Here is a 55,540-nt window from a genome sequence, read left to right on the forward strand (position 1 = left end):
CCAGCTGCCGCTGCTGCGCCGGGCCCTGGGGCGGCTGCGCAAGCCCGGTGACGGGCCGAGCGCGGAGCAGCGGGCGCAGTCCTGGTTCGCCGTCCGGTTCGTGGCGCGGGCGCTGGACGGGCGGACGGTCCTCACCGAGGTGTCCGGGGGCGATCCCGGCTACCAGGAGACCGCGAAGATGCTGGCCGAGGCGGCGCTCTGCCTGGCGTACGACGACCTGCCGCCGGTGGCGGGGCAGTCGACCACGGCGGTGGCGATGGGCCGACCGCTGATCGACCGGCTGACCGCGGCGGGCCTCTCCTTCCGGGTGCTGGACACCCCGCCGAGGACCGCCCCGGGCCGGTAGCCGGAGCAGACCGCCCGCCCCGGGCCGGTAGCCGGATCGGCCCGCCCGCCCCGTGCAGGGGCGGACGGGCCGTCGGTGCCTGGATGGGGTGTCCGCTACTGCGGCGTCACGTAGGCGCCGGAGATGCCGCCGTCGACGAGGAAGGTGTTGGCGGTCATGAAGGAGGAGTCGTCGGAGGCGAGGAAGGCCACCGCGGCGGCGATCTCCTCGGGCTCGGCGAAGCGGCCGAGCGGGATGTGGACCAGCCGGCGGGCGGCCCGCTCCGGGTCCTTGGCGAACAGCTCCTGCAGCAGCGGGGTGTTCACCGGCCCGGGGCAGAGCGCGTTGACCCGGATGCCCTCGCGGGCGAACTGCACGCCCAGCTCGCGGGACATCGCGAGCACGCCGCCCTTGGAGGCGCTGTAGGAGATCTGCGAGGTGGCCGCGCCCATCACGGCGACGAAGGACGCGGTGTTGATGATCGAGCCCTTGCCCTGGCGCTGCATGTGCGGGATCGCGTACTTGCAGCACAGGTAGACGCTGGTCAGGTTGACCTCCTGGACCCGCTTCCAGGCGTCCAGGCCGGTGGTGAGGATGGAGTCGTCGTCCGGCGGCGAGATGCCGGCGTTGTTGAAGGTGATGTCGAGCCGGCCGTACTCGTCGACGGCCCGCTGGAAGAGGTCGCGCACCGCGGCCTCGTCGGTGACGTCGGCCTGGATGAACAGGCCGCCGACCTCGTTCGCGGCCTTGGCGCCGGTCTCGGGGTCGAGGTCGACGCAGACCACCTTCGCCCCCTCGGCGGCGAAGCGGCGGGCGGTGGCCAGGCCGATGCCGCTGCCCGCGCCGGTGATGACGGCCACCCGGCCGTCGAGTCGCTGGGTCATGCTGATCATTCCTCCGTGGAGATGAAGACGTTCTTGGTCTGGGTGAAGGCGTCGAGGGCGTCCGGGCCGAGCTCGCGGCCGAGGCCGGACTGCTTGAAGCCGCCGAAGGGCGTGGTGTAGCGCACCGAGGAGTGCGAGTTGACGGAGAGGTTGCCGGCCTCGACGCCGCGCGAGACGCGCAGCGCGCGCCCGAGGTCCCGGGTCCAGATGGAGCCGGACAGCCCGTACTCGGTGGCGTTGGCGATGCGCAGGGCGTCCTGTTCGTCGCGGAACGGGACGACCGCGACGACCGGGCCGAAGATCTCCTCGGTGAAGGCGCGGTCCTCCTGTCGCACGGGTGCGAGGACGGTCGGCGGGTACCAGAAGCCGGGCCCGTCGGGGGCGCTGCCGCGGAAGGCGACGGCCGACGCGTCCGGCACGTACGAGGAGACCCGCTCCCGGTGGGCGGCGGAGATCAGCGGGCCCATCTCGGTCTTCTCGTCGCTCGGGTCGCCGACCCGCACGCCGCGGACGGCCGGCTCCAGGAGCGCCAGGAAGTCGTCGAACACGGAGGCCTCGACGAGGATCCGGGAGCGGGCGCAGCAGTCCTGGCCGGCGTTGTCGAAGACGGCGTAGGGCGCGGTGGCGGCGGCCTTGGCGAGGTCCGCGTCGGCGAAGACGATGTTGGCGCTCTTGCCGCCGAGTTCGAGGGTGACGGGCTTCACCTGGGCGGCGCAGCCCGCCATGATCTCCTTGCCGACCCGGGTGGAGCCGGTGAAGACGACCTTGCGCACGTCGGGGTGGGTGACGAAGCGCTGTCCGACGACCGGGCCGCGCCCGGGCAGGACCTGCAGCACGCCGTCCGGGATCCCGGCCTCCAGGGCGAGTTCGGCCAGGCGCAGGGCGGTGAGCGGGGTGAGCTCGGCCGGTTTGACGATGACGGTGTTGCCGGCGGCCAGCGCCGGGGCGAGGGCCCAGGCGGCGATCGGCATCGGGAAGTTCCAGGGCACGATGACCCCGACCACGCCGATCGGCTCCTGGAAGGTGACGTCGATCCCGCCGGCGACGGGGATCTGCCGGCCGAACAGCCGCTCGGGCGCGGCGGCGTAGTACTCGATGACGTCCCGCGCGTTGCCCGCCTCCCAGCGGGCGTTGCCGATGGTGTGGCCGGCGTTGGCGACCTCCAGGGCGGCGAGGTGCTCGCGGTCGGCGTCGACGGCGGCCGCGAAGGCGCGCAGCAGCCGGGCCCGGTCGGCGGGGGCCACCCGGCGCCAGGTGTCGAAGGCGGCGCGGGCGCGGGCGACGGCGGCGTCGGTCTCGGCGAGGCCGGCCAGTTCGACGGTGGTGATCACCTCCTCGGTGGCGGGGTTGACGACCTCGAAGAGGTCCGGTTCGGTCATCGGGTGGTCTCCCTCTGGCTGGCGGTGATGAACGCGTGGAACAGGCGCGGGTCGTCGGGGTCGGTCTCGGGGTGCCACTGGACGCCCAGCACGAAGCGGTGGCCGGGCAGTTCGAGCGCCTCGACTGTGCCATCGGCACTGCGCGCGGTGACCTGAAGGCCGGTGCCGAGCCGGTCGACGGCCTGGTGGTGGTAGCAGGAGACCTCGGCCGCCGGCCCGAGGACGTCGGCGAGCCGGCTGCCGTCCGCCGGCTCGACCCGGTGGCGGACGAACCGGGCGGGGACGGTCTGGTGGCTCCCGTCGGGCAGGTGCTGGAGGAGGGTGCCGCCGAGTTCGACGTTGAGCAGCTGCATGCCGCGGCAGACGCCGAGCACCGGGAGGTCCCGGGCCAGGGCGGCGCCGAGCAGCCGGCTCTCCCAGTCGTCGCGGGCGTGGTGGGACGGGCCGGTGCGGGGGTCGGCGGCGGCCCCGTACCGGGCCGGGTCGACGTCCGGTCCGCCGGCCAGGACGAGCCCGTCCAGGGCGTCGAGCAGCCGGCCGGCCCCGCCGGGTTGCGGTGGCAGCAGCACCGGGGTGCCGCCCGCGCGGACGACGGCGTCCACGTACGTCTGGGGCACGAGGGAGGCGCGCTGGTTCCAGACGGACCAGGCGGCGTCGTCCTGGTAGCTGCTGATGCCGATCAGCGGCCGGCGGCGATCGTCGCGGCCCGCGGCGTCGGTGCCGGTCACGGCGTCGGTGCCGGTCAAAGCCGCTCGAATCCGCGGCGCCGCTCCCAGTCGGTCACCGCCCGCTCGTACGCGGCGAGTTCGGTGCGTCCGGCGTGGGTGTAGTGCCGGACGACGTCCTTGCCGAAGGCCTCGGTGGCGACGGCGCTGCGTTCGAAGGCGTCGACCGCGTCGCGCAGGGTGGCGGGCACCCGGGGCGCGTCGGAGGCGTACGCGTTGCCGGTGAACTCCGGCTGGAGTTCGAGCTGCTGCTCGACGCCGTGCAGTCCGGCCGCGATCAGGGCGGCGACCGCGAGGTACGGGTTGACGTCGCCGCCGGGGACGCGGTTCTCGAAGCGCAGCGACTGACCGTGGCCGACCACCCGTAGCGCGCAGGTGCGGTTGTCGCGGCCCCAGGCGATGGCGGTGGGCGCGAAGCTGCCGGGCACGTAGCGCTTGTAGGAGTTGACGGTGGGTGCGAACAGCAGGGCGAAGTCGGCCAGGCAGGCGAGCTGTCCGGCGAGGAAGTGCTCCATGGTGCGGGAGAAGCCGTGCGTGCGGTCACCGGCGAACACCGGGGCGCCCTGCTCGTCGCGCAGGCTCAGGTGGATGTGACAGGAGTTGCCCTCGCGTTCGTCGTACTTCGCCATGAACGTGAGGCTGCAGCCCTCCTGGGCGGCGATCTCCTTGGCGCCGGTCTTGTAGACGGCGTGGTTGTCGCAGGTGGTGAGGGCGTCGGCGTACTTGAAGGCGATCTCGTGCTGGCCGAGGTTGCACTCGCCCTTGGCGGACTCGACGGTGAGGCCGGCGCCGGCCATGCCGTTGCGCAGCCGGCGCAGCAGGGGCTCGATCCGCCCGGTGCCGAGGATGGAGTAGTCCACGTTGTACTGGTTGGCCGGGGTGAGCCGGGTGTAGTCCTTGTCCCAGGCCTGCTCGTAGCTGTCCCGGAAGACGATGAACTCCAGCTCGGTGGCGGCCTGGGCCTGCCAGCCGTACCCGGCCAGCCGGTCCAGCTGCCGTTGCAGGATCTGGCGCGGGGAGACGGCGACCGGGGTGCCGTCGTGGTGGACGACGTCGCACTGGACCATGACGGTGGCCGGGTGCCAGGGGACGGACCGCAGGGTGGCGAGGTCGGGGCGCAGCGTCAGGTCGCCGTAGCCGTTCTCCCAGGAGGAGATCTCGTAGCCGTCGACGGTGTTCATGTCGATGTCGACGGCCAGCAGGTAGCCGCAGCCCTCCGCGGCGCCGGGCACCACGTCGTCGAGGAAGTACTCGGCGGCGACGCGTTTGCCCTGGAGGCGCCCCTGCATGTCGGTCATGGCGAGCACGACGGTGTCGACGGACCCGTCGGCGACGCGGGTGCGCAGCTCGGCGAGGGTGAGCCGGGGGGTGGTCATCGGACCTCCAGTTCGGTGTCCAGCGCGTCGGGTTCGGGCGGCGTGCCGTGGACGTGGGGCCCGGTGAACCAGTGCCTGGCGGAGACCAGCCACCACAGGCCGGCGAAGCCGACCACGACGGCCACGGCGACCGGGGTGTAGTTGAAGCTCTCGGCGGTGATCGGGCTCGCGGTGGGGAGCATGAACAGGACGGTGATCACCGCGGTCCAGGCGACCGCCACGACGCCGATCGGCCGGCTCCAGCGTCCCAGGTGCCAGGGGCCGCGCGGGAAGTCCTCGCCCTGACGCAGCCGCAGGTACACCGGGATGACGTAGGAGATGTAGAGGCCGATGACGGAGATCGAGGTCACGGCGGTGTAGGCGGTGGTGTTCCAGAGCGCGGGCAGCCCGAGCAGCAGAGCGCCGCCGGTCGCCAGCCAGACCGCGTTGGTCGGGGTCTGGGTGCGCGGGTCGATGCGGTGCCACAGCCGGGAGCCGGGCAGCGCGCCGTCCCGGGAGAAGGCGTAGATCATCCGGGAGTTGGCGGTGACGGAGGCCATGCCGCAGAAGAACTGGGCGCCGATGACGATGAGCAGCAGGAACTGGGCGCCGCCGGAGCCGATCGCGTCGATGAAGATCTGCGCGGGCGGGACCTGGGTGTCGCTGTTGAGCGCGCCGTCGTAGTCGCGGATCGCGAAGGTGATGCCGAGCAGCAGGATCCAGCCCGCCACCAGGGAGACGGTGATGGCGTTGACGATGCCGCGCGGGCCGGAGCGGGCGGCGTCGCGGGTCTCCTCGGTCATGTGCGCGGAGGCGTCGTAGCCGGTGAGGGTGTACTGGGCCATCAGCAGGCCGATCAGCGCCACGTAGAACTGGCTGTGGAAGCCGGTCTGGTTGACGAACTCGGTGAGCGCGAAGGAGACGGAGGCGTGCCGGTCGGGGAGCACGGCGAGCGCGCCGACGATGATCGCGACGCCGGCCAGGTGCCACCACACGGACACGCTGTTGAGGACCGCGACCAGCCGCACCCCGAAGGTGTTGAGCAGGCCGTGCGCCAGCAGGATGACGGCGAAGATCTCCATGGTGTGCGCGGGGCTGGCCTCGACGCCGAAGCGGAGCGTGAGGAAGGCGTTGGTGAAGAAGGCCGCGCCGTAGTCGACGCTGGCGGTCACCGCGACCTGGCCGAGGAAGTTGAACCAGCCGGTGAACCAGCTCCAGGCCGGGCCGCGACTGCGGGTCAGTTTGGCGGACCAGTAGTAGAGCCCGCCGGCCGTCGGGTAACTGGAACAGATCTCGGCCATCGCCAGCCCGACGCAGAGCGTGAGCAGGCCGACCACCGGCCAGCCCCAGATGATCAGGGCCGGGCCCCCGGTCTTCATCCCCGTTCCGTACAGGGTCAGGCAGCCGGAGAGGATCGAGACGATGGAGAAGGAGACGGCGAAGTTGGAGAAGCCCGACATCGAGCGGGCCAGCTCCTGGGTGTAGCCCAGCTCGCGGAGCCGTTGCTCGTCCTCGGAGACGGGAGCGGGTTCGGGGGTGGATGCGGGAGCGGAACCCGGATCGGAGACGGGAGCGGAAACGGAGGCGGAACCTGGCGCGGTGTTCGCCGGAAACGTTTCGGGGGCAGGGTGGTCGGGTGAGCGTGCGTCGGTCATGGGCACCCCTGGGGGTTGAGGGTGTGCCGGGGAGTACGCGGCCACGACGGCGTGGCCCGGTCGCCCCGACGGGTTCGACGGTCGGACGGCTCTTCAATGGTCTGGAATCAGTCCATTGGGTGGGTGAGCAGCATCGTTCCGGCTGAGCGGGGGCCGCGTCAAGGGCGGGAAGGGAACGAGTCCGGGAATCCCGTTCGTAGGTACGATTCCGGCGTGGACGTGGACGAAACACGGGAGCGAGCACGGCTCGACTGGCAGGCCGACGCGATCTTCCGCCCGGTCCGGACCGGCAACGCCTTCGAGGAGACCGTCGAGCGGCTGCTCCAGGCGATCAAGCTCGGCGTCTTCGGCCTCGGCGACCGGCTGCCCGCCGAACGGGACCTCGCCACCCGGCTCGGCGTCAGCCGGGAGACCCTGCGCGAGGCGCTCCGCACCCTCCAGCAGGCCGACGTCGTCGAACCCCGCCGCGGCCGGTACGGCGGCACCTTCGTCACCTACCGGATGCCCGCGCCGGACGTCGCCGACCTGCGCCGCGCCGCCCGCGACCTCGGCGGCGCCCTGGAGGACGCGCTGACCTACCGCCAGGTGCTGGAGGTCGGCGCCGCCGAGGCGGCCGCCCGCCACCCCCTCTCCCCCGACCAGCGGGCCCACCTGGAGAGCCGGCTGACCGACCTCGAGGGAGCCACACCCGAGCAGTACCGCCAGCTGGACTCGCGCTTCCACCTCGCCATCGGCGAGCTCACCGGCTCCCCCACCCTCGCCGCGGCCATCGCCGAGGCCAGGATGCGCCTCAACGACCTGCTCAACGCCATCCCCATGCTGGACCGGAACATCGAGCACGCCGCCGAGCAGCACCGGGCCATGGTCCGGGCGATCCTCGACGGCGACGGCGACGCCGCCCGGCGCGCCACCGAGGAACACCTCGCCGCCACCGCCGCACTCCTCCGCGGCTTCCTGGCGCCCTGACCGCCAGGTGCCGCGGCCGCCGTTCGGCGCGCTGCTGCACCTCGGGGCCGCTCCTCCTCGGGGCCGCTCCACCCCGACCGGTACTCGCCCGTGTCCGGAAGGAGGCCTGACCCGATCGGGCCCGGCCGATCGCCGACCGAGTCGGCGGCCGTTTCCTTTCACACCGTTTCCTCGTTGGGCCGGGGAAGCACCCGACCGGGTGCCCGACCCCAGCCTTGAGGGAGCCTCCCGTGCGGATTTCCGACATCGAACGCTGCGAGGTCCGGCCCGGACGGCTCGTCGAGTTCACGCTCAGCCCCGCGACGGTGGCGGCGGCCGCCGAGCTGCCGGAGGACACCCGGCCCCCGGCGTACATCCAGGAGTCCCACATCCGCACGGCGAGAACGGTGTCGGACGACGGCCTGACCGTCCCGACCTGGATCGGTGCGGCGTTCGACCTCCCGGGCCGGGTCGACCTCGACGTGCTGCAGGGGGCGCTGCACGCCTGGACGCTCCGGCACGAGACCCTGCGCAGCGGCTTCCGCTGGACCGGCCCCGGCGGCGACGAGCTGCGCCGGTTCACGCTCGACGCCGACGCGGTGGCGCTGCACCGGACGGAACTCGGCGAGTTCGCCGACCCGGCGGCTCTGGTCCGCTGCCTGCGGGAGCGCTTCGACGCGGGCGCCAACGCGCTCGGCTGGCCGAACTTCGTCTACGCGGCGGTCGTCCGGCCCGACTCCACCAGCGTCTACACCGCCTTCGACCACAGCAACGTCGACGCCTACTCCCTCCAGCGCATCCCCGCCGAGCTCAACGAGCTGTACGCGGCGGGTCTGGCGGGCCGCGTCGCGGACTGCGCCCCGCCCGGCAGCTACGTCGACTTCTGCGAGCTGGAGCGGGCGGACGCGGACCGGGTCGACGGCACCCACCCCATCGTGTCCCGCTGGCGGGAGTTCATCCGCCGCGGCGACGGGAAGCTGCCCGCCTTCCCCCTCGATCTCGGGCTGGACCCGGACGCCGGGCTGCCCACCCAGCGGCTCGCGCGCGAGATGCTCGTGGACGCGGACACCGCCGCCGCGTTCGAGGCGTACTGCCGGCCGTACGGAGGCTCCCTGGTCGGCGTGCTGGCGGCCACCAGCCTGATCGTCCAGGAGATCGCCGGCGCGTCCGTCTACCGCACCGTCGTGCCGTTCCACACCCGGACGAAGTCCCGCTGGTCGGACTCCGTGGGCTGGTACGTCGGCGGAGCCCCGATCGAGGTCCCGCTGACACCCGGGCTGGACTTCCCCGGCGCCCTGGCGGCCGTACGCAACGAACTGCGCGCCAACCGTCCACTGGCCCGGCTGCCCCTGGCCCGGGTCCTGCGGCTGCTCGGCACGGACTTCCGCCCCACCTCACCGGACCTGTACTCGATCGTGTCCTTCATCGACACCCGGGACCTGCCCGGCTCCGAACAGTGGACCGACCGGAACGCCTACGCACTGCTCAGGGTCTCCTACGGCGACCAGGTGTGCGCCTGGGTCAACCGGCTGCACGAGGGCCTCTGGTTCGCGAGCCGCCACCCGGACACCGAGATCGCCGGCAAGAACATGCGCCTGTACACCGAGCGGCTCCGCGACATCGTCATCTCGGCGGCACACCAGCCCCAGGGCGGCGTCGTTCAGGAGATCTGCCCGACTTGATTCCGGTTCAGGTGGCGGACGTGACTGTGGCGTTCGCGGACGAGGCGTGAGCGGAGGCAGGCATGGCCTCCAGGTGATCATGAGGTGTCGAAGCCCTGATCACCACGACGGAGGACCGTGTCCGCCCGCTCCTCATCGCCCATCCCCGCCGGCCTGGACCAGCTCGCCGCCACCCGGCCTGCCGAGCCCGGGGAACACCCGCAGCTGCTGGGCCGCCTCGCGGCGGTACCCGATCCGCGCCGGGCCGAGGGCCGCCGCCACCCCCTCGCCTTCGTCCTCGCGCTCGCCGCGTGCGCGGTGCCGGCCGGCGCGAAGTCCCTGGCCGCGATTGCGGAGTGGGCCGCCGACGCGCCGCCCGCCGTGCTGGTCGCTCCCGGGGCGGTGGAGTCCGCTCAGGAAGTCACCGCGGGAACGAGGTGGTCGAGTCCCTGCGCACTGCTCGTCGCGGCCTCGATCGAGCGCGGCAGCATGATGCTCTCGTAGGCGCGGACGGCGTCGTCGATGCTGGGTTCGGTGACGAGGGCGTGGGCGAGGTCGGAGCCGTCGAGCATCGCGAGATTGGCGCCCAGCCCGACCGGGGGCATCAGGTGCGCGGCATCGCCGAGCAGCGTGACGCCGGCGACGTGCTGCCAGGTGTGCGGGGCGGGCAGGACGAACAGGGGCCGGTTGATGAACCCGCTGTCGCTGTCGCGCAGGATGTAGCGCAGGCTCTCGTCCCAGTCGTCGAACATCCTCAGCAGGTGCGCGCGTACGGCCCGCTGGTCGCCGAGGTCGATACCGGCGGCCATGTGCCAGTCCTGCGGCGTGCGGAGCGCGATGTAGGCGCGGATGTGGCCGTTGCTGTTGCGCTGGGCGACCAGGGACCTGCCGGCGCCCTTCGCCAGCATCGATCCGTTGCCGACCAGCCGCGCGAGGTCGGGATGGCGGGTGTCGCAGTGGTCGAATCCGGTCTCGACGAAGGTGACGCCGGTGTAGCGGGGTGCGGCGTGCGACAGGGCCGGGCGGACGCGCGACCAGGCGCCGTCGGCGCCGACCACCAGGTCGAAGTCCTCGGCGGCGCCGTCAGCGAAGAGCAGTCGGCAGGTGCCGTCCGCGAGCGGGGTGACCCTGCTGACGGCGCGGTCCCACCGCACCGTGCCCTCGGTGAGTGAGTCCAGGAGCAGTTCGCGCAGTTGGCCACGGTCGATCTCCGGCCGGCCGCCGCCGGCGGAAGGCCCCTGATGCGCCAGGAGGGCTGCGTCGGTGAAGTCGAGCACGCGCCATTCCTCTCCTTCGGGGCGGGCGAGGGCGTGGAACGGGTCGAGGAGCCCCGCCGCCCGCAGGGCGGTCTGGCCGGTGTCGGCGTGCAGGTCGAGGGTGCCGCCCTGCGGGCGGGCGTCGGCGGAGGCCTCGCGTTCGAAGACGGTGGCGGAGCGGCCGTGTCGCTGCAGGACTCGGGCGCAGGCGAGACCGCCCAGGCCGGCGCCGACGATCGCGATGCGGGGATCACGAGCAGAGTTCATGGGAGTGTCCCTCGGGAGGTGGGTGAGCCGCCGGGAGGCCCGGCGTCATCAAGAAAGCACACTCACAAAATAAGTGCAATGACTCAACTTTCGAAGTCGCTGCATCTTGGGATATCATGGGCGAGTGACCGAACCGACCGGGCGCCGCGAGCGCAAGAAGGCCCAGACACGCCAGTCCCTGGCCGACGCCGCACTCGAACTCTTCCTCGACCGCGGCTACGACCAGGTCGGCGTCAAGGACGTCGCCGACGCCGCGGACGTCTCGGTAACCACCCTGTTCAAGCACTTCCCCAGCAAGGAAGCCCTGGTCTTCGACCAGGACGACGACCTTGAAGCAGCGCTCGTCGCCGCCGTGCGCGACCGCACCCCGGGCCAGTCGATCCCCCAGGCGCTGCGCGACCACATCCTGCTGAAACAGACCCAGTTCGCCGTCCACACCACGGACCCGCGGTTCGCCGACTTCACGCGCATGGTGCAGGAGACCCCCGCGCTGCGCGACTACGCCCACCGCATGTGGACGCGCCACGAAGCGGCCCTGGCGCGAGCCATTACCGAGGCTGTCGGTGCCCCCGAGGACGACATCAGCTGCGCCGCACTGGCCCGTTTCGCCCTTGAGGCCCGCGGCCTCATCCTGCGGCACGCCGAGCCGAACCGCGCCGCCGACGAGGCCTTCGCATTGCTCGAACACGGCTGGGCGGCTTCCCACCCGGGCGGCTGACCCGCTCTGCGCGGAGCCCTGGTGTGCGTGGACGCGTTGCGCGCCTCACAGGTTCAACCCGAGTGACCACGCTGCCACGCAAGCCACCTGAACCGGCATCCAGCCGGACGAAACCTCTGAACGACACCGCCCTGACACCGGCCCTGACCGGCGCTCAGCGACATCACAGCCCCGATTCCGCTATCCGACCCCACCGCCGGACAGTATTCGATCCGCTATTCTCAGCCTCTCGCCGAGATCGCGCGAGAATTCCGCCAGCTGCGCCGAGTTGGACGTGATGTATTCGGAGTCGTATGCGGACTGGACCGCGACCGCGACCCCCACGAGATTGGTCGCCTTCTTGCATTCCACATCAGCGGAAGCGGTCTCCTTCTCCTCCTTGCCGTGTTCGGCGCGTCCTCCCGTCGAGCCCGCCACCCATTTCGGGTCGAGGTAGGCGGCCATCGGGTCGGCATAGGCGAAGCCTTTGTCCCGCATGCATCGAGACCACTGCGCATAAGCTGCCACCAGCCGCGGGTCCGTCGTCGGCACCCGAGGGCCGCCCCCGGGAAGGGAGTGCTCGTCGGGACGAGGAAGATCGCCGCCGATCGCGGCCGCGCCCGCCTTCGCACAGCCCCCCACGGGCACCGGGTCCCCGGTCGGCGCCGAGGCCTGTTCGCCGTCGCGACCGACTCCGGTGAGAACGCCGACGTACTCGGAGGACTGCGGCGCGGGCGGGGTCAGCCGAGTGACCCGGTCGTACCCCCTGCTCGCGGGGACATCGGTTCCGAAGAATCCGTAGACCGGTGTCGCCCGGTGGTATCCGGTGGCGGTCGTGTCCATTCCGTTCAGGTCGCCACCGCTGTATGCGACGCCGTATCTCCGCATGCATTCTCCGATCACCAGATCCCGGGCCTGGATGAGCTTCTTCTCGTCGTCCAGCTTCGGTACGTAGGTGTCGATCGGGCGGGCGACCTGATCCAGCGAGGTGACGGACGGAATCCGGCCCAGCGGTGGCGGCGCGGCCTGCTGTTGAGCCGCGGGTCCGCCGCCGCAGGCGCCGGCGGTGAACGCCAGGGCGGCGGCGGCCAGGTGTCGCAGTCGACGCGTCGTCGCCACGGCGGCACTCCTTTCGAACCGCGGTGACCGTCACGCGGACGTGCCGGTCACCGCGGGCGGGACGGATCGTCAGTTCTGGTTCATGCGCAGGTCGAGGACGGTGAACCACTGGCCGAAGCTGATCTGCTCGCCGTAGCTGAACGGCCGGTTCGCCGCGCCGGAGCCGTACGTCTGGTAGCTGAAGGCACCCCAGTTCCCGCCGGTGTCGACGCTGTTCACTCCGGCGATGTTGACGTGGATGCCAGGGCCCTGGCCGTTGAAGCAGTAGCCGACACTGTTCGTGTAGATCTTGAAGCTGTTGCCCAGGCAGCCGTTCTGGGAGATGTTGGCGCTGGCCGGTGTCGCGGCGACGACACCGCCGGCCATGACGCCCGCGGCAACGACCCCTGCGGCAAGCCTTCGACGGATGCTCATGTCTCTTCTCTCCGTTCGACGAATCCGGTGTCAGCGGTCCGGGTGTCCGCTGATCACCACGGGGCTGGTCGGTCGGCCGTCGCATGCGCGAAACAGGGCTTCGGGGGAAGGCCGGCCGAGCCTTCCAGGCGCGGCTCATCCTTCACCGGTCATCATTGTCATGGACAGGCAGAATCACCCGGCAATACGACCGGCAGCAGCCCGAGCTCCGCACCCTCCGACGAGCCGACGGGCCGACGGGCCGCGCCGATTCGCACCGATTCGCACCGCTCAGCGAAGGCCGTCAGGCCTCGTCGGCCCAGATCGCCGTGCGGCCGTCGGGCTGGATGTGGACGGTCATCGACATCTCGCGGTAGAGGGAGACCGCGTCCAGCGTGCCGACCTCGGCGCGGGCCTGGAAGGCGGTGGCGGGGAGCAGGGGCTGGACACAACTCGCCGGCGGGCTCAGCAGTGACTGGCCGGGGGCCACGACGATCCGCACGCCGGTGCCCCAGGAGCCGGGACACAGGTGACTGGCGCGGGTGCGGACCCAGCCGACCTTGGCCTGCACCGTCACCGCCTCGGGGCCGGTGTTGGTCAGGTGGACCGCGAAGCTCAGACCGGACTCGTCCACCCGGGTGCACGCCGTCCAGGCGACACCCTCGACGTAGCGGATCCGTCCGCAGCGGTGATTGCCGCCGATCTCGGTGCGGTCCCCGGCGGCCGGGGAGAACAACGGCAGGTCCGCACGCTCCGGGGTGGTGGCCGGCGGCTCGCCCGCGACGCTCGCGCCCGGCGGTGGCGGCGGCGGTACGGGGGCGGCCCGGTCCGTGCCCGCGCCGCTGCGCCCTGCCAGCAGGAGCAGCGGCAGGACGGCGGCCGCGACCATGACGGCGCCCGCCACGGGCAGCCATCGGCGTACGGCCGTACGGGGGAAGCGCGCGGCCCCGGTGCGCGCCGTGTCCACGTCCTCGAACGCGCCTCTTGTGTGCGCTTCGTCGCGGAGCCGGCCATCACCGTCCGTCCCGTCGCCGGCGGTGCCGAGGTGGGCGACCACCTTCCGCCGCCACCCGGCGCCGCCGAGCTCCCGCAGCCGTGACCGGAGCAGGTCCACCGCCTCGCCGTGCCCGATGAGGAGTTCGACCGCCGCGGTGGCGTCCGGGCGAAGCGCCTGGGCGAGTGCGGCGGTGTCCGCCAGCGAGGGCACCCGGTTGGCCTTTCCGGCGAGGAGCTGCCGGTGTCCCTTCAGCCAGTAGGAGAGCAGCGGTTCGTCGATCCGGTGTCCCGCCAGTCTCAGCCGCCGGACCAGAACCTTGCGGGAGGGCCGTTGTGCACCGTCGGTGACTTCGGCCAGGCACCGGGCCCAGTCGTCCAGTGCCCGGGCGAACGCGCCCGCCGTCTCCTCGAATGCCGTCCCGCGCTGTTCCACAGGCGTCCTCCCGCGTGGTCGGATCTGCACCGCAGGGCGCTCAGGCGCAGGTCAGCGCGGTGCAAGACAGAGTGCAAGTTCCACTGTTCCGCACCTGATGGACGGCCAACCCCGGCGGCCGGGAGGCTCGGTGACGTCGCCGGAACCCGGCCCGAGACTCACGGCCCACGGCCCACGGCGGCCCTCCACCCCGGAAACAGACAGGACAGGAGCAGGACATGCGCACGACCCGCTCGCACTCCCCCCGCACCACCCACCGGCGGTCCCCCCTCACCACGCTGCTGCTCGCCGCCGGCCTGACGGCCGCCCTCACGGCCGGCACCACGTCCACGTCGCACGCGGCGCAGGCGGCGGACGACGGCGTCCGGCTGACCTTCGTGAAGAACCACGAGCACCCCGACCGCTCCACCCTCTCCCTGCGCGTCGACGGCCGGACCGTCGCCTCCTACCGGGCCGGGTCCGGCCTGGGCGCGAGCGCCGAGGGCCGGGACAGCTGCCGGACCAACAAGGGCTGGCTGCCTGACGGCACCTACCGGATCGAGGGGCACGAGACCCACCGGGACCGCGTCATCAAGGGCTTCGCCATCGCCCTCTCCGACAAGAAGTGCTCCGACGGCACCCTGCGGTCCGACCTGTTCATCCACAGCGAGATGAAGGCGGACGGCAGCCAGGGCACCGCCAAGGAGCCCGAGTCCACCCGCTGGGACGGCGACCAGGACTACCGCTCGTACGGCTGCGTCAAGCTGCACCCCGACCACATCAAGGCGCTGTTCGCCAAGATCGGCGACCGCTGGCCCACCACCCTGGAGGTCAGCGGCTGACCCACCGGATGCCCCCTCGGCAGGCGCGCGGCACACGGCGCGCGCCTGCCCCGCACGCTCGCAACGGGTGGGCGCGAGGCCCACCGGCACCGGCGCCGCCCGTCCGCCACCCGCTCGGCGCGATTGTCAGAGCGCCTGGTTAGGGTGCCCGCCATGGACAAGCACCTGCCGGTCGACGAACTCTCCGGTGCCTGGAACGACACCCGGTCGGCCCGCGATGCGCTCGTCGAGCAGGGGAAGGAAATCGTCGCGGCGGTGCTGGAGCTGCTCTGCGACGAGCGGTCACCGGTCGACTGGGCCGTCTCGGCGGACGTCCTGTGCCGGATCGGGGAGCCCGCTCTCCTGCCCTTGGCGCAGGCCTCCGCGGCGGCGGACTCGCCCGAGGTCGCCCGGAGGACCGGGTGGGCGCTGGGGAGATTGGAGGTGGCCGACCACGCGGTCTACGTACCACTGCTGGACCACCCGCACCCCCGGGTCCGAAGCGACGCGCTCTTCGCCTTCCAGACCCAGGGAAAGGCCGCGGCGAGGTTCGTCGACCGGATCGTTCCGACGCTGGGAGACCCGGACCACGAGGTCCGGCAGCGAGCCGTCTGGGCCTTCAAAGCGATCGGCCCCGCAGCCGGCCCCAGCCTGCAGCAGGTGCGTTCCCGTCCCGCCCCGGCGCCCAGGGTGCGGGCCGGCGCGCTGGAGGCCCTCGCCGCCATCGGCGGGCCAGCCTTCCTCGATCACCGGGACCGCGACATCTGGGACCGGCTGACCAGGATCACGCTGCTGACCGAGGTCCCGCAGGCCATGCACCTGTGCGGAAGCTGGTACGCGGTGCCGACCGCCGACCAAGACGCGGTCCTCGACGCCTTCGACCTCACCGGAGCCCACCCCGTCACCTTCCGAACCGGCGCGGCGGCCTGGAACCAGGACCGCCACAGCTGGGACCGGAACCAGCCCCACCGTGCCTGCTCACGCGTCTTCGTCAGCCCCGCCCTGAACGGATGGACCCTGGTCTTCGGCGACACCTCCGAGGACACCCACAGCGTCCGTGACGCGGACGGCCACGACCGGGCGCGCGAAGACGTCGTGCGGAAGCGGTGCACAGACCTCAGCCACCGGTTCGGCTCAGCCCAGTGGTACGGGATGAGCTGTGGCGACGGGTGGACCGCCTGGTGCATCGCCGAGGAAGGACGAGTGGTGCGCCACTACGACGCCTACACCGCCGAGGAGAACGGGGACGACGGCACCGCCGGACACCCGGCCGAGTCCGGCTACCTCCTGCCCCACCAGAACGGATTCCCCGACGACGCCTTCGAAGGCGTGAACGCCTCCGACTCCGAAGCGTTCCACGCCCGGTACCTCCAGGTGAAGGAGGAGCTCCGCATTCCCGACACCTGCTACGCCACCGACATCGCCGCCCGGCTCTCCATCGACCCCGCCAACCCGGGGCCGGCACCCGGGATCGAGGGCCACGGAGTCCTCGCCCTCACCGCCTGCGGCCGAGAACACGGCCACCCAGCCGGTGCACTTCCGATGTGACCCTTTCCCCGAGGGCGGCACCAGTTGTGAACAGCCCGGCACGACACGGCATCCGGCTCGGGCACCACACTTCGTGCAGGTTCCGGCCCCGGGCGCCACCTCGGGGACCGTACCCGAGCGGGTCGCCTGCGGCGGCTTCGGCGGGCGGCCCGAACGGATCCATCGACCGCTAATTGAACATGTTCAAGAGATCTGGCAGGGTAGCGGCCGAGACAGTCGAACCGACGAGTGGGGCACGGAGCCGATGCGAGACTTCCCAGCCGAAGCCGACAAGGCCGGGCAGCCGGCAGGGCGGGCAGGCGGCAGGACGCGGCGCGCGGCCCACCGGCTCAACAGGCCCTTCGGGCGGGTTGCGGCAGCCCTCGGACTGCTGGCCCTCGGATGCACCTCGTGCGCGGGCGCCGGCGGCGAGGCAACCGTGATCCAACAGGCCGACCTGGTCGGCGACTGGGGCAATACGGCCGGCGCCAGAGTACACATGGCCGCCGACCACAGCTTGACGGCGAGCGGGATCAACCATGCCGTGCCCGACTACAGGTGCCCGTCGAGCATGACGGCCGGCAGGTGGCGGTTCTACGTGCGGGACGCCGCCTCGCCGCGGACCCTCACAGCCTCGGACTCCGCGACCGAGGGCGACTGGTTCACGGTGTCGGACGGCACCGCCGCTTCAACCGGGGGGCTGTGCGACCTCGAAGCCCAGGTCCAGCGGGACGGCCAAGGCTTCGACATCTGTCTCGTCACAGACCCTGACCAGACCTGCACCACCGAAGAACTCCTCCGCAAGGCCTCGCCGCCACCACAGTGACCACCCCGCGCCCCCGCGCGGGTCTCCCGTCGTGACCCCGTTCAATGGAGGGTCGCTGACCTGCTAATATTCTTCCTGTCGCGAGGGAGAGTGATTCCTCGTCAGGCGTCAGCGGTGCTACCAGAGCACGTCCTACTTTCAGTAGGAAGAGTCCGTGCAACCCGGACCTGGCGCTCCAGCATCGGACGGGGTCCGGTACCTGATCAGGTACCGGACCCCGTCTGCGTTCGCGCGCCGTCCGCGGGCGGGCTCGGTGTTCGGCCCATGGGCCGCGGAGCGTGCACAGCCGGACGCCGGCCCAACTCGCCTCCGCCCGGGGGGATTCCCTGGTTCCGGGGTGGGGCTGGCCACACCCCCGGCCGGGGGGACGGTCGGATGTCGCGGTGGCGGACGGCTCCGTAGTGTCGTCGTCATGACCCACACCACGACCCGCACCCTCGTCCGACAGGCCGTACGGCGCAGGCGAGTACGCCACTCCCTGGCCGCCGTGACCGCCGCCGTCCTCGCCGCCCTTGCCGCCGCCCCGGCGGTCGCGGCGTCCGAACCCCGCCCGGCCCAGCAGAACTTGGGGCGCGGGGCCCTTCTCGGTCTCACTCCCGTCGCCGACCTGAGCCAGGCCGAGGTCGCCGCGTTCCTCAAGGGCGCCGACATCGACCCGGCGACCGTGCGCCACGGTGTGCGCGGCTACCGCCTCACATACCGGACCGTGACGCCTCAGGGCGAACCGACCACTGCCACCGGCCTGTTGGTGCTCCCCAAGGGTGGTGAGCGCCGGCTCGACCTGGTGGCCGACACCCACGGCACGATGGTCCACCGCGACTACGCGCCGTCCGTCGCCAAGGACTTCGGGCTGTACGCGCCCTATCTGCACGCCGCCGCGGGCCGCGCCGTCGCCGCACCCGACTACCTCGGGCTCGGCAAGGGCCCCGGCCTCCACCCGTACATGGACACCGCTTCCGCCGTCTCCGCCTCGCTCGACATGCTGCGGGCCTCCCGGACCGCCGCGCGTACGCTTGACAGGCCGCTCACCGGAGACGTGTACGGCACCGGGTTCTCGCAGGGCGGCCAGGTCGCCATGGCGCTGGGCCGCGAGCTGGCGCGGGGCGCGGACCGGCACTTCCGGCTGCGGGCGCTCGCGCCGGTCGCCGGACCGTACGACTTGCAGGGCGCCGAGATCCCCGCCCTGTTCGACGGCCGCGTCAACGACATCAGCGGTGTCTTCTACATGTCGTACTTCCTCACCGCGCAGAACCGGCTGCACCCCGTCTACGACAACCCGGCCGAGGCCTTCCGGCAGCCGTACGCGGGGTACGTGGAGGGACTCTTCGACACCCGGCACACCGAGGAGGACATCGTCACGAAGCTGCCCGGCTCGGTGAGGGAACTGCTGACCGACGGCTTCTACGAGCGGCTGCGGCACCCGGACGGCGGCCTGCTGGCCGCGCTCAAGGCGCAGGACGGGACCTGCGACTGGAAGCCCGACGTGCCCGTACGGCTGCACAGCGCGGCCGGCGACACGGACGTGCCGATCGCCAACTCCGTCAGCTGCGCGGCCGATCTGTCCCGCAACGGTGTGACGGCCCCCGTGGTCGACCACGGAAAGGCCGACCACAACGGGTCTTTCAAGCTGGCGGGGCCCCAGATCGTGCGCTGGTTCGACACCCTTGCGCGCTAGCCTCGATCCTGCACAGTCGCGGGGCGCGTCTGCTGGACCAGGACGGTGGTGGCGCGTTCCAGGAGCTCGCAGAGTGCGGCGTGCTCGGTGGGCGTGAACGCGTCGGTGAGCGCGCGCTCAAGGATGATCACCTCCTGGTAGGCGCTGTCCAGCAGCGTCCGGCCCCCATCGGTGAGGGTGGCGATCTGCACCTTGGCGTGCACCGGGGACGTCTCGCGGCGGATCAGTTTCTTGGTCTCCATGTTGGTCAGCACGCTGCTCATGCTCTGCTGCGTCACCCCGCAGGAGCGGGCCAGCTGGGCGCCGGACAGGCCGCCTTCGCGGGAGAGGACCAGCAGCACGGTGTACTGCGTCATGGTCAGCCCGTAGGCGCGCAGTACTGCCTCGTGGTGCGCCATCAGCGCCTGCTCCGACCGCCTGATCCGGGTGCAGAGGTCGTTCTCGATCGGGGCTTCCACCGCGTACTCCCACTCCAATAACAGGTTCATGGGTTGACTCAGGAACCTTATATACCTACGCTTCTCAACTGTAAGGATACTGAGTCAACGCAGGGGGCTGTCACCATGAAAGCCGTCGTTCTCGACGCCGACGACCACTACCGGGTCGCCGAACTCGACGAGCCCGCTCCCGGCCCCGGCCAGGTGGCGATCCGTGTGGCCTACGCCGGGATCCAGTGGGGCGACACCATGGTCAGGGACGGCCACTTCGCCGTACCGCGTCCCTTCGTCCCGGGGTTCGAGGCGTCCGGGCACATCGTCGCGGTCGGCGCGGGTGTCGACGCACGCCGTGTCGGTGAGGCCGTCACCGCGCTGACCTCCTCGGGCGCCTACGCCGAGGTGGTCCTGGCGCCCGCCACACTCACCTTGGGCATCGGCGGCATGCCGCTGAGGACGGCCGCAGGTCTCGGGTGGGGCGCGCCGACCGCCTACGACCTGGTCAACACCGCCGCGCGCGTGCGGCCCGGCGAAAGCGTGCTGATCCACGCCGCCGCCGGCTCGGTCGGCACGCTCGCCGCCCAGTTCGCCCGACTGGCCGGAGCGGGCCGGATCGTCGGTGTGGTCGGCACCACCGAAAGGGCCGACTACGCCGCACAGTTCGGCTACGATCAGCTCCTGCTCCGCGAGGAGTTCCCGGCCGAGCTCGGTGACGGGAAGCCCGACGTCATCCTCGACCCGGTCGGCGGCTCGACCCGCACCGCCGGCCTCGAACAGCTCGCGGCACACGGCCGACTGGTGGCATACGGCAACCTCGCCACGTACGAATCCGTCCTCGCCGACGCCAACGACCTCCTCATGCACGGCAAGTCACTCCTGACCTACAACAGCAACCTGCTCAGCCGGACCCACCCCGAGCGGCTCGCCGACAGTGCCCGCCGCGCACTCGGCCTCGTCGCCGAGGGCAAGGTCCGCGTGGACATCACCGCCGAGTACGCCCTCGGGGACCTGGCCCTGGCCGTGCGACGCCTCGCCGAAGGCAGCACCCACGGCAAGAGCGTCCTCCGCGTCGCCTGACCACACGCGGGAAGCGCCGGCCACGAGGCGACCACCGCGAGGAGCGCGCCCGCTTCCGCGGCGAGAACGGGCCTGCCGCCCTGGCGCAGGCCCTTCTCGCCGCGGAAGCGGGCGACCCGGCGGACGTGTGCGGTCACACCACTACAGCTGGCTCAGGATCGTCGGATCCGTGATCCTCGTGTCCTCGGCCAGCATCATCGCCTTGCTGAGGATCACGGCCAGCACGCGGTCGCCCTCGAAGGGGAGGTAGCCGGTCTGCGGAGCGGCCGCGGCGGGCTTCGGGACGATGCACAGGTACTGGTCGTTCGGTGTCATCAGGATGTTCCCCGAGCCGAGGTGGATCTTGTACGTGTGGCGCTCGCCCCTCACGTGCAGGAAGCGGCCCTCGAGGGTGCAGCGGTCGGCGATCGCCAGCCGGGGCACGAGCCGCTCCAGCAGCGTGCGGCGCGTCTCGGCGCCCTGGCCGAGCTCACCGAAGCCGTACGAGTTCCAGTAGTCCCTGAAGCGGCCCCGCGGTCCGCCGTCCTGCCAGGCCGGGTCGTTGCCGATGCTGGCCACGCCCACGAACAGGTCCACGTCGCGCAGGACTTCGGACAGCACGAGCGGCGGGACCTCGGCGATCGGGACGGGCTCCACCGGCTCGGCGCCGGCCTTCGGCCACATGCGGTACTCACTGCCGTAGCAGTCCGCCGTGTTCTCCGGCGCGTCGATCGGGTAGAAGCGGACCTGGTCGGTGGTCAGGCGCAGGTAACTGCCGGACTCGGTGGTGTTGTCCTCGTACTCGTCGCCCTCCCCGTGGATCCAGTACTCGGCGCGCAGCCCCCACTGCGGCAGCGCGCGGGTGGCGGGCGGGGCCGAGTCGTCGACCATCAGGCGCAGCTTGTTGCGCCACCCCCGGATCGACGTCAGGGAGTGGAACTGGTGCTGGCGCAGGACGTGCGCGGCGAAACGGTTGGAGTACGTCCCCGTCGCGCGCTCGGCGTCGGTCAGCAGGTACACCTCGCGGTGGGCCTGCTTGAACGGCTGCGTGATTCGGTGCCGCTCCAGCCAGTCACGCCAGGCCACGACCTGGGCGGGCTCGTGGCCCACCGGGTGCCAGAGCCGGACCTCGCTCCCCTCGCGCACCGGGTCGTCGGTGAGGGTGCGCAGCTCGCCGTCCGCGAATCCGACGGTCGTGCCGTCGACCGTCCACAGCAGCCGGCGGGCCAGGGTGCCGACCAGCGGGTGGTCGAGGTACCGCTCGCGCCAGGCGCCGTACGGCCAGACGCGGCGGCCGAGGAACTGCCGGTCCAGACGCTCGCTCTGCGCGGAGAGCATCTTGTCGATGTCCTTGACCGCCGTCTTCAGCTCCTTGAGCTCCTCGGCGTGGTCGCGCTTGACGGCGGCGGGCACGCTCTTGACCTCCTTGCCCGCGGCGTTGCGCCAGCCGAGGAGCACTCGGGTGCCCCGGACCTCCAGGACCGCCGTGGCCTCGCCCAGACGCGGTTCGGCCCGGCCGACCCCGGTGAGCCCGTAGGCGGGGACGGCGAGTTCCTCGATCTCCTCGCGGGACAGGCCCAGCGCCTCGGCCCGGGTCTGGAGCGCGGTGTCGAGCAGCTTGAGCGTGCCCTTGTACGTCACGCGGGTGGCCAGGCGGGCGAGTTCGGCGAGGGCCGCCTCGCCGTCGATGCGGGAGAGCGCGGTCGTGGCGGCGTTGGCGACCTTCGGGTTGCGCGGGCCGAGCCCGGGGATCTTCCGGAGGGAGGTCTCGACCAGCGCGCCGAGGGCGCGGGCGGTGTCCGGATGGGCGGGCAGCAGGGCGAGCACCCAGGTCAGTCCGCGCAGGGCGTTGGCGTTGTACGGGTCGTAGGCGCTGTGTCCGTCCGACCCGAGGCGTTCGCGGTTCAGCGCGAAGGTGCGGCGGCCGACGAGGGTGAGCCAGGGCAGCAGGGTGGTCCGGACGCGGTCGGCACCGAGGGCGAGGATCAGGCTTTCGGCCTGCCGCTCCCACGGGCGGGAGGGCTTGGCGGCTGTGGCGGTGGTCGCGTGCCGCAGGAGCGCCTGCCAGCCGGGGTCGTCCAGGGTGTCCCGCAGGGCCTGGTCGGCCCATTCCTCACCGACGTTGAGGACGGGCTCGGTGAGTGTGCCGGCGAACTCGACGAGCGGCTTCCTGCCGTAGGTGTCCAGGGCCGAGCGCCGGAAGACGGCCACGACCTCGGGCGTGAGGGAGCGGCCGGCCCTGAGTTCGGCCTCGGCGAGGAGCAGGTGACGGTGGCTGTGCACCACGGAGTTCTCGTGGCCGAGCTCGTCGAGCATCTGCAGGCGCTCCGCCGGGAGCCGGTCACCTGGCAGACCGTGCGCGACGACACCCAGCAGGATCAGAACGTTCTCGCGGGCGACCGGGCCGGCCTCGGCCGAGCGGTACTGCCCGACCAGCGCATCGGCGAGCCCGGTCCGGGCCTCGGACGGCAGCGCGCGCAACTCGGCGAAGACGCCGTCCCACCGTCCGTCCCAGTAGCCGCGGTACGTTCCGACTCCCAGCTTCAGCAGCTCGACGGCGAGGTCGTCCGCCGTCCCTGCATACCGCCGGACCAGTTCTGCGACCTCCTGGAAGTCCACCACCGTCATCCCCCCACCAGCGGAACGAGCTTCAGGAACGTGACCTCGGTGCCGAGCCCGAGCTCGATCTCCTCCTCCGGGTCGGTGACCTGGCGCTCCCCCACCAGCACCAGGAAGCCGTTGCCCGCGAACGCCCGGAGCGCCAGCTCGCTCTGCGCCTCCGGATCGATCCGGCGCGGCGTGCGCAGCGCGTACCCGTTCAGCACCCGCTCGGCGTTGTGCGGCTGCACCAGCCCCTGGAACACCTGCGGTGCCGTCGCGTTGTACTCGGCGACCTCCTGGAACACCCTGCGCCGGATCAGCTCACGCACGGTGAGCCTCTCCTCGAGGATCTCCAGCCCCCACCCGTCGCTCCGGTCCCCCGCCGTCGTCTCGTCGACGAACATCACACTTGCCATGCCGTGAACAGTACGAGCCCGCAGTGACACTGACGTTCGACGGGGTGACGCGGGACCGCTGGAGCCCGCTGTCCCACCTTGACATGGGCACCGTCCGCCGAGCAGAGCGTCGATACTCCGTGGTCATCCCGCCCACCGACTGTGACAATCACCCGGTGAAGGAAGCCCCCACCCCGCCGACACCCGTCGTCCTCGGCATAGACGACCTCCGCCCCCTCCCCCGGGCCACCCGGATCGCCCGCACCAGCCGCGAGGGCATCCGGCTTCTGGAGGAGCACCGCGACAGCTTCATCGACGAGCTGTGGCTCGACCACGACCTCGGTGGCGACGACACGATCATGCCGGTGGTGACCCTCATGGAAGAAGCCGCCTTCAACGGACAGCCCTTCCGGATCGGAGCCGTCTTCGTCCACAGCGCCAACCCCGTCGGCGCCGAAACCGTCGTCAGGTCACTCACCCGCTGGAGCTACCGTGTCCAGCGGGCAACGGCCTAGAGAGGCCGGCCGCCTCCGGTCACACGGTCACGGGCCGGACCGACAGTGGGGGAACCATGCGAATCGCGCACGCGCCACCGACGCCGGCCCTGCGAGCCTTCGTCGAGCGGTACTGGTGGGGTGAGGGGGAGGCCGGCGACCTGCCCCTGCTGCTGCCCGGGACGGGCGCCGAGCTGTGGATCCACTGGACGGGCGGGGTCGAGCTGTGCGGAGCGAACGGACTGCCGCCGCAGCCGCTGCCCGCCGCGCACCTGCTCTGCCTCCGACAGGAGCGCTGGTCACTGACCTCACGAGCGGCGGTCGGCTTCGTGGCCGTCCGGTTCCGGGCCGGTGCCCTGCGCCACTTCCTCGGCACGGGCATCGACGACGTGGCCGACCGGGTGGTGAGCGCCACAGACCTGTGGGGCCCGGAGGGCCGGCGGATGACCGACGAGGTGCGCCTGGCCACCGATCCGGGCGCGCGCACGGACGCCCTCGATCGCTTCCTCACCGGACTGCTCGCCGTCCACCACCGGGCCGACCCGTGGATGGACGCGGCAGTGGACCTTGTGTACCGCAGTCCCGGCGGCATGCGGGTGGATGCACTGGCCGAGCGGCTCGGGGTCGGCTCCAGACGGCTGCAACGGGCCTTCCCGCCGGCGGTCGGGGTGGGCCCGAAAGGGTTCCAGCGTCTGGCCAGGTTCCAGAGGCTCACCCGTGCCCTGCTGCTGTCGGATCAACGCCGTTATCTGCCGGAGGCGTTGGGCGCGGGCTTCTACGACCAGAACCACTTCATCCGCGAGTTCCGGCACTTCACCGGTCGGCGCCCGACCGCACTGCTGGGCCAGGGACTGTCGCATTTCTACTATGAGCCGCTGCGCGGTCCCGGTCAGGCTGGGCACTGACCCAGAGAAAGGGCGGTCCGATGACCATGGTGGTAGCGATCCTGCAGGCCAGACCCGGGCAGGAAGACATTCTCGAGGCGGCCCTGTGCCAGGTCGCCGAACGCTCCCAGGAGGAGCAGGGGGCGGTGGCCTACACGGTCGGCCGCCAGGAGGGCGGCCGGTTCCTGGTCTCGGAGCGGTATGCGGACCGCGCGGCGTGCGACGCCCACTTCGCCGCCTCCTACGTGACCGATCTGCTGGCGCGCTTTCCGGAGCTCCTGGACGGTGAGCCGCAGGTCGAGTTCACCGACGTGGTCACCGGCTTCGTCCGCTGAACGCCCGGCACCGAGCTCGCCGCCCGTGCTGCCGGGATGGACAGCGGTCCCACCCCGCGGACGACGGTGGGCCCGTAGTCGATGGTGTGCGGGTTCAGCTTCCCGACGTCCGTGCTGTCGGTGGACAGGGGCGGATCGGCCGCCGGGCGGGTGGTGTTGAAGTAGGCGGAGAAGGTCGGGGCTTCTGCGCGGTGATCGCGGCGATGCTCGCGTTCCAGTTGGTGTCGACGGTGTGCCAGGCCCTCGACGTGGCGAAGAGGGCCGCGGCCAGGGCGACGAATCGGACACATCGTTCGAACCGACCGTTCTCCAGCGGTTCGACGTCCGCCGGCGCGTCCCGGCACCGACTCCGCGCGGGCCGCACCACTCTTGTGCGGCCCGCGCGGAGTCGGGGACCCTGGACCCGGCGATGCGCGCAAGTCGTCGTGCAGGCACCCGAATCCGACGGATCATCACGAGGTTGCCATGGCCGAACAGTCCGAACCCTCCGACGCGGGCGGCACGGCGGCCGCCGAGAACCCGGGCGCGTCCCCCCGCTGGGCGCCCCCACCCGCCGGTACGTCTCCGTACGGACCGCCTCCCACGACCGGAGTCGCGCCTGTCGTGCCTGTCGCGCCGCCCATGCCGACGCAGCCGCCCGATCCGCCCGACTCGCCCGGGCGGCCACGGAAGTGGACTCCCCGGCGGCCGCCCGCCCTGGTCCTGGCCCTGGTTCTCGTGCTGTGCCTCGGGTTGGCCGGCGGCGCCTGGTGGCTCTGGCTGCGCGACCCGCACCCCGCGAAGAGCCTGCACGTGGCGGCGGGCACCGTACAGGCGGACCTGCTGAGCCCGGACGACGTCAGCGGCCTGGCCGGGACCACCGTCGTCGCCGGCCCGCGGACCGGCGAGCCGCCCGCCGAGCTGACGGCGGAACCCTCGAGCTGCGCCGCGGCGGTCGGCCCGGCCACCCGTACCGTCTACGGGAACGACTGGACGGCGTTCCTCGCGGCGACCTACGAGGACGCGGCGGGCGTCGGCGACTACACGGTGACCCAGGCCGTCGGCCTCTACCCGGACACCGCCAAGGCCGGGACCGCCTACCGGGCGCTGACCGACGGCATCGAGGGCTGCCCGACCGCGGTGCGCACCGACCAGGACGGCACCACCTCGACCTGGAACTACAGCAGTGACACGACCGGCCCGGACGCGATCGCCTGGACGTCGCGGCAGTACGCCGGCGACGGCTGGTCCTGCTACCGCCAGGCCCGGCTGAAGGGCCGGGCGCTCCTGCAGGTCGCGCTCTGCCAGGCCGGGGACGGCAAAGCGGCCGCCGCGGCCATCGCCGACCGGTTCGCGGCGGGGGTGAAGGGATGAGTACCGCCCACCCGGGCCCGTCCATGCCGGATCACAGCGCCTCGGCCGGGCTGCGGCGAGTCCTGGGCCTCGTCCTCGTCGCGGCGCTCGTACCGGTTCTCACCGCCGGCCCGGCAAACGGAGCACCGACGCCGCGGCCCGACGTCCGCGTCACGGCCGGACGGCTCGCCGCGGTGCCCGCCGCAGTGCCCGCGGCGAGCCCCGCCCCGGGCGCTGCGGAGAGCGCCGCCGCGCCCCAGCCGCTGCGCACGAGCGGCGCCTATCCCGGCGACCTCAACTCCCGGATCACGTCCTTCGGACAGCAGATCGCGCCCCTGTCGCAGCGCGCGGGCGCGCTGGTCGCGCAGAAGCAGTCGCTCGACCAGCGCGGCGCGGCCCTCGGCGCCGCGCTCGACGCCCTCAGCGCCCAGGCGTCCGCCACCTCCGCCAAGTTCGCGGCCCACAACGGCAAAGTGGACGCCCACAACGCCAAGGTGGACGCGCACAACGCCAAACCGCACACCTTCCAGATGCCCGCCCAGGCCGCCGAAGCCGCCGCCTACGACTCGGAGAAGGCCGCCCTCGACGCCGAAGGCGCCCAACTCGCCGGGGAACAGGGCGAACTGGACACAGAGAAGGACCAGCTGCGCACCCGGCTGACCGAACTCGACGGCGAACGCGCAGCCCTCACCACCGAGACGACGGCCTACAACACCGAAGCCGGCGCACTGCGGGGCGACGCCCAGCAGATGGTGCTGCAGCGCCGTCAACTGCTCCAGGAGATGGCCTCCGCCCTGCAGAGCGTGCCCGCCCCGCCGCCGGCCACGGCCGACCGGCCGGCCACACCCTCCCCGGCGGCGGCGTCGATGGCCCGGGGCGGCGACGCACCCCGCCCCGCGAACGCCACCGCCAGCCACCCGAACGCGCCCGCCGCCGGCGGCGACCGCCCGGCCCGGGCCGCGCAGGCCCGCGCCCTCGACGCCTACGGGCGCCAGCACGACGTCAAGGTCGACAAACGCCCCGTCACCGCCTACCTGACCCCCGACACGCTCGCCAGGGCCTCCGAGGCCGACGCCGGCCAGGTCAACCCCTCCGCCACGTTCGACGGCCTCGCCCCCAAGCCGAACGGCCACTACACGGCCCTGGCCGCACGAACCGCCGGACTCGCCCGCGGCGACCAGCAGGACGCCTTCCGCTCCGCCGTCGCCAACGGCGGCCAGGCGACAGCCACCGTCGACGGCAAGAAGATCGTCATCGACCAGGTCGAACCGGTCCAGGCCTGCCGGACCTCCGCCGGGAACGCCGCCCTGCCCGACACCGGCGTCCCCCCGGTCACACCCGCCACCGCGGTACAGGACACACCACAGGCCCGGCCCGCGCGCACGACCGACCAGTGCGGGCCCACCGAGGACGACGCCAAGGCGGCCCGGAGCCGGGCCGAGGAACTCCAGGCCCAGCGCCCACCCCCGATGAACGACCGCGGCACGACCGCCGTCATCGGCGTCTACAACACCGCCACCAAGACCTGGACCAACCGCATCGCCATCGAGGGCGGCGGCCCCCTGCCGCCCGGCTGGGAACTGCGCCCCGGCGAGAAGTTCGTCCAGGCCGACGGAGCCGCCAGCCGCCCGGTCATCCACGCGGAGGAGACCGTCATCGACAGCCTCGGGCCTGACGAGGTCATCGGCTACGGCGGCACCTCACGCAACATCTGCCAGGACGCCTGCTACCGGGCCCTCGCCGGGCGCGGCATCACCTTCGGCGGAGCCGGCGACCGCGGCGGCGCACCGGACAAGTCCCCCTACTCGACCTTCTGGTCCGAAGGCTGGTGACCCCTCCACCCACAAACCACCGGCGGACCTGCCTCGAAGTTCGAGATCATCCGATCATGTCGGATGACACGCCAGGACAGGACCTTCCGGCCGGCTTCGGGTTCCGGCCGTATCGGGGCGACGAGGACCACGGCCCCATGGCCGCGGTGCGGCTGGGATGTGTCGAACGGGACCGGGTCGACGCCCGTTCGGTTGTGGAAGGGCTCCCAACAGCGGCCGAGATCGCCGAGGCCTCTGCCAAGCTGGACGAGCCGTCCAAGAACCAGGTCCTGGTGGTACGCGACGGGAGCGTCGTCGGCTACTCGACGATCCGGTGGTGGCAGGAGCGGGACGGTACGTGGCTTTACCTGCACCGCGGTTACCTCTTGCCCGAGCATCGCGACCAGGGCATCGGGTCAGCCATGCTGAGCTGGGCCGAAGAGCGGATCGGCCAGCTCATCGAAGACCATGGCACGGCTCGGACTGCAGTGATCGGTGCGAACGCCATGGTCTCCGAGCAGGACGCCACGGCGCTGCTGCTCGCAGCCGGCTACCGACGTGTCTTCAGTCTGGTCGAGCTGGAGTTGGGCGATCTGCAGCAGTTGCCCGAACGAGGCAGCGAACTCCCGGCCGGGATACGGACGGGGCCGATCGGGACCAGCCACTACCGCCCGGCCTGGAGGACGGTCGTCGATTCGTATGCGGAAACCGGTTTCACTCAGAAATGGACCTTCCAGGACTTCGTCGACACCGCCGACCCGGCATGCTGGAGGGCTGCCTGGAGGGGGCAGGAGATGCTCGGTGTGGCCCTCTGCTCCATCCGCAGCCACGACCGCACCGTGGGCGAGGTGGAAGAGCTGAGCGTCCGAACGGACCAGCGACGCCTCGGAATCGGCCGGATCCTGCTGCTGGAAGGGCTGCGAAGCCTTCGCGAGCAGGGCGCAACGACGGCCAGGCTGTACACGGGCACGGCAAATCCCCACCGGTCCTACGATCTTTACGAGAGCGTGGGGTTCCGGAGACAGAACGAGTATGTCCGCTACCGCAGGCCGCTCGCTTGATCGACCAGCCATTGGACTGTCCGGTCGATCCACAGAATTCGACAATTCCTCGCACATACGGTGAGTGACCGTCAGCGGTTCAGCGCGTCGAGGATCAGCTGCACTTCCCGGCGCCATTCGCTGGCGTCGATGTGGTCCGTCCATCCTTGTGCGAGTTGGGAACCATCGCCGAGGACTCGCCGAATGGTCCGGTTCCCCACGTTCCCATCGTCGGCTCCTGGTGGTGCTGATCTCTGTCGGAGACAGCATGGCATCAACGACCACCGGCCTCGCGTCGGCTCCCGTGTCCGTCAGTCGGCTGCGGCGAACCGGCGTCCTCGGTCCAGGAAGGCCGTGATGCCCGCGACCCCGCCGAGTTCGTGGATCGTCCGGGTGGCGCCGAACGGCGCGTTCCAGAACTCCCCCTGCTGCGGCGTGTGCGGACCGACGTAGGCGTACGGCTCCTGCTCGAACGCGTCGCCCGGCGAGACGCCGTAGTTCACCGCGCCAACGGTCACAGCGAGGTCGAAGTGCTCGGGCCAGATGACCGGCTCCTCGCCTGGGAACAGCCCGTCGAGTGCCGCCTCGCCGAGTGCGAAGCAGTGCGCGAGCCGGCGGGCGGCTGACGGGTCCACCTCGATCGCGTGGTCGGCGGCGACGCCCGGACCGTCCGCGTACAGCCCCGTCGGGGCGCCGACGGTGAGCCCGAGGGCCGTGCCGAGAGCGGCGCAGCTGGTCCGTTCGAGGGACAGCACCTGTCCGGGCCCGACCAGCTCCGCGCCGATCACCCGCAACCGCGGCTCGGCGACGGTGGTGAAGCCGCCCGCGCAGGCCCGCAACCGGATCGTCCCGCTCGCCCGGTACTGCGGCCCGGCCAGGACCAACTCGGCCACCGCGTGCAGGGAGCGGCGGGTCCGGGCGAAGGTCTCGGCGTCCGTGCGGGCCTCGTTGTCCATGCCGCCATGGTCTCCCGGGGCGGAGCCGTACGCGACGGCGCACCGGGCCTCTCGGACAGGCCCGGGCACGGCAGCGCGGCAGCCCCGGGGTTCGGTGCGGTCAGGGCGTCAGGATCGTGGTGAGCCGGGTGGCCTCCGTGCGGACTCGGCGGGGTGCGGTCGGGGTGGTCAGGATGTCGAGGGCGGGGAGGGCGGTGCGGATGTGCTCGGTGGCGGCGCACTCGGCGGCCAGTGCGAGGGTGTCCGCCAGGCCTCGCCGGCCGGGTTCGGCGGCGAGTTCGGTGATCAGGGTGGTGAGTACCGTCCAGACCGCCCGGCCCTCGCCGCTGCGCACGGCGTCGGCCAGGACGGGCAGGACCCGGTTCGGTTTGGCGACGGAGAGCCGCCAGAGCGCCGCGAGCCAGGTGCCGAGCGCCTCGGGCCGGAGGCGTCCGCGTGCGTTCGCCGTCAGCAGGGCGTCCAGTGCGGCGGTGCGGTTCTCCGCCCGGGTGGCGGTCAGGCCGTAGGCGAGGAGGAGGTGGCTGACCGGGCCGAGTTCGCCCGGGGTGTCCGCGAGCCGGGGCAGCAGGGGGTCGGTCTCCCGGGATGCGGCCGCATGCGAGTGGAAGACCGCGCCGGGGAGGGCGTGGGCGGCTACGGCCTCCGGGTGCCAGGGCGCCAGCCAGGGGAGCTGGGCGAGTTCGGCGGGCTGCGTCGACGGGGCGCCCGCGAACCGGGCGGTGTCGGTGGGGTCGGGAAGGGCGTGGAGCAGGGCGGCGAGGCCGTCCGGTACGGGTGCGACGGTGATGGCGGCGGCGACGGCGAGTGGTGCGATGCGCGGGAGCGTGGGCGGGACCCGGCCGTGGCCGCCGGCCTGCTCGGGCTGGTCCGGGGACTGGACGTGGAACCGGTCGGGTGCGGGTGGCACCGTGTCGGACGGCAGGTCGCAGCCGAGCCCGGCAGCGGCGGCGCGAACGGCGGGCAGTGCCTGCGGGGGTGTCCGGAGCAGGGACTGGGCGAGGTCGGCGGGCCAAGGACGGGCACCGGCGGCGCGGTGGGACGCGAGCCGTTCGGTGAGCACGGCCGGGTCGATCGTGCCGTCCGCGGCGGTGGGGGTGGCGAGCAGGCACGGCACCGGCGCGTCGGAGATCCGGCACGCCGTTTCGTGGACGCGCAGTGCCGGGATGACGGCGGGGGTGCGCAGGTGGCCGGGGAGGCCGAGGAGTTCGGCCGTGTGCCGTTCGGACTCGTGCGGTCGGTCGGTCAGGGCGTCGAGCAGGCAGCCGAGCGCTCCCGTGACGCTGCGGGCCTCCCAGAGCCACACCCGGTCGTCGCCGCGCCGGGCGGCGAGCGGGGCGAGCGCGGTCCGCAGGGCGGCCGGGTCGCAGTGGTGCTCCGCGACGAGGGCGGCGAACACCACCTCGAACTCGCCGGGGTCGGGTACCCGGTCGGCCATGACGGCCCCCAGCCGCTCGGCGAGGTCGAACGGCCCGGCGGGAGCGGTCGGCAGTGCGCCGTGCCTGGCGGGCACAGCGGGCGTGGCGGGCACAGCGGGCGGGGCAGGCAGGGCCGGCGTCGGGCTCGGCGGCGAGGCAGGGACGGCCAGCAGGCGGCGGGCGTCGCTCCGGAGGGCGGCGCCGAGGGCGGTGGCGGCGGCGCGTACGGCCTCGGCGGTGGCGGGAGCCGTGTCGGGCAGGTGGCGGGCGGCCAGGCGCAGCGCGCGTTCCTGGACGGCGGGGGCCGGGTGGGTGAAGGCCGCGGCGATGGCGGGCAGCAGGGCGTCGGCCGCGGACGGGTCGCGGCGCAGCGCGGCGTCGGCCCTGCTGAGCTGGGTGGTGGCGAGCGCCTTCTCCGGGCGGGTCAGGACCGCGGTGGTGAGTTCGGCGAACAGTGCCGAGGGCAGCCGAGCGTCTACGGACAGCAGCGCCGTCTGGGCGGCCTTGGCGGCGGTCGGCGCGCCGGCGGCGGCCAGTCGGACGTGGTCGGGTGCTCGGGCGAGGACCTCGTCGGCGTCCGGCGACAGTGCCGCGTACAGCTGGAGGAATCCGCGCAGGTTGCCTGGCCGGTCGCCGCGCAGGAGACGGCCGAGGCAGAGGTCGATCAGTTCGGCGCGGTCGAGCAGGCCCTCGCCCGCCAGGGTGGTGAGCGCTCGGGGCCACTCGTTGTCCGGTCCGAAGCGGGCGGCGTACGGATCGGCGAACTCGGTACCGACGTCGGGGACTTCGAACAGGCGGCGGACGAACTCGGCGAGCCGGGGCTGGGCGCGCAGCCAGGAGAGCAGGGTGTCGTGGTGCGGCGCCGGCCCGCGCAGACCCCGTTCGGCGAACCACTCGGCGATCTCGCGGTGGTGGTAGCGCATCAGGCTGCCCTGGCGCACCCAGCCGATAACGTAGCCGTCGGTGGTGGGGAGTTCGGCGCCGGACCAGACGGCGAGGCCGTGGGCGATCAGCCAGCGGGCTCCGTCACCGCGTACGGGCAGCCACTCGGCGAGCCGGATCGCGAGTTCGCGGTGGAACTCCGCGTCACGGTCCGGTTGGAGCAGGGCCAGCAGGACGGCGTGCTCGTCGGGGTTGGTGGAGCCGCCGCCGGGCAGCGGCCAGCAGGCGTCGAGGAGGCGGCGGGAGGTCAGCCAGTCCAGGGCCTCGGCCGGGGTCGCGGCGGCGTGGATCCCGGCGAACTGCAGGGCGGCGAGCTGGTCGTACGCGGTGGAGTAACGTCTGTGGTCGCCCGAGGAGAGCTCGCGGGCCAGCTCGGTACGGAGCTTGCGCAGCGGGGTGCGCAGGTGGCGCAGCTCGCCGGCGGGCACCGGGGACAGTCGGTCGATCACCCCCTGCGGGACCCGGTCGGCGATGAGCGCGCGCACGTCGTCCCAGCTGATCGTCTCGTTCGTACGGTCGGTCATGACGCCCCTCTCCTCCGGTTCGGCGGCTGGTCGTGAACGTAGCGTGCCGCACTGACAACCGTCCGGGAGGGCCGGAGTGTCTCCCCGCCCCCGGGCATCCGTCAGCCTCGGAAATCCGTCACTCGGCGCCCCAGAGCTGTCCGACGGGCGGCTCGGCCCGGATCTCGGCCGCCGTGAAGGACACGTGCTTGCCCCGCCCGGCGAGCAGGACCCGCCGCCCGGTGAGCGTGGCCCGGGTCGTGGGCCAGCCCGACCAGGCGTCCACCTGGAAGTCCGTCACACCGACGCAGACCAGCGTGAACTCGACCGCGTTGTGCCCGCGCTCCCGCCACAGGTCCGCGGCCCCGGCCGGGACGGCACGCGCGGAGAACCGCAGGGTGACGGACGCTTCGCGCTCGTCGACGAGGACGGAGTCCAGGCCGTAGTCGCTCAGCGGGGGCGGCGACGCGCCGAGCACCTCGCGGAGCGTCCCGGGGTTCGCCACCTCCGCGGACCAGTCGTGCTCAGCCAGGGAGCCCTCCGGGGAGTCACCCATAGAACATCTTCGCGGTGGTGGGCGGCAGCAGGCCGCCGTACAGCCGCCGGTCGATCGGGCTCACGAACCACCGCTCGGCCGCGTACGGTTGCGCGCCGTCGGAGCGGTAGGCGTTGAGGTGCCCCGCTTTGAGCGCGGCGTGTGCGGTGAAGTCCAGTGAGAACCCCCGGCCGCGCACCCCGACCGCGATCCGGCCCTCCCGTTCCCGCTGGTAGCGGCTCAGTCCGACGTCGACCACGGTGCCGTCGGGGACGCCCCGCATCCGCAGGTCCTCCTCGACCCCGAAGAACTCGATCTGGGCCTCGAACCGGTCGCAGCCCGCGTCCACCCAGGCCTGCGGGGCGAGGTCGGGGAAGGACGGGAACTCGACCCGCAACGTCACGCCGGCGCCACGCGGGCTCAGGTGCACCGATCGGAGCACCAGGCGCTCCAGCGGCGGCAGCTCGGTGTAGAGCGCGGCCAACTGCCCGGCGGGGAGCAGCAGCTCCGGCCACGCGTCGACCGGCATGGGCCCGCCCTCCCCTTCCGGATACCCCTCCGGATACCCCTGCGAATAGCTCCAACAGCCTCTTGACCTGGGATGCTACCGCGCGCTCCCCCGCCCCTCGCCCCGCCCTCCGCCTGATGTCCGGCCGGCCCCGTCGGCGTGGGGCCGAGGGAGAGCGGCCGGGCGGTCGCATAGTCGGATGGCCGATGACACCTTCCGATCATGAGACGAGACGATGATGCGTCTGCCCCGCCGAGCGGCCGTCACGACGGCCGTCACGCTGCTCCTGGCACCCGCGGGCTGCGGCTCCCCCGCGGCGGCGCCGCCGGCGGACGGCCGGAGCCCCGCCGTCGCCGCCCCGGCCGGTGCCACCGCTGCCGCGTCCCCCACCGCCGCGTCCCCCACCGGGCCGCGGGCGTTCACCCTGCTCGCCACCGGCGACGTGCTGCCGCACACCGAGATCATCCGGCAGGCCAAGGAGGACGCCGGCGGGGCCGGGTACGACTTCCGCGCGATGTTCGCCGACGTCAAACCGCTGATCAGCGGCGCTGACCTCGCCATCTGCCACATGGAGACCGTCTACGGCGCCGACGGCGGGCCGTTCACGGGCTACCCGGCGTTCAAATCTCCCCCGCAGGTCGCCGCCGCCCTCAAGGACGCCGGGTACACCGCCTGCGACACCGCCTCCAACCACACCCTCGACGACGGCCCGGACGGCATCCGGCGCACGCTCGACGCCATGGACGCCGTGGGCCTGGCGCACACCGGCTCGGCCCGCGACGAGGCCGAGGCCGGGAGGCCCGCACTGCTCCGGGCCGGCGGCGCCACCGTGGCGCACCTCGCCTACACGTACGGCACCAACGGGATCCCGCTGCCGGCGGGCCGGCCCTGGGCGGTGAACCTGATCGACCGGGACCGGATCCTCGCCGACGCGCGCGCCGCCCGGGCGGGCGGTGCGGACCTCGTGGTGGTGAGCGTCCACTGGGGCACCGAGTGGCAGGACGCGCCGAACGACCAGCAGCTCACCCTGGCCCGCGACCTGGCCGCCGGGCAGGGCGAGGGCCGGCCCGACATCGACCTCGTCCTCGGCACCCACGCCCACATCCCGCAGGCGTACGAGCGGATCAACGACACCTGGACGGTGTACGGCCTCGGCGACCAGCTCGCCGGACACATGTTCACCTACGACGGCGCCGAGGATCCGCGCGGCAACTGGAGCTCGATCGCCCGGTTCACCTTCGCCCCGCCGGCCGCGCCGGGGCAGCGGTGGACGGTCGCCAAGGCCGAGTTCATCCCGCAGGTGACGGACCTCGGCCCGCCCTACCGCGTCCTCGACCTGCGGAAGGCCGCCCGCCGCGACCCCGGCCGGGCCGACTACGCCCGGGCGCTGGAGCACATCCGCTCGACGGTTCTCAGCCGGGGCGCGGCCGCGTCGGGGCTGACCATGTCCCCCTGAACCCGGCAGCGGGAGGGCGACGGCAGGGCCCGCCACCGAGAGCCGGGTACCGTGACGTGCCCGGCGGACAGTGGCCGGGCCCGCGGGCCGGTCGGCCCGGCGGCACCGATCGAGGGAGAGGCGGAGAACGGATGACCCTGGAGGAAGGCCGACGAGTCAGGCTGGCCGAGGACCTCGAACTCGGCGCGGCGGTCGCCGGGGAGCCGGGGGCGGTCGTCGGGCTCCTCTCGCTGGGGGCCGGGCTCGAGGGCACCGTCGAACGGGTGGACGGGGAGCTCCCGGAGAGCCGTGAGGTCCTGGAGTACCAGCGGCTCACCGCGCTGTTCGAGGACTACGGGCACACCATGCCGACGGCGAGCCGCGAGCGGCTGGAGGCGGAGATCGCGGCGCTGGAGCCGGAGTGGGCCGCGTACCGGGAGCGGGGGAAGCGGGTGACGGTCCGGGTCAGGTTCGACAACGGCTTCGTCCTCGACGGAGCCCACCAGGACGTCCTCACCGCCCTGTGAGGGACGACGCCCCGGCGTGACGCCGGCGGGCCCGCCCGTGCGCCCATCACCCCCTGCTCACTCCGCGGTCGTGCGCAGCGCCGGCCAGGTACGGGCGACCGAGGCGGCGAGGGCCGCGCCCTGCCGGTGGCCGGCCCGGGCGGCGGCGGGGCGCCGGGCGTTGGCGGTCAGGTCGCGTCCCATCGCGCGGCGGGCACCGGCGTCCGGGGCGATCAGGGTGGTGTGCGTACCGGCGGCGCGCAGCTCCTGCGCCTGCTGCCCGGCGCTGGGGTGCGGCCCGACGGCGGTGGGGACGGGTGCGACGGCCAGCACCTGGCGGTGGCCGGCGGCGAGCTGGAGGTTGGCCGTGGAGCGGGCACCGCCGTCGATCCACTGCCGCCCGAGGGCCGTGGTGGGCGGCCAGACCAGCGGGACAGAGCAGCTGGCGGCGACCGCGTCGGCGAGGTCGAGCCCCGAGTCGGCGTCGAACGCCTCGACACCGCCGGTCCGGGCGTCCACAGCGGTGATCCGCAGCGACTGCGCGGGCCAGGCGGTGGCATCGCGCAGCAGGGTGCGCACGACGTCGTGGATGTCCTGGGCGGGGGTGGGACGCGCGGTCAGGGCGGCGCGGCCCAGGCGCCGGACGGAGCGTTCCGGGTCGCGGGTGGCTAGGGCCGCCCACAGGAAGCGCAGGGTCTGCGCGGCGGTGACGCCCATCTCGATCCGGTCGAGGTCGGCCAGTTGACGTTCGTACAGTTCACGGGCGGGTTCGCCGCTCGCGAGCCGGGCGCCGAAGATGGCTCCGGCCGAGGTGCCGATGACGGTGTCGGCGGCCGTCAGGTCGACCCCGCCGTCGGCGAGGCCGGCGAGCACACCGATCAGCCACGCGCCGCCGACCGGTCCGCCGCCGCCCAGTACCAGTGCCGTCCCGATCATGGCGTTCCTCTCCCCCGGCCCAATAAGTGGGGATCACTCCCCGCTTTTCTTGGACGTGAGGATACACCGGCGGCGGGCCGCGCCGCCCACCCCCGTACCCGTTCGGTGCCGGCACCGGCAGGGGCGGCGGCGGCAGCAGCAGGCGGCGGGCCGCAGCACCGGGCGGTCAGTACTCGTTCTTGATGACGAAGTACGAGCCGCGGATCGTCCCGGCGAGCTTCGACTTCTGACGGGCGAACTTGAACCGCGGGGCCAGCTCCTCCGGGACCTCCATCCCCTCGGCGAGCTTGAACCCCACCGCGCGCTTCTTGTCGCCGTCGACGGTGTACATCACGTTGACCGACAGCCCGCTCTCGTAGAAGACGTAGGCCATGCGGATGTTCTCGACCTGGAAGGCCGTGGCCTCCAGCGGTCGGGACGAGATGACGATGTCGCGCTCTTCCTTGAGGATCCGGTGCACCCAGTCGACGACCGCCGCGGCGTCAGCAGCCGGCTCGACCGTGAAGACGTGGTCGTACTTGTTCCTGAAGTACCGGGCCTCGTTCGCCCGCAGGCCGGCGAGCGCCTCCGCGACGGGCGACGACTCCAGACCGACGGTCGAGACGGTGGCGAAATCCACGGTGTACGTCACGGCAGGTACCTTCCCATCGGCGTCGACAGACGGACGATAGCCCCTCGGCCGGGCACCGGACGCGAACCGCCGCCCGTTCCACGCCCAGCGTGTTCGGGGTACTCGGTTGCGAGCCGCGCCCGCGGAGGGTCAGGCCGGGGTCCGCCCTCCGAGCAGGTCCGGGTTGCGGGTGAGGCGGAGGGTGTCGATCTCCACGTAGCGGCCGGAGTTGACCCCCCATTCCAGGTTGCCGCGCATCCAGGCCTTCATGCCGCCGGCGAAGGCGCCGACGGCGGCCCGGTCCGCCTCGCGGAGGCCGTGCCAGCTGCCGCAGAGGGTGGTGAGCGACTCCTCGGCGTCCAGGAAGACGCCGATGTCGCGGGCGACCTTGCGGTACACGTGGTCGATGGCGTCCTGGATGCCGCAGCCGAGCTCCCGGCTCACCGCGAGCACGCCGTTGGTGACCTCGCCGACGACGAGTTCCTTCTGCAGGGAGAGGACGTCGTTGACCCAGACGACGACGTCGGAGGCCTTGTCGACCATCGTGCGCAGCTGCTCGGACTCGTGGAGCAGGGCCGGTACCTCCAGGCCGGCCGCGTACTCCAGCAGGTCCAGCGAGGGGGTGATGCCTCCCGAGGCGCGGCGCAGCTGGGCGTAGCCGCTGAGGGCGGGGACGTGCCGGTGCTCGCGGTTCACCGCCTCGTAGCGGAAGGCGTCCAGGAACTGCCCCATGTGGGTGATGAAGCGCAGCTGCCACTGGATGCTCTGCCGCCCGGCGAGGCGTCGCCACACCTCGGCGAGTTCGTCCGCGAGCGGCGGCGCGTCACCGGCCGGCGGCGGCGCGTCACCGGCCGGCGGCGGCGCGTCACCGGCCGACGGCGACGGTTCGGCGGAACGAAGGGTGAGGGCCGCGAGCATCCGAAGGGTGGTGCGGGTGTCGTCGGCGGCGTCCGTGGGGGCCCAGTCGTCGTACAGGTCGTCGATGACGAAGGCCCAGGTGAACCAGCCGGCGAGCGGCGAGAGCCGCTCGGCGCGCAGGTCCGGGTAGCAGCGGGCGATGAGCTCGCCCAGGTGGGTGTCGGCGAGCCGCTTGCGGGCGCGCGGCCCGTCCACCAGGCCGTAGCGGTCCGCCCATTCCAGGATCAGCCGCTCCAGCTCCTCCCGGTACGGGGACATCCGGGGCGGCAGCTGGTACAGGACGTGGTCGGGGTCGGGCAGCAGCCGCAGGTCGAGGGGAACGGTCGGGGGTGTCGTCATCCGGGTGTCGGTCTCCTTCGAGCCGGTGCGGTGCGGTGCGGGTCCGGTGCGGTGCGCTTCACGGACGGCTGCGCAGCCGCAGGCGCAGCGGGGCCGGGTGGATCACCGTCCACGGCCGGGGCTCGACCAGGTGCGCGGGCAGTGGTCCCGGCGGCGGTTCCAGCCGCCACCGGGAGGTGATGACCGCGACGGCCAGGGTGAGTTCGGTCAGGGAGTAGACGTCGCCGATGCACTTGCGGGAGCCGGTGCCGAAGGGGACGTAGGCCCGGCGCGGGAGTTCGGCCGCGCGGGCGGGCGACCAGCGGTCGACGTCGAAGCGTTCGGGGTCGGGGTAGAGGTCGGGGCGGTGGTGGAGGAGGTAGGGGGAGAGCAGGACGGCGGTGCCCGGGCGGAGGTGCTCGCCTGCCAGCTCGACCGGCTCGGTGACGGTGCGGCTGTAGAACCAGGCGGACGGGTAGAAGCGGAGCGTCTCCGCCACCACCCGGCGGGCGAGGTCCAGGCGGGTGACGTCCGCCAGGGTGACCCCGGCGGGTATGGCACCGGCGGGCGTGGCACTGCCGGGAACGGCCTGGCGGAGCCGGGCGGGGAGGATCGCGCGCGCCTCCCGGGCGACGGCGTCGGCCAGCTCCTCGTCCAGGGAGAGGAAGTGCAGTGCCCAGCCGAGCGCCGAGGCCGAGGTGCCGATGCCGCCGGTGAGCATGGTGACGATCTGGTCCCGCATCTCCCGGTCGGTCAGGCCCTCCCCCACCATCAGCGTGAGCAGGTCGTGGTCGCCGCCGTCGCCGCGTCGGCGGCCCTCGATCGCGCCGTCGACCACCTCGTTCACGGTGCGGCAGGCCTGGCGGAAACGGCGGTTGGCCCGGGTCGGCAGCCGGTCGAACAGCCGGGACGGGGAGCGCATCTGCCGGCCGATGCCGTGGTGGAAGTCCGGGTAGACGGCGGCGATCCGGGCCACCGCGGTGGAGGAGCGGTCCGCGGAGAACATCGTCCGGGTGATGATCCTGGCGATCAGCCGGTAGGCGTGGTCCTCGACGGCGATCACCCGGCCGTCGGCCCAGCCGGCCGCGGTGGCGGTCACCTCCTCCAGCATCACCGGCAGGTAGCGGGTGAAGGCCTCCGGGCGGAAGGCGGGCTGGAGTTGCCGGCGCTGTCGGCGGTGCACGTCGTGGGGCGTGGAACCGAGCCCGTCGCCCAGGAACCAGCGCAGCTTGTCGAAGAGCGGCCCGCCCTTGTCGAAGTGCCGGGTGTCGGTGAGGACGTGGTGGAACAGGTCGGGGGTGCAGACCATCATCGCGCGCTGCGGTCCGAGCCGGAGTTCCACCAGGTCGCCTTGGTCGGCGAGCGAGCGCAGGAACGGCAGCGGATGGCGGAAGAGGGCCGGGACGTGTCCGACCAGCGGGAGAGCGCCGGCCGCGCGGGCGGTGCGGTGGGTGGTCGTGGTGGTGGTCGCGGTGGTGCTCGCGGTGGGTGCCGTCATGTCTCCCCGTTCGACGCAGGGCGGAGGATCCGGAAGCCCGGCGGGGGCCGGGCTTCCGGGGCAGTCAATCTGGCACTCGGCTTCGGGAGTTGAGAAGGTCAGAGCCGATCCGAAAATATGTCTTGGGCCGGATTCCGGCCGGTACGAGGCAGACTGTCAGGAAGCTCTCGCCGCCGGGCGGGGCCGTCCGGTTCGGAGCAGCGGGCTTCACACGCTCAACGGGTTCCGGTCCAGGTAGCGGAGGCCCTGCTTCAGGTAGGCCCGTGGGTTGGTGGCCAGATGGCGGGCCCAGGCGGGATCGGTCTCGCCCCGCAGGTGGGCGTAGCAGGCCAGCGCGTAGCCGAACATCCGCTCGGTCAGGTAGCCGAGGCGCGAGTACGACCAGCCGTGGTTGTCCTGGCTGAAGTCGAAGGCGGAGTTGGCGGTGAAGACGCCGAGGCCGAAGTGGACCGTCAGCAGGTCGGTGAGCGGTTCGTGGTCGCGCCGGTCGCTCGTGATCCGCTGCTCGTCGAGGAGGCGGACGTGGCCCAGCTCGTGGGCGACGGTGGCCACCAGCGCGACCGGGCGGGCGGCTTGGCGCTGGGCGACGGCGATCACGGGGCGTCCGTTCTCGCGCCGGTAGTGCCCGGCGGCGGAGCGGGACTCGTACGCGAGCCCGAGGTCGTCGGCCATGCCGCGCTCGCCGTCGTCCGGCTCGATCTCGACCGTCAGGCGTTCGGGCGCCACGCCCAGGTAGCCGCAGAGCCGGGTGATCACGCGCCGGACGTCCTCCTCGGAGCCCTCGTACGGTCCCGGGAAGAACTCGGCGGTCGGCAGGACCGGCGCGCGGTCCAGCACCTCCCGGCCGAACTCGGCGGTCAGCCAGGCCATCGACTCCTCGATCCAGACCCGTTCCTCCGGCCCGACCGGGCACTTCGCCGAGAACAGCCCCATGACACCCCCCAGTGGTCACGGCCATCATGCACCACACGCCGGGCGACGTGTCGTGTCAGGCCCTGCCGTGCGCCGTCAAGCCGGGGCCGGTCACGGCGCCAGGCCGTCCGGGCTCCGCCAGCTCACCAGGCGGGCCCCCTCCGGCGGGCGGTCCACGACCTCCTGTCCGAAGACCCGGTTGATCGAGCTGCCCCCGTTCAGCGAGATGTCCGCGCCGTAGACGTGCAGGGAGACCGCGCGACCGGTGCCGCCGTTCGACACCCGGTGGATGTCCTCGTCGGGTGGCACCAGCAGCTGCACCCGGCCGGGAGAGCAGGTGGTCCGGCCGGACGGCACCAGCACCCTGCGCCCGGACCGGGGCAGCCGCCACAGCCGGTACGCCTCGTCCACCTCGACGCCCTCCAGCACCCCCGACACGCACCAGGAGACGTGGTCGTGGACCGGGGTGGACTGCCCGGGCAGCCAGGTCAGGGCCACCACGGAGTGCGACCGTCCGGCATGCAGCAGCCGCTGGGCGTACCCGTCGGTGTCGCCGGCGCACAGGTCCTCGGGAACGATCAGGCCGGCCCGGAGGTACTTGCGCAGGGTGTCCGCGGTGAGCTGGGCGGTCAGGACGTCCGCGGCGGCATAGCGCGCGAGGTCGGAGAGGAACTCGTCGAGGTTGGAGCCGGGTTCCACGGCCTACCGCCCCGCCCCGGTGAGCGCGCGGACCTCCAGCTCGGCGAAGGCGCGCCCGTCCGCGTCCCCGTGCGCGTCCTCGTCCCGACGGCGGCGGCTGCCGACCAGGGAACCGACGACGGCGGCCGCGAACCCGACCGGGATCGAGATGACGCCCGGGTTCTGCAGCGGGATCGGCGCGGTGGTGGTGCAGGAGATCAGCGCCGTGGCGTTGCCGACCCGCTTGCTGGACGCCTCCACGCCGCAGTCCTTCGCCTGGGCCGCCGTCAGCTTCACGGCGTGGACCGTGCCGCTCGCGCCGCCCCAGCAGATCGGGGAGAGCAGCACCAGGCCGATCGAGCCGACCAGGCCCGCGTAGATGCCGCACTTGGCGCCGAAGGTGGTGAAGCGCTTCCAGAACAGGGTCAGCAGGATCGCCGGCAGGTTGGCGGAGGCCGCGATGGCGAAGGCGAGGGCCACCAGGAACGCCACATTGAGGTCCCTGGCGAAGATCGACAGGGCGACCGCGACCGCGCCGATGACCACGGCCGCGATCTTCGCCGTGACCAGCTCCTGCCGTTCGGTGGCCCTGCCCTTGCGGATGACGCTGGCGTACAGGTCATGGGCGAAGGAGGACGAGGAGGTCAGGGTGAGCCCGGCGACGACCGCGAGGATGGTGGCGAAGGCCACCGCCGCGATGAAGGCGAGCATCAGGGAGCCGCCGGTGGTGCCCGCGCCGCCGCCGAGGTGCTCGGCCAGCAGGGTGGCGGCGGTGTTCCCGGACGGGTCCTTCTCCTTGATCGTCGCGGTGCCGACCAGCGCGGCCGCGCCGAAGCCGAGCACCAGGGTCATCAGGTAGAACACCCCGATGATGCCGATCGCCCAGTTCACCGACTTGCGCGCGTCGCGCCCGGTCGGGACGGTGTAGAAGCGGACCAGCACGTGCGGCAGCGCCGCGGTGCCCAGCACCAGGGCGGTGCCGAGGCTGACCAGGTCGAGCTTCGACCAGCCGTCGGTCGCCCCGTACTTCAGGCCGGGCTGGAGGAAGGCGTCGCCCTTCTTGGAGGCCGTGGCGGCGTCCCCGAGCAGGTGGCTCAGGTCGAACCCGTACTTCGCCAGCACCCACAGGGTCATCACGGCCGCGCCGGCGATCAGCAGCACCGCCTTGACGATCTGCACCCAGGTGGTGCCCTTCATCCCGCCGACCACGACGTAGACGATCATCAGGGCGCCGACCCCGACGATGGTCCAGATCTGCGCGGAGGCGCCCTTGACGTCGAGCAGTTGCCCCACGATCGTCGCCGCGCCGACCATCTGCGCGATCAGGTAGAAGATCGAGACCACGATGGTCGACACACCCGCGGCGGTCCGCACCGGCCCGCTGCGCAGCCGCGCGGCCAGCACGTCGGCCATGGTGAACCGCCCGGTGTTGCGCAGCAGTTCGGCCACCATCAGCAGCGCGACCAGCCAGGCGACCAGGAAGCCGATCGAGTACAGGAACCCGTCGTACCCGGAGAGCGCGATGATCCCGGCGATACCGAGGAAGGAGGCCGCCGACAGGTAGTCGCCCGAGATCGCGATCCCGTTCTGCAGCGCGGAGAACTGCCCGCCGCCGGTGTAGAAACCCCCGGTGCCCTGGGTGCTCCGCCGGGCCCAGAGGGTGATGCCGAGCGTCACCGCCACCAGGGCGACGAACAGCCCGACGGTCAGGCCCTTGTGCGACGCGGACTGCGCCGCCGCCGCGGCGAGCGGAAGGTGCTGTGTCATGCCTGCTCCCCCGTCGCTTCCCGGCCGGACGGGCCGCTCGGGGCCGGGGCGGTCGGGCCCGGGACGGTCGGACGGGAGGCCGCCACACTCCGCAGGGCCGCCGCCAGCGGGTCCAGCCGCCGGGCGGCGAACCGGCCGTAGGCCAGGGCGATGCCGAAGGTCGAGACGAACTGCAGCAGTCCGAAGACCAGCGCCACGTTGACGTTCCCGGCGACCTTCGTCGCCATGAAGCCGCGGGCGTAGGCCGAGCAGAGCACGTACGTCAGGAACCAGAGCAGGAACGCCGCCGTCACCGGGAACACGAACCTGCGGTAGCTGGCGCGCAACTCGGTGAAGCGCGGATCGTCGCCGATCCAGAGGGTGTCACCGCGCGACGGCGCGGCCGGGTCGATCATGGGAATCCTTCTGAGCGGTGCGGAACTTTCCGAAGGCCCGACCGTAGGAATCCCCGGTAGACAAGCGGTCAACGCGCGGACCGGGGGCGGCCGCCGCCCCCGGTCCGGACGGCGGCGCCGAAGGGCCAGGCCTCGATGTCGCGGTAGTGGATCGGCCCGGGGCCGCGGCCGATGTTGCTGCCGACCAGGTGGAGGCGCTCGGCCCGCCACGGTCGGCCCGCGAAGCCGGCGAGCCCGGCCGCGGCCTGCGGCACGCTGGTGGGATCGTCGCGGCGAGCTCGCGCCAGGGTCAGGTGGGGGCGCAGCGGGCGGGCGTTGAACTCGATCCCGCAGGACCTGACCAGGTCGCGGACGTCGGTGGCGAGCAGGTGCAGCCCTTCCAGGTCCCCGTCGATGCCGCTCCACAGCAGTCGCTCGTCGAAGTGGCCGCCGCCGCGCAGGCCCAGGCGCAGGGCGGGGTGCGACGCCGCCAGGCCGGCCAGCGCCGAGCGCAGCGACGGCACCGCGGTGGAGGGCAGTTCACCGAGGAAGGCCAGGGTGATGTGCCAGTCCTCGATCCGGTTCCACCGCAGCCGCGGGTACCCGGCGTACGCGGGCTGCAGCGCCTCGGCCAGCTCGTCCTTGGCGTCGTCGGGCGGAGCCAGCGCCACGAAGACACGCAGGGTCGAGGGCTCGGGGTGATCGTCCACGGGAGATTTCTAGCACCCCGGCACCGGCCACCGGTCAGCCGCAGGCGCATCCGGTGGCAGCGGCGACCGGTCCGGCAGTCTGCCCGCCGCCGGTGCAGCAGGTACCGGGGGTGCCGTCGGCGCTCTTGCCGAGGGTGTCGGCGTCGGCCTTGACGACGTACACCTCCCAGGGCTCCTTGCCGGGGCCGGTGACCCAGACCTTGTCCTGGAGGGCGTAGCAGCAGGAGGTGTCGTTCTCCTCGAAGGTGGCCAGGCCGGCGTCCTGGAGGCGGGTGGCGGCGGCGGTGACCTGTGCGGTGCTGTCGACCTCGACTCCGAGGTGGTCCAGGCGGGTGGACTCGCCGCGCTCACCCTCGATGAGGACGAGCTTGAGCGGGGGCTCGGTGACGGCGAAGTTCGCGTAGCCGGGCCGCCGCTTGGCGGGCTCGGTGCCGAAGAGCTTGGCGTAGAAGGCGACGGAGGCTTCGAGGTCGGCGACGCGCAGGGCGAGCTGAACACGGGACATGGCGGTACTCCCCGATCCGAGGTCTTGTTTCGACATCTATCGATACAGCGAGCTTGCCTCTCCGCATAGATGACTGTCAACATAGACGCATGTCGAATCTGGAACTCGAAGTGCTCGGCCAGGACGACGCGGCCGCGTGCTGCTCGCCGATGGTCCGCGAGCCGCTGGGCGAAGACGCCGCCGTCGACCTGGCGAAGATGTTCAAGGCCCTGTCGGACCCGGTACGGCTGCGGCTGCTGTCGCTGATCGCCTCGTACGAGGGCGGCGAGGCCTGCGTCTGCGACCTGACCGGCCCCTTCGACGTGTCCCAGCCGACCATCTCCCACCACCTCAAGGTCCTGCGCGAGGCCGGCCTGGTCGACTCCGAGCGCCGCGGGACCTGGGTCTACTACTGGGTGCTCCCGGCCGCCCTGGCCAAGCTCTCCGCCCTGCTCCAGACCCCCACCGGGGAGTCCGGATGACCGCGACGGCACCGCTCGCCCGCCGGACGGCCGTCGAATTCCTCGGGACCGGCGCGCTGGTCGCCGTCGTGGCCGGCTCCGGCATCCAGGCCACCGAGCTGTCCCGGGACGTCGGCGTCCAGCTGCTCGCCAACTCGCTCGCGACCGTCTTCGGCCTCGGCGTGCTGATCCTGCTGCTCGGCCCGGTCTCCGGCGCCCACTTCAACCCGGCCGTGACCCTGGCCGCCTGGTGGACCGGCCGCCGCAGCGGGGAAGGGCCGGGGCTCCGGGAGGTCGCGGCCTACGTGCTTGCGCAGATCGCCGGCGCGATCGGCGGGGCGGTGCTGGCGGACGCGATGTTCGCCGAGCCGCTCGTACGCTGGTCCACGCACGACCGGTGGGCGCCGCACCTGTGGCTGGGCGAGGTCGTCGCGACCGCCGGCCTGGTCCTGCTGGTCTTCGGCCTGGCCCGCGTCGGCCGCGCGCACGTCGCCCCGGTCGCGGTCGCCTGCTACATCGGCGCCGCCTACTGGTTCACCTCCTCGACCAGCTTCGCCAACCCGGCGGTGACCGTCGGCCGGGCGTTCACCGACACCTTCGCCGGCATCGCCCCCGCCTCCGTACTGCCGTTCGTCGCCGCCCAGCTCGTCGGCCTGGCCGTCGGTGTGGCGCTGGTCGCGGTGGTCTTCGGCCGCCTTTCTCCGGCCGCCGAGGACGTCGTCGTCCCGCACGGCGATCACCACCACCCGGCCGCGGCCGCCCGCTGACCCCGCGTCCTCCCGCCCGGCCCGAATACCACTCTGAAAACCGCCCCGAAGACCGTAAGGACCCACTTCCGTGAGCACCCCCGCCGTCCCGTCCGTGCTGTTCGTCTGCGTGCACAACGCCGGCCGGTCCCAGATGGCCGCCGCCTTCCTCACCCGTCTCGGCGGCGACCGGGTCCAGGTCCGCTCCGCCGGCTCCGCCCCCGCCGACACCGTCAACCCCGCGGTCGTCGAGGCGCTCGCCGAGGTCGGGATCGACATCTCCGCCGAGGCCCCGAAGGTCCTGACCGTGGAGGCGGTCCAGGCCTCCGACGTGGTGATCACCATGGGCTGCGGCGACGCCTGCCCCTACTTCCCCGGCAAGCGGTACCTGGACTGGAAGCTGACGGACCCGGCCGGCCAGGGCGTCGACGCCGTCCGCCCGATCCGCGACGAGATCGAGGAGCGCGTCCGCGGCCTGCTCGCCGACCTCGGCGTCCAGCCCGGCGCGTGACGATGTAGCGCCCCTCCAAGACCTCAGTCCCCCGCCCCGCTCCGCGCCCACCGTGCCGGTCAGCCCCGGGACGCCAGCCAGCGGCGGAAGGCGAAGCTCAGCCGGCCGGTGGTCGGGCGGCCGGCCAGGACCGCTTCGAAGCGGCGGCGGTCGCGGGCCGCCCGCAGCACCGCGAGGTCGTGGGTGCCGGGGACGGGCGGGGCCGGTTCCCCGTGCTGGGCGGCCCGGTAACTGTCCACGAGGTGCTGGTGCAGTGCGTTCATGCGCCCACCGTGCACCACGGCCGCCCCGCCGGTCCCACCGATTGACGACCCCCGTCAAATGACGCGCTCGCCCCGCCCGGCAGGATAGGGGGGTGAGCGTGACCATCGACATCACCGGACTGCCGCACGAGCGGATCGTCTTCTGCCCCTCGCCGCTGGCCGAGCTCGGCAACGCCCTGCACGCGCTGGCCGAGCCGGGCCACCACGGCCGGCTGCACGCGTGGACGACGGCGACCTCCGGCGCACTCGAACCGGAACTGGCCGACCGGATGCTGGAGGCCGACTTCATGTGGCGGTCGACGCGCTCCGACCTCCTGATGCCGGCCCGGCCCCGGGAGACCCTCGCCGAGGAGCTGGACGACCTCGACCGCATGGACGACGAGAAGTTCGTCGGCGCGGCCCTGGAGATCTCGTGCAGCACCAGCCACTACCCCAAGGGCCTGCCGTCGCCCCTGGTCGACCCGTGGTCGCGGCGCCGCGCGCTCGACCTCGCGGCGGCGCGCGGCCCGCACCAGGCGGCGTTCGTCGAGCGGATGCTCGCCGACCCCACCGCCACCCGCGCGTGGATCCGGCGGCTCCTGGAGGACTGCGACCGGGCGTTCTTCGCCGACACCTGGCGCCGGGTCCGCGTCCAGCTCGCCGCCGACGCCCAGCACAAGACCGAGCTGCTGCGCCGCAAGGGTCTGGCGGAGGCGCTCACCGCGGCGTCACCGGCGCTGAGCCTGGAGGAGGACGAGCAAAGCAGCCGCATCGTCGTCGACAAGCTGCTGAACGGCCGCAGCGACGCCCGCGGCACCGGCGTCACCCTGCTGCCCAGTGTCTTCGGCTGGCCGCACCTCTTCACCCTGTACGGGCCGGGCTGGCAGCCTGTGATCCAGTACCCGGCCGCCACCCCCGAGATCGGCGGCGCCGAGCCGGTGGAGACGGTGAGGCTGCGCCTGGACGCGCTGACCCATCCGATGCGGATGAACCTGTGCCGCAACCTGTCCCGCGCCGCGTACTCGACGAACGAGCTGGCCGACGCGTACGGCATCACCGCCCCCGAGGTCTCCCGCCACCTGGCCGTCCTGAAGAAGGCCGGGCTGCTCATCACCCGGCGCCGGGGCCGCTACGTCCTCCACCAGCTCGACATCTCGGTGGTGGCCCGGATCGGCAGCGACTTCCTGGAGTCCGTGCTGCGGTGAGCGCGCCCGGGGAGGCGTGATCCGCCGACGCCGCGCCGAGGACTCGGACGGAGCCGGGAGGAACGTGTCAAGGTCTCCGCGGCAGTCCTCCCCGCGCGCCACGCCGTCGGCCCCGACCGGCTAGCCTGGGTGGCTTCCGACCGAGATCCGTCCGAGGAGTACAGCGCCGTGTCCGACAGCTTCGCGCACCTGCACGTCCACACCGAGTACTCGATGCTGGACGGCGCCGCGAAGAACGGCAAGCTGTTCGCCGAGGCGGAGAGACAGGGCATGCCCGCCATCGCGATGAGCGACCACGGCAACATGTTCGGTGCCTACGAGTTCTTCCACGCGGCCGCCAAGACCGGCGTGAAGCCGATCATCGGCATCGAGGCGTACGTCGCCCCGGCCTCGCGCTTCCTGAAGAAGCAGGTGTTCTGGTCGCCCGGCGGCCAGCGCCCGTCCGGCGCCGACGGCGAGGGCGGCAAGGACGTCTCCGGTGGCGGCCGCTACACCCACATGACCATGTGGGCGCAGAACGCGACCGGTCTGCGGAACCTCTTCAAGCTCTCCTCGCTCGCGTCGATGGAGGGCTACTACATGAAGCCCCGGATGGACCGCGAGCTGATCGCCGCCAACGCGACCGGCATCATCGCCACCACCGGCTGCCCCTCCGGCGAGGTGCAGACCCGGCTGCGGCTCGGCCAGTACGACGAGGCCGTCAAGGCGGCCGGCGCCTACCAGGACATCTTCGGCAAGGAGAACTACTTCCTGGAGCTGATGGACCACGGCCTGTCCATCGAGCGCGACGTCCGCGAGGACCTGCTGCGCCTGGCCAAGCAGCTGGACATCCCGCTGCTGGCCACCAACGACTCGCACTACGTGACCGCCGACCAGGCGGACGCCCACGACAGCCTGCTCTGCGTCGGCGTGGGCAAGAACAAGGACGACCCGAACCGCTTCAAGTTCAACGGCTCGGGCTACTACGTGAAGACCGCCGCCGAGATGCGCGAGCTCTTCCGCGAGCTGCCGCAGGCCTGCGACAACACGCTCGCGATCGCCGAACGGATCGAGTCGTACGACGAGGTCTTCACCTACGTCGACCGGATGCCCCAGTTCGACGTCCCCGAGGGCGAGACCCAGGCCTCCTACCTGCGCAAGAAGATCCAGGTCGGGCTCCAGCACCGGTACGGCGACAGCCCGAGCCAGGAGGTGCTGGACCGGATCGAGCTGGAGATGGGCGTGATCACCCCGATGGGGTTCGACGCCTACTTCCTCGTGGTCGCCGACATCTGCCAGTACGGCCGGGACAACGGCATCCCGGTCGGCCCGGGCCGCGGTTCGGCGGCCGGCTCGATGGTCGCCTACCTGACCGGCATCACCCAGCTGGACCCGCTGGAGCACGACCTGCTGTTCGAGCGCTTCCTCAACCCCGAGCGCATCAACCCCCCGGACGTCGACATCGACTTCGACGACCGCCAGCGCGACCAGATGGTCCGCTACGTGACCGAGAAGTACGGCGCCGCCTACACGGCCCAGGTGAACACCTTCGGCACCATCAAGGCCAAGGCCGCCGTCAAGGACGCCAACCGCATCCTCGGCTACCCCTTCGCGATGGGCGACCGGATCACCAAGGCGATGCCGCCGGACGTCATGGGCAAGGGCGTCCCGCTGGCCGACCTCTTCAACGACAAGCACCCCCGGTACAACGAGGGCACCGAGATCCGCTCGCTGTACGAGAACGAGCCGGACGTCAAGAAGATCATCGACACCGGCCTCGGCATCGAGGGCCTGATCCGCGGCACCGGCGTGCACGCCGCGGCCGTCATCCTCTCCTCCACCCCGCTGCTCGAACTGATCCCGCTGCACATGCGGGACAAGGACGGCGTGATCATCACCGGCTTCGACTACCCGTCGTGCGAAGCCATGGGCCTGATCAAGATGGACTTCCTGGGTCTGCGGAACCTGGGCATCATCGATCACTGCATCAAGATCGTGAAGGCCAACCGGGGCGTCGACGTCGACATCGAGAAGATCCCGATCGACGACCCCACCACCTACCAACTGCTCGCCCGCGGCGACACCCTGGGCGTCTTCCAGCTCGACGGCGGCCCCATGCGCGCCCTGCTCAAGCTGATGAAGCCCACCGAGTTCGCCGACATCTCCGCCGTCTCCGCGCTGTACCGGCCCGGCCCGATGGGCATGAACTCGCACACCAACTACGCGCTGCGCAAGAACGCCCAGCAGGAGATCATCCCGATCCACCCCGAGCTGGAGGAACCGCTCAAGGACGTCCTCGGCCCCACCTACGGCCTGATCGTCTACCAGGAGCAGGTCCAGCGAGCCGCCCAGGTGCTGGCCGGCTACTCGCTCGGACAGGCCGACCTGCTCCGCCGCGCGATGGGCAAGAAGAAGAAGGAGGTGCTGGAGAAGGAGTTCGTGCCCTTCCACGCGGGCTGCAAGGAGCGCGGCTACTCCGACGAGGCGATCCAGGCGGTGTGGGACGTCCTGGTCCCGTTCGCCGGCTACGCGTTCAACAAATCGCACTCCGCCGCGTACGGCCTGGTCTCGTACCAGACCGCCTACCTCAAGGCCAACTACCCGGCCGAGTACATGGCCGCGCTGCTCACCTCGGTCGCCGACGACAAGGACAAGATGGCGGTCTACCTGGCCGAGTGCCGGCAGATGGGCATCAAGATCCTCTCCCCCGACGTCAACGAGTCGGTGGTCGACTTCACCGCCGTCGGCAGCGACGTCCGCTTCGGCCTCAAGGCGGTGCGCAACGTCGGCGTGCCCGTGATCGAGTCCCTGGTGCGCACCCGCGCGGCGGAGGGCAAGTACACCTCCTTCGCCGACTTCCTCGACAAGGTCGAGCTGGTGGTCTGCAACAAGCGCACCGTCGACTCCCTGGTCAAGGCCGGCGCCTTCGACTCGCTCGGCCACACCCGGCTCTCCCTCAGCAGCGTCCACGAGAGCGCGATCGACGCCGTCACCGGTGTGAAGAAGCAGCAGGCCATCGGGCAGGACGACCTCTTCGGTGCCCTCGGCGGCGACGAGGACGGGCCCACCATCGGACTGGACTTCCAGCTCACCGACAACGAGTGGCCCCGCCGCCAACTCCTCGCCCTGGAACGCGAGATGCTCGGCCTCTACGTCTCCAGCCACCCGCTCGACGGCGCCGAGCACATCCTCTCCCAGAACCGCGACACCTCGATCGCCGACCTCCTCGGCTCCGGCCGCACCGAGGGCGAGGTCCGCCTCTCCGGCCTGATCACCGGCGTCGACCGGCGGATCAACAAGGCCGGCAACGCCTGGGCGATCATCACCCTCGCCGACCGCGACGGCTCGGTCGAGGTGCTGTTCTTCCCCGCCACCTACAACCTGATGGCCGAGCAGATGATCGAGGACAACGTCATCTCGGTCCGCGGCCGCCTCAACGAACGCGACGGCTCACTCAGCATCTTCGGCCAGGAGATCACCACCCTCGACGTCTCCTCCGCCGAACTCGGCACCAAGCCGCCCGTCCACATCACCATCCCCACCTCCCGGATCACCCCCACGGTGGTCGCCGAACTCAAACTCGCCCTCCAGGCCCACCCCGGCGACGTCCCGGTCCGCCTGCTCACCACCAGCTGGGACAAGAACACCCTCTACGAGCTCGGCTTCCTGGTGAACCCCGACAACGGCCTCGCCTCGGACATCAAGACCCTCCTCGGCAACCGCGCCTGGGCCGGCACGGCCGCCCGCTCCTGAGCCGCCCCGGCCCGCGCCCACCCGGTATCGGGGGGCGCGGGCCGGATCCGCTCACCGCTCGCCGTGAGGGAGTCGCCGGCTCCGCCGGCGTCAGACCGGCGGCATCAGATCGCTCTCGCTGACGGTGTACGTCAGCAGGGGGTAGCCGAAGTCCGTCTCACCGTTCTCACGGCGCCGCAGCCCGTAGAACTCGCGCCGCTGCTCGTCGTCGGCCGACACCAGGCGCGGCCCCTGCGGGAGGTACGCGTGTCCGTCGCGGTACCGGACGAAGGTCTTCGACGTACGGAACGTCACCCCCAGCCACTGGTTGTCCACCGTCCGATCGGGCGCGTCCAGCACGATCTTGTGCTTGAGCCGCCGGTTCGACTCGACGGAGAACGCGACGACACCGTTGTGGGCGAGCGGGATCTCGAACTTCTCCCCGTCGGCCCCCTTCTCCTCGAAGACCAGCTTCCTCGGCGGGCCCGATCCGGGATCCCGGTAGCAGGAGAAGACGGCGATGAACGACCCGTCGGCCAGATCGAGGGCCTGGTCGGAATGGCTGCCCATGGTCGTGCAGGCGTTCGTGTAGCTCTCGATGAGAGCGTTGTTGAAGCCGACCGGAAGCCCCAAGCGTTCCTGGATCCGCCGCGCCAGCCGTTCGTGCACCGCCCGGAACCGCTGCGCCGGGCTGCCGTACCGGGTGGTGGTACGGACGAGGGGCACACCGCCCGACTCGTCGACCCTGGTGAGTACGGCGCCCCGCCGGCCCTTTCCCACGTCTTCCAGACGGGCCGACGCGGAGAGCTCCGCGAAGGGGTTCTCCTCGGCCGGCAACGCGTACGAGAGGATCTCGTCCGAGATCCTAGACCCGGGGGGCACGGTAGTCTCCCGTGTTCATGCTGAAGAGGAATTCGTCGCCGTAGTCGATGAAGGACGAGGTCCTGTTCTCCTCGGCGTACAGCCCGCGCAGCCTGTCCATGCCGGCCTCGGTGGGCGGCCCCAGCTCCACCTGCCCTCCGGCCGTCTTGAGGAACGTCCGGCCGTTCCGGTGAACGGCTTCGGCGCTCGAACAGCGCACCACGTACCCCAGGCGGGTCGGCAGCAGCTCGGCGTCCAGCGCCGAGGGCCGGATCTCATGCGTGTACAGCCGGTTGGTGGACAGCGGCATGAAGAACACGGAGCCGGGATAGAGGGTCAGGGTGAACTGCTCGGGCAGCGCGACCCCGTCGAGCGCTTCGACCGACTCCTTGCGGCGGAAGCGGAGTCCGGTCAGCCCGCTGGCACCCTTCACCCCGTGGTCGAAGGCGTCCTCGGCGAGCGGCCGCAGCCCGTCGAGCCGGTCGTAGAAGGTGCAGAAGGCCATGACGCCGTTGACGGGCATGTCCTTGGTCTTGTCCGCATGGGACGAGATCCTGGCCTTGGACTGCTTGCGCTCCGCCGTGGCAAGGGTGTTGTGGTAGATCTGGGCGAGGACGTGGTTCAGCGGCGCATGGTCCCGGAAGACGGTGGCGGCCTCACGGTTCAGCGCCTCGACGATGTCCGTGTCGGTCGGGCGGAAGCCCTCGGTCGGCCCCGAGAGGTTCGTGGAGCACCGGAGCAGCCGGAAGTGCAGTTCGTCACCGTCCCGGGTGACGGGCGTCAGATAGATCCCGCTGCGATGGGCCGTTCCGGGCTTGGTGGACTCCGTCAGGGACTGGAACTCGTGCTCCGCGCTGATCCGTCCGAAGTGATCGGCGCCGAGCCCGAAGAAGCGGCGGTAGTACACGCCGACGCCGTGCACCCGGACGGGCACCCGGCCGAGGTCGACGAGGCCCCAGGGTTCGTCGGCGCCCTCACGGTAGCCGTGCGACAGCTCCCGGATGGCGAACACCCGGGCAGCCGCCCGCAGTTGACGGCCGTCGATCCCGGATATGTCGCCACACAGGTAGACGGTCTTCCGCGCGAGGTCGGGCGGACCGGAAGCGAGGTCCTCCGGCGTGATCGTGGACCCGAAGAAGTCCCTGACCACCTCCTCGTCCCGCAACGCCGAAGGCGCCACCAGGATGTTGCCCGCATCCTCGATGCGCGCTTCTGTCGGCTCTGTCGTGTGGTCAGGATCTGCCACGTTCTCTTCCCCCGTTGGTTCCGGACCCGCCGGGCCCGCTGTCCCGTGCGGGCCCGCGATCATGGTGAATCGCCTTTGGATAGTAACGGGTTCGTCGCCGGGGCAGGGGCGTGCCGGCCGGACAGGGCCGGCCGGCCGCGCCCCGGATCCAGGGTCAGCCGGCCTGCTCCTGCTCGGCTTCCACCTGGGCGTTCCACTCGCGCTTCGTCGCCCGCCAGGCATCGTCGTCCTGACCGAACCGCCAGTAGCCCGAGACGGACAGCCGCTCACGCGGAACGCCGTGCTCCACGCGCAGCTGGCGCCGCAGTTCCTTGACGAAGCCCGCCTCCCCGTGGACGAAGGCCGAGACCGCACCGGCCGGGAACTCCAGCGCGCGCACCGCCTCGACGAGGGCCTCGCCCACCGGCCGCTCACCGCGGTGCAGCCAGGTGAGCTCGACGGGGGCGGGCGAGACGATCTTCTGCTCCTCCGCGGCGTCGGCGACCTCGATGAAGGCGTGCACCACGGCACCGGGCGGCATCCGCTCCAGGGACGCCGCGACCGCGGGCAGGGCGCTCTCGTCGCCGACGAGCAGGTGCCAGTCGGCGTCCGGGTCCGGGGCGTAGCCGCCGCCGGGGCCCAGGATGCGCACCGTCTCGCCCGGCTCCGCCCGGGCCGCCCACGGTCCGGCCAGGCCCTCGTCCCCGTGCACCACGAAGTCGACGGTCAGCTCGCGCAGCGCCGGGTCCCAGGCCCGCACGGTGTAGGTCCGGGTGACCGGCCACTGCTCACGCGGGTACTCCTCGCGGATCCGCGCCAGGTCGAACGGCTCCGGGTACGTCACGCCCGCGGGCGCGAACAGCACCTTGACGTAGTGGTCGGTGAACTCCGTGGCATCGAAGTCCCCCAGCCCCTCGCCGCCGAGCACCAGGCGCACCATGTGCGGCGTGATCCGCTCGGTGCGCAGAACCTTCGTCTCGCGGGCGCGCGGCGTCCTGCGGGTCGGCTGATCGGTCATGGGTCCCCCCGGTCATGTCATCACGTCGATCATAAAGTTAGGCTTACCTAAGCTAACAGGTCCGATCGGCGGACGGGAGACCCCCCGGGACGGCCGTTCCCACGGCCCGATTCCGCCCTCCACCCGGCCTACGCCCCGGGGGCTCGAAGGCCGTCCGCCTGCGGCAGGAGTTCGGCGATGATCTCGGTGCCGAGTGCGTACGCCGGCACGCCCGCGGTGATGAGCGCGGTCTCGGCGACGCCGATGAGGTCGGTG

At 72.2% G+C, this 55,540-nt stretch carries 54 protein-coding genes (2 of these 54 only partly in view); 23 read left to right on the forward strand and 31 right to left on the reverse strand.

The genetic code is table 11. The annotated features are described in order from the left end of the window. On the forward strand, positions 1-346 hold the 3' end of the coding sequence (locus IE332_RS06930) for a saccharopine dehydrogenase family protein (RefSeq protein WP_189914251.1). It extends 869 nt beyond the left edge of the window; the window shows 346 of its 1,215 coding nt (coding positions 870-1,215); its start codon lies beyond the left edge, outside the window; the stop codon is at positions 344-346. 95 nt (positions 347-441) lie between these two features. On the opposite strand, the gene IE332_RS06935 is transcribed toward IE332_RS06930, so the two are convergent. Genes IE332_RS06935 through IE332_RS06955 form a run of 5 tightly spaced genes read right to left on the reverse strand, consistent with a single transcriptional unit; the run spans position 442 to position 6,323 of the window. Continuing rightward, a complete protein-coding gene (locus IE332_RS06935; RefSeq protein ID WP_229928387.1) occupies positions 442-1,218 on the reverse strand; it encodes a 3-oxoacyl-ACP reductase in 777 nt (258 codons plus the stop codon). Beyond that, positions 1,215-2,588: an aldehyde dehydrogenase family protein gene (locus IE332_RS06940; RefSeq protein WP_189914253.1), complete on the reverse strand. Its 1,374-nt coding sequence runs from the start codon at positions 2,586-2,588 to the stop codon at positions 1,215-1,217. The genes IE332_RS06935 and IE332_RS06940 overlap by 4 nt, the downstream gene beginning before the upstream one ends. Continuing rightward, positions 2,585-3,334, reverse strand: a complete 750-nt coding sequence (locus IE332_RS06945) for a gamma-glutamyl-gamma-aminobutyrate hydrolase family protein (protein ID WP_229928388.1) — start codon at positions 3,332-3,334, stop codon at positions 2,585-2,587. Before IE332_RS06945 ends, IE332_RS06940 begins: the two co-directional genes overlap by 4 nt. Further along, positions 3,331-4,689, reverse strand: coding sequence for a glutamine synthetase family protein (locus IE332_RS06950; protein ID WP_189914254.1), 1,359 nt, complete (start codon positions 4,687-4,689; stop codon positions 3,331-3,333). The genes IE332_RS06945 and IE332_RS06950 overlap by 4 nt, the downstream gene beginning before the upstream one ends. Continuing rightward, the gene (locus IE332_RS06955; protein WP_189914255.1) at positions 4,686-6,323 is read right to left on the reverse strand and encodes an amino acid permease; all 1,638 of its coding nucleotides are present in this window, start codon (positions 6,321-6,323) and stop codon (positions 4,686-4,688) included. Before IE332_RS06955 ends, IE332_RS06950 begins: the two co-directional genes overlap by 4 nt. 219 nt (positions 6,324-6,542) lie before the next feature. On the opposite strand from IE332_RS06955, the gene IE332_RS06960 reads away from it, so the two are divergent. The 3 genes from IE332_RS06960 (at position 6,543) to IE332_RS06970 (ending at position 9,433) form a co-directional block, all read left to right on the forward strand. Next, positions 6,543-7,289 carry a FadR/GntR family transcriptional regulator gene (locus IE332_RS06960; protein WP_444542936.1) on the forward strand — a complete coding sequence of 249 codons (747 nt, stop codon included), beginning with the start codon at positions 6,543-6,545 and terminating at the stop codon, positions 7,287-7,289. Positions 7,290-7,519: 230 nt separating this feature from the next. After that, positions 7,520-8,950: a condensation domain-containing protein gene (locus IE332_RS06965; protein WP_189914257.1), complete on the forward strand. Its 1,431-nt coding sequence runs from the start codon at positions 7,520-7,522 to the stop codon at positions 8,948-8,950. A gap of 117 nt (positions 8,951-9,067) precedes the next feature. Further along, positions 9,068-9,433 (forward strand): transposase family protein, encoded by a 366-nt coding sequence (locus IE332_RS06970; RefSeq protein ID WP_189914258.1) that lies wholly within the window; start codon positions 9,068-9,070, stop codon positions 9,431-9,433. On the opposite strand, the gene IE332_RS06975 is transcribed toward IE332_RS06970, so the two are convergent. After that, a complete protein-coding gene (locus IE332_RS06975; RefSeq protein ID WP_189914259.1) occupies positions 9,343-10,452 on the reverse strand; it encodes an FAD-dependent oxidoreductase in 1,110 nt (369 codons plus the stop codon). The genes IE332_RS06970 and IE332_RS06975 overlap by 91 nt on opposite strands. Before the next feature lie 124 nt (positions 10,453-10,576). Between IE332_RS06975 and IE332_RS06980 the strand changes: the two genes are divergently transcribed. Beyond that, positions 10,577-11,170, forward strand: a complete 594-nt coding sequence (locus IE332_RS06980) for a TetR/AcrR family transcriptional regulator (protein WP_189914260.1) — start codon at positions 10,577-10,579, stop codon at positions 11,168-11,170. A gap of 180 nt (positions 11,171-11,350) precedes the next feature. On the opposite strand, the gene IE332_RS06985 is transcribed toward IE332_RS06980, so the two are convergent. The 3 genes from IE332_RS06985 to IE332_RS06995 form a co-directional block, all read right to left on the reverse strand. After that, a complete protein-coding gene (locus IE332_RS06985; protein ID WP_189914261.1) occupies positions 11,351-12,268 on the reverse strand; it encodes a hypothetical protein in 918 nt (305 codons plus the stop codon). A gap of 69 nt (positions 12,269-12,337) precedes the next feature. Beyond that, entirely contained in the window at positions 12,338-12,682 is a 345-nt protein-coding gene (locus IE332_RS06990; RefSeq protein WP_189914262.1) for a hypothetical protein, read from the reverse strand. A gap of 283 nt (positions 12,683-12,965) precedes the next feature. Next, positions 12,966-14,090, reverse strand: a complete 1,125-nt coding sequence (locus IE332_RS06995; protein WP_189914263.1) for a hypothetical protein — start codon at positions 14,088-14,090, stop codon at positions 12,966-12,968. 218 nt (positions 14,091-14,308) lie between these two features. Between IE332_RS06995 and IE332_RS07000 the strand changes: the two genes are divergently transcribed. From IE332_RS07000 to IE332_RS07015, 4 genes are all read left to right on the forward strand, one after another. Further along, positions 14,309-14,911, forward strand: a complete 603-nt coding sequence (locus tag IE332_RS07000) for a L,D-transpeptidase family protein (protein ID WP_189914264.1) — start codon at positions 14,309-14,311, stop codon at positions 14,909-14,911. A gap of 153 nt (positions 14,912-15,064) precedes the next feature. Next, the gene (locus tag IE332_RS07005; RefSeq protein WP_189914265.1) at positions 15,065-16,438 is read left to right on the forward strand and encodes a HEAT repeat domain-containing protein; all 1,374 of its coding nucleotides are present in this window, start codon (positions 15,065-15,067) and stop codon (positions 16,436-16,438) included. A 244-nt stretch (positions 16,439-16,682) separates the two neighbouring features. Continuing rightward, entirely contained in the window at positions 16,683-17,243 is a 561-nt protein-coding gene (locus IE332_RS07010) for a hypothetical protein (RefSeq protein WP_189914266.1), read from the forward strand. 412 nt (positions 17,244-17,655) lie between these two features. Continuing rightward, positions 17,656-18,918, forward strand: coding sequence for an alpha/beta hydrolase (locus IE332_RS07015; protein WP_189914267.1), 1,263 nt, complete (start codon positions 17,656-17,658; stop codon positions 18,916-18,918). Here the strand turns inward: IE332_RS07015 and IE332_RS07020 are convergent. After that, positions 18,915-19,406 carry a MarR family winged helix-turn-helix transcriptional regulator gene (locus IE332_RS07020; protein ID WP_189914268.1) on the reverse strand — a complete coding sequence of 164 codons (492 nt, stop codon included), beginning with the start codon at positions 19,404-19,406 and terminating at the stop codon, positions 18,915-18,917. The two genes, IE332_RS07015 and IE332_RS07020, sit on opposite strands and share 4 nt — an antisense overlap. A gap of 75 nt (positions 19,407-19,481) precedes the next feature. Here IE332_RS07020 and IE332_RS07025 point away from each other — a divergent pair, with 75 nt between their 5' ends. After that, complete coding sequence (locus IE332_RS07025; protein WP_189914269.1) at positions 19,482-20,429, forward strand: quinone oxidoreductase family protein; 948 nt, start codon at positions 19,482-19,484, stop codon at positions 20,427-20,429. A 141-nt stretch (positions 20,430-20,570) separates the two neighbouring features. On the opposite strand, the gene IE332_RS07030 is transcribed toward IE332_RS07025, so the two are convergent. Next, positions 20,571-23,036, reverse strand: coding sequence for a DUF4132 domain-containing protein (locus tag IE332_RS07030; protein WP_189914270.1), 2,466 nt, complete (start codon positions 23,034-23,036; stop codon positions 20,571-20,573). Then, complete coding sequence (locus IE332_RS07035; protein ID WP_189914271.1) at positions 23,033-23,425, reverse strand: hypothetical protein; 393 nt, start codon at positions 23,423-23,425, stop codon at positions 23,033-23,035. The genes IE332_RS07030 and IE332_RS07035 overlap by 4 nt, the downstream gene beginning before the upstream one ends. Before the next feature lie 155 nt (positions 23,426-23,580). Here IE332_RS07035 and IE332_RS07040 point away from each other — a divergent pair, with 155 nt between their 5' ends. The 6 genes from IE332_RS07040 (at position 23,581) to IE332_RS07065 (ending at position 29,321) form a co-directional block, all read left to right on the forward strand. Beyond that, the gene (locus IE332_RS07040) at positions 23,581-23,919 is read left to right on the forward strand and encodes a cyclic-phosphate processing receiver domain-containing protein (RefSeq protein WP_189914272.1); all 339 of its coding nucleotides are present in this window, start codon (positions 23,581-23,583) and stop codon (positions 23,917-23,919) included. Between the two features lie 56 nt (positions 23,920-23,975). Beyond that, on the forward strand, positions 23,976-24,803 hold the full coding sequence (locus IE332_RS07045; protein WP_189914273.1) for a helix-turn-helix domain-containing protein: 828 nt from the start codon (positions 23,976-23,978) through the stop codon (positions 24,801-24,803). Positions 24,804-24,823: 20 nt separating this feature from the next. Continuing rightward, positions 24,824-25,117: a putative quinol monooxygenase gene (locus IE332_RS07050; protein ID WP_189914274.1), complete on the forward strand. Its 294-nt coding sequence runs from the start codon at positions 24,824-24,826 to the stop codon at positions 25,115-25,117. Positions 25,118-25,738: 621 nt separating this feature from the next. Continuing rightward, positions 25,739-26,470: a sensor domain-containing protein gene (locus IE332_RS07055; protein WP_189914275.1), complete on the forward strand. Its 732-nt coding sequence runs from the start codon at positions 25,739-25,741 to the stop codon at positions 26,468-26,470. Beyond that, positions 26,467-28,281, forward strand: coding sequence for a coiled-coil domain-containing protein (locus IE332_RS07060; protein ID WP_189914276.1), 1,815 nt, complete (start codon positions 26,467-26,469; stop codon positions 28,279-28,281). The genes IE332_RS07055 and IE332_RS07060 overlap by 4 nt, the downstream gene beginning before the upstream one ends. A gap of 56 nt (positions 28,282-28,337) precedes the next feature. Beyond that, positions 28,338-29,321: a GNAT family N-acetyltransferase gene (locus IE332_RS07065; RefSeq protein WP_189914277.1), complete on the forward strand. Its 984-nt coding sequence runs from the start codon at positions 28,338-28,340 to the stop codon at positions 29,319-29,321. Positions 29,322-29,611: 290 nt separating this feature from the next. On the opposite strand, the gene IE332_RS07070 is transcribed toward IE332_RS07065, so the two are convergent. The 4 genes from IE332_RS07070 to IE332_RS07085 all read right to left on the reverse strand — a co-directional run bounded on the left by IE332_RS07070 (position 29,612) and on the right by IE332_RS07085 (position 34,180). Continuing rightward, on the reverse strand, positions 29,612-30,256 hold the full coding sequence (locus IE332_RS07070; protein ID WP_189914278.1) for a hypothetical protein: 645 nt from the start codon (positions 30,254-30,256) through the stop codon (positions 29,612-29,614). A 100-nt stretch (positions 30,257-30,356) separates the two neighbouring features. Further along, positions 30,357-33,137, reverse strand: coding sequence for a DUF7825 domain-containing protein (locus IE332_RS07075; protein WP_189914279.1), 2,781 nt, complete (start codon positions 33,135-33,137; stop codon positions 30,357-30,359). 118 nt (positions 33,138-33,255) lie between these two features. Then, positions 33,256-33,672 (reverse strand): Imm50 family immunity protein, encoded by a 417-nt coding sequence (locus IE332_RS07080; RefSeq protein WP_189914280.1) that lies wholly within the window; start codon positions 33,670-33,672, stop codon positions 33,256-33,258. Next, positions 33,665-34,180 (reverse strand): Imm50 family immunity protein, encoded by a 516-nt coding sequence (locus IE332_RS07085; RefSeq protein WP_189914281.1) that lies wholly within the window; start codon positions 34,178-34,180, stop codon positions 33,665-33,667. Before IE332_RS07085 ends, IE332_RS07080 begins: the two co-directional genes overlap by 8 nt. A gap of 214 nt (positions 34,181-34,394) precedes the next feature. Here IE332_RS07085 and IE332_RS07090 point away from each other — a divergent pair, with 214 nt between their 5' ends. Both IE332_RS07090 and IE332_RS07095 read left to right on the forward strand, forming a co-directional pair. After that, positions 34,395-35,615, forward strand: coding sequence for a CapA family protein (locus IE332_RS07090; RefSeq protein ID WP_189914282.1), 1,221 nt, complete (start codon positions 34,395-34,397; stop codon positions 35,613-35,615). Between the two features lie 131 nt (positions 35,616-35,746). After that, positions 35,747-36,121 (forward strand): hypothetical protein, encoded by a 375-nt coding sequence (locus tag IE332_RS07095; protein WP_189914283.1) that lies wholly within the window; start codon positions 35,747-35,749, stop codon positions 36,119-36,121. Positions 36,122-36,178: 57 nt separating this feature from the next. Here the strand turns inward: IE332_RS07095 and IE332_RS07100 are convergent, their stop codons facing one another. From IE332_RS07100 to IE332_RS07145, 10 genes are all read right to left on the reverse strand, one after another. Further along, on the reverse strand, positions 36,179-37,036 hold the full coding sequence (locus IE332_RS07100) for a patatin-like phospholipase family protein (protein WP_189914284.1): 858 nt from the start codon (positions 37,034-37,036) through the stop codon (positions 36,179-36,181). A gap of 166 nt (positions 37,037-37,202) precedes the next feature. Beyond that, positions 37,203-37,667 carry a DUF8821 family protein gene (locus IE332_RS07105; RefSeq protein WP_189914285.1) on the reverse strand — a complete coding sequence of 155 codons (465 nt, stop codon included), beginning with the start codon at positions 37,665-37,667 and terminating at the stop codon, positions 37,203-37,205. Positions 37,668-37,796: 129 nt separating this feature from the next. Continuing rightward, on the reverse strand, positions 37,797-38,903 hold the full coding sequence (locus IE332_RS07110) for a terpene synthase family protein (RefSeq protein WP_189914286.1): 1,107 nt from the start codon (positions 38,901-38,903) through the stop codon (positions 37,797-37,799). 58 nt (positions 38,904-38,961) lie between these two features. Then, positions 38,962-40,380, reverse strand: coding sequence for a cytochrome P450 (locus IE332_RS07115; protein ID WP_189914287.1), 1,419 nt, complete (start codon positions 40,378-40,380; stop codon positions 38,962-38,964). Positions 40,381-40,587: 207 nt separating this feature from the next. Next, positions 40,588-41,313 carry a hypothetical protein gene (locus IE332_RS07120; protein ID WP_189914288.1) on the reverse strand — a complete coding sequence of 242 codons (726 nt, stop codon included), beginning with the start codon at positions 41,311-41,313 and terminating at the stop codon, positions 40,588-40,590. A gap of 90 nt (positions 41,314-41,403) precedes the next feature. Next, positions 41,404-41,991, reverse strand: coding sequence for a cysteine dioxygenase family protein (locus IE332_RS07125; RefSeq protein WP_189914289.1), 588 nt, complete (start codon positions 41,989-41,991; stop codon positions 41,404-41,406). Between the two features lie 3 nt (positions 41,992-41,994). Beyond that, positions 41,995-43,737, reverse strand: a complete 1,743-nt coding sequence (locus IE332_RS07130; RefSeq protein ID WP_189914290.1) for a monocarboxylic acid transporter — start codon at positions 43,735-43,737, stop codon at positions 41,995-41,997. Further along, the gene (locus IE332_RS07135) at positions 43,734-44,132 is read right to left on the reverse strand and encodes a DUF485 domain-containing protein (protein ID WP_189914291.1); all 399 of its coding nucleotides are present in this window, start codon (positions 44,130-44,132) and stop codon (positions 43,734-43,736) included. Before IE332_RS07135 ends, IE332_RS07130 begins: the two co-directional genes overlap by 4 nt. A gap of 68 nt (positions 44,133-44,200) precedes the next feature. After that, positions 44,201-44,821: an RNA 2',3'-cyclic phosphodiesterase gene (gene thpR / locus IE332_RS07140; protein WP_189914292.1), complete on the reverse strand. Its 621-nt coding sequence runs from the start codon at positions 44,819-44,821 to the stop codon at positions 44,201-44,203. 34 nt (positions 44,822-44,855) lie between these two features. Further along, positions 44,856-45,326 (reverse strand): ArsI/CadI family heavy metal resistance metalloenzyme, encoded by a 471-nt coding sequence (locus IE332_RS07145; protein ID WP_189914293.1) that lies wholly within the window; start codon positions 45,324-45,326, stop codon positions 44,856-44,858. Between the two features lie 89 nt (positions 45,327-45,415). On the opposite strand from IE332_RS07145, the gene IE332_RS07150 reads away from it, so the two are divergent. From IE332_RS07150 to IE332_RS07160, 3 genes are all read left to right on the forward strand, one after another. Next, entirely contained in the window at positions 45,416-45,787 is a 372-nt protein-coding gene (locus tag IE332_RS07150; RefSeq protein ID WP_189914294.1) for an ArsR/SmtB family transcription factor, read from the forward strand. Continuing rightward, entirely contained in the window at positions 45,784-46,533 is a 750-nt protein-coding gene (locus tag IE332_RS07155) for an aquaporin (protein ID WP_189914295.1), read from the forward strand. Before IE332_RS07150 ends, IE332_RS07155 begins: the two co-directional genes overlap by 4 nt. 70 nt (positions 46,534-46,603) lie before the next feature. Next, positions 46,604-47,023: an arsenate reductase ArsC gene (locus IE332_RS07160; RefSeq protein ID WP_189914296.1), complete on the forward strand. Its 420-nt coding sequence runs from the start codon at positions 46,604-46,606 to the stop codon at positions 47,021-47,023. Positions 47,024-47,082: 59 nt separating this feature from the next. On the opposite strand, the gene IE332_RS07165 is transcribed toward IE332_RS07160, so the two are convergent. Next, positions 47,083-47,286 (reverse strand): hypothetical protein, encoded by a 204-nt coding sequence (locus IE332_RS07165; RefSeq protein ID WP_189914297.1) that lies wholly within the window; start codon positions 47,284-47,286, stop codon positions 47,083-47,085. 92 nt (positions 47,287-47,378) lie between these two features. On the opposite strand from IE332_RS07165, the gene IE332_RS07170 reads away from it, so the two are divergent. Together IE332_RS07170 and dnaE are read left to right on the forward strand one after the other, a co-directional pair. Next, positions 47,379-48,470, forward strand: a complete 1,092-nt coding sequence (locus IE332_RS07170; protein WP_189914298.1) for a DUF5937 family protein — start codon at positions 47,379-47,381, stop codon at positions 48,468-48,470. A gap of 168 nt (positions 48,471-48,638) precedes the next feature. After that, complete coding sequence (dnaE, locus tag IE332_RS07175; protein WP_189914299.1) at positions 48,639-52,202, forward strand: DNA polymerase III subunit alpha; 3,564 nt, start codon at positions 48,639-48,641, stop codon at positions 52,200-52,202. A gap of 90 nt (positions 52,203-52,292) precedes the next feature. Here dnaE and IE332_RS07180 read toward each other — a convergent pair whose 3' ends face one another. The 4 genes from IE332_RS07180 to IE332_RS07195 all read right to left on the reverse strand — a co-directional run. Further along, entirely contained in the window at positions 52,293-53,063 is a 771-nt protein-coding gene (locus tag IE332_RS07180; protein ID WP_189914300.1) for an alpha-ketoglutarate-dependent dioxygenase AlkB, read from the reverse strand. Beyond that, entirely contained in the window at positions 53,047-54,288 is a 1,242-nt protein-coding gene (locus IE332_RS07185) for a hypothetical protein (RefSeq protein WP_229928390.1), read from the reverse strand. The genes IE332_RS07180 and IE332_RS07185 overlap by 17 nt, the downstream gene beginning before the upstream one ends. 154 nt (positions 54,289-54,442) lie before the next feature. Then, positions 54,443-55,285: a siderophore-interacting protein gene (locus IE332_RS07190; RefSeq protein WP_189914301.1), complete on the reverse strand. Its 843-nt coding sequence runs from the start codon at positions 55,283-55,285 to the stop codon at positions 54,443-54,445. Between the two features lie 128 nt (positions 55,286-55,413). After that, positions 55,414-55,540 carry the 3' portion of a carboxymuconolactone decarboxylase family protein gene (locus IE332_RS07195; RefSeq protein WP_189914302.1) on the reverse strand. It continues 287 nt past the right edge of the window, so only the last 127 of its 414 coding nucleotides appear in the window; its start codon lies beyond the right edge, outside the window; the stop codon is at positions 55,414-55,416.

Source organism: Kitasatospora xanthocidica, assembly GCF_014656195.1.
In the GTDB taxonomy this organism is placed as follows: domain Bacteria; phylum Actinomycetota; class Actinomycetes; order Streptomycetales; family Streptomycetaceae; genus Kitasatospora; species Kitasatospora xanthocidica.

Bases quoted from the DNA above. Each gene is read 5' to 3' on its own strand.
- IE332_RS06935 (WP_229928387.1), bottom strand. From the start codon at position 1,218: ATGATCAGCATGACCCAGCGACTCGACGGCCGGGTGGCCGTCATCACC.
- IE332_RS06940 (WP_189914253.1), bottom strand. From the start codon at position 2,588: ATGACCGAACCGGACCTCTTCGAGGTCGTCAACCCCGCCACCGAGGAG.
- IE332_RS06950 (WP_189914254.1), bottom strand. From the start codon at position 4,689: ATGACCACCCCCCGGCTCACCCTCGCCGAGCTGCGCACCCGCGTCGCC.
- IE332_RS06955 (WP_189914255.1), bottom strand. From the start codon at position 6,323: ATGACCGACGCACGCTCACCCGACCACCCTGCCCCCGAAACGTTTCCG.
- IE332_RS06975 (WP_189914259.1), bottom strand. From the start codon at position 10,452: ATGAACTCTGCTCGTGATCCCCGCATCGCGATCGTCGGCGCCGGCCTG.
- IE332_RS06990 (WP_189914262.1), bottom strand. From the start codon at position 12,682: ATGAGCATCCGTCGAAGGCTTGCCGCAGGGGTCGTTGCCGCGGGCGTC.
- IE332_RS07000 (WP_189914264.1), top strand. From the start codon at position 14,309: ATGCGCACGACCCGCTCGCACTCCCCCCGCACCACCCACCGGCGGTCC.
- IE332_RS07005 (WP_189914265.1), top strand. From the start codon at position 15,065: ATGGACAAGCACCTGCCGGTCGACGAACTCTCCGGTGCCTGGAACGAC.
- IE332_RS07010 (WP_189914266.1), top strand. From the start codon at position 16,683: ATGCGAGACTTCCCAGCCGAAGCCGACAAGGCCGGGCAGCCGGCAGGG.
- IE332_RS07015 (WP_189914267.1), top strand. From the start codon at position 17,656: ATGACCCACACCACGACCCGCACCCTCGTCCGACAGGCCGTACGGCGC.
- IE332_RS07020 (WP_189914268.1), bottom strand. From the start codon at position 19,406: ATGAACCTGTTATTGGAGTGGGAGTACGCGGTGGAAGCCCCGATCGAG.
- IE332_RS07025 (WP_189914269.1), top strand. From the start codon at position 19,482: ATGAAAGCCGTCGTTCTCGACGCCGACGACCACTACCGGGTCGCCGAA.
- IE332_RS07030 (WP_189914270.1), bottom strand. From the start codon at position 23,036: ATGACGGTGGTGGACTTCCAGGAGGTCGCAGAACTGGTCCGGCGGTAT.
- IE332_RS07035 (WP_189914271.1), bottom strand. From the start codon at position 23,425: ATGGCAAGTGTGATGTTCGTCGACGAGACGACGGCGGGGGACCGGAGC.
- IE332_RS07045 (WP_189914273.1), top strand. From the start codon at position 23,976: ATGCGAATCGCGCACGCGCCACCGACGCCGGCCCTGCGAGCCTTCGTC.
- IE332_RS07050 (WP_189914274.1), top strand. From the start codon at position 24,824: ATGACCATGGTGGTAGCGATCCTGCAGGCCAGACCCGGGCAGGAAGAC.
- IE332_RS07055 (WP_189914275.1), top strand. From the start codon at position 25,739: ATGCCGACGCAGCCGCCCGATCCGCCCGACTCGCCCGGGCGGCCACGG.
- IE332_RS07060 (WP_189914276.1), top strand. From the start codon at position 26,467: ATGAGTACCGCCCACCCGGGCCCGTCCATGCCGGATCACAGCGCCTCG.
- IE332_RS07065 (WP_189914277.1), top strand. From the start codon at position 28,338: ATGTCGGATGACACGCCAGGACAGGACCTTCCGGCCGGCTTCGGGTTC.
- IE332_RS07070 (WP_189914278.1), bottom strand. From the start codon at position 30,256: ATGGACAACGAGGCCCGCACGGACGCCGAGACCTTCGCCCGGACCCGC.
- IE332_RS07075 (WP_189914279.1), bottom strand. From the start codon at position 33,137: ATGACCGACCGTACGAACGAGACGATCAGCTGGGACGACGTGCGCGCG.
- IE332_RS07080 (WP_189914280.1), bottom strand. From the start codon at position 33,672: ATGGGTGACTCCCCGGAGGGCTCCCTGGCTGAGCACGACTGGTCCGCG.
- IE332_RS07085 (WP_189914281.1), bottom strand. From the start codon at position 34,180: ATGCCGGTCGACGCGTGGCCGGAGCTGCTGCTCCCCGCCGGGCAGTTG.
- IE332_RS07090 (WP_189914282.1), top strand. From the start codon at position 34,395: ATGATGCGTCTGCCCCGCCGAGCGGCCGTCACGACGGCCGTCACGCTG.
- IE332_RS07095 (WP_189914283.1), top strand. From the start codon at position 35,747: ATGACCCTGGAGGAAGGCCGACGAGTCAGGCTGGCCGAGGACCTCGAA.
- IE332_RS07100 (WP_189914284.1), bottom strand. From the start codon at position 37,036: ATGATCGGGACGGCACTGGTACTGGGCGGCGGCGGACCGGTCGGCGGC.
- IE332_RS07110 (WP_189914286.1), bottom strand. From the start codon at position 38,903: ATGACGACACCCCCGACCGTTCCCCTCGACCTGCGGCTGCTGCCCGAC.
- IE332_RS07115 (WP_189914287.1), bottom strand. From the start codon at position 40,380: ATGACGGCACCCACCGCGAGCACCACCGCGACCACCACCACGACCACC.
- IE332_RS07120 (WP_189914288.1), bottom strand. From the start codon at position 41,313: ATGGGGCTGTTCTCGGCGAAGTGCCCGGTCGGGCCGGAGGAACGGGTC.
- IE332_RS07130 (WP_189914290.1), bottom strand. From the start codon at position 43,737: ATGACACAGCACCTTCCGCTCGCCGCGGCGGCGGCGCAGTCCGCGTCG.
- IE332_RS07135 (WP_189914291.1), bottom strand. From the start codon at position 44,132: ATGATCGACCCGGCCGCGCCGTCGCGCGGTGACACCCTCTGGATCGGC.
- IE332_RS07145 (WP_189914293.1), bottom strand. From the start codon at position 45,326: ATGTCCCGTGTTCAGCTCGCCCTGCGCGTCGCCGACCTCGAAGCCTCC.
- IE332_RS07150 (WP_189914294.1), top strand. From the start codon at position 45,416: ATGTCGAATCTGGAACTCGAAGTGCTCGGCCAGGACGACGCGGCCGCG.
- IE332_RS07155 (WP_189914295.1), top strand. From the start codon at position 45,784: ATGACCGCGACGGCACCGCTCGCCCGCCGGACGGCCGTCGAATTCCTC.
- IE332_RS07165 (WP_189914297.1), bottom strand. From the start codon at position 47,286: ATGAACGCACTGCACCAGCACCTCGTGGACAGTTACCGGGCCGCCCAG.
- IE332_RS07190 (WP_189914301.1), bottom strand. From the start codon at position 55,285: ATGACCGATCAGCCGACCCGCAGGACGCCGCGCGCCCGCGAGACGAAG.